This window comes from Capilliphycus salinus ALCB114379 (assembly GCF_047276495.1).
GTDB lineage: Bacteria > Cyanobacteriota > Cyanobacteriia > Cyanobacteriales > Microcoleaceae > Capilliphycus > Capilliphycus salinus.
Window position 1 is genome coordinate 7,572,320 of record NZ_CP178543.1, and the last position, 57,671, is coordinate 7,629,990.

The following is a 57,671-nucleotide window of genomic DNA, read 5'->3' on the forward strand; positions in this document are numbered from 1 at the left end:
GTTCTTTCGAGGTTGGTTGCTTGATGAACTTCTGCGAGACTATTCCCCCGTTTGGGCGGCTTGGGTTTGTAGCGGAATTTATGCGATCGCTCATTTTATTAAACCCGTTGCTGAAATTATCCGCACCTGGCCGCAATTTCCCGGTTTAATTTTACTCGGATTAATTTTGGTTCGAGCAAAATTTGTTATCGGTTCTTTTTCTAAAAAAACAGCCGTTTTTACAGGAAATTTGGGTTTACCGATTGGGCTTCATGGCGGATTAGTCTGGGGTTATTATATCATAAGTGTAGGCGGAAAAGTTGAATATTCCGGGCGAGTTCCCGATTGGGTGGTGGGGATCGATCAAAATCCGTTGGCGGGTTTAATGGGATTGATGTTTTTAAGTGCGATCGCGATATTGATTAGAAAATTATCACCAAATCGGAACTTAACTAATTCTTTTTGATTCTTAAATTTTGTAGACCGCTTAAACCGAAGTCAGACCATCTCTATTATTGATTTAAGCTTATGAAATTCACACCCGTTGCCACAATTTTATTATTAACCTCTGTTGGCTATATCAACCCCGCCCAAGCGGAATCTCCGTCTATTAACACCTCTCAAACGGTTATTTCTGCTACCCCAACAAAAGCAGAAATTCTGAATGCTTGTGTTCGCAATCAAGCCGAAACCTTACCGAATCCTTACACCGATGTTGAACCGACTCATTGGGCTTATAAAGCGGTTTTAAGTATGTATTATTGCGGTGCTTTTCGTCAAGCCACACCGCCGGCTTTAATTGAACAATTGCTTCAGTCTGATTCTATTCCCGGACAAGAAACACAGGTTTCAGATGACTTGTAGGGCGGGTTGAGAATTCATCTATATTTTCCCACTCTCAACTGATATGATATCCGGTTGATGAATGCCTGTTATGAGGCGGGGCGGGTTTATATAGGTTATTGATTGGAAGACAAATATTGACTCGGAACCCGCCCCTACATTACTGGTGACTGTATAACTACCAAGTGGGATCAACAGCGATGTTAATGGTAATTTTATCTCGTCCTGCGGGAACAGCGCTAATACAAGCACAAATAACATCTTCGCCGTCAATTTCCACCTCACAAGCGTGACAGGAACCCATCAAACAGCCTGTAGGAATGGTAACACCCGCCCGTCCTGCAACCTCTAACATGGGTTCTCCGGGTTGGGCGGAAACGGTGACGTCATCGGGTAGAAAATGAACTTGCAATGATTGAGAGTTTGGCATTTTTTCAGGGTTTCACTCAACAATGTTTTCTCAAAAAACAATATAGATGCACCAAATTTAGAATCGATTAAATTCAAGCTAAAATTTGATTGATATCCAAATATTCTTCAACCACATCCGCCAAAACATCGAGCATCATTTCCCGTTGTTCTCGATAGTTGGGAATGCCAGTGGGTAACGTGACTAAACCCCGTTGAGTTCGGAGATGATTTAACCAAGATCTTCGCCAAGGACTATTATCAAAAACCCCGTGCAAATAATGTCCCCAAACTGAATATTGTTTGTTTGTCACTCCCAAATTGCGATCGTCAAACAGAGGTAATGTGTTTTCTGTATCTAAAATTTGAGTCCGACCTTGATGAATTTCGTATCCTTCTATGGGCAAACCCTGTTGAGGATATTCTGAAGTCACAACCCGCTTACAAGAGACTTTTTGACGGTCCATAATCGTTCTTACAGGTAACAGCCCCAAACCGGGAAATTCGCCCCGTTTCCCTTCAATTCCCTGGCTATCAATCACACTTTCACCTAACATTTGATAACCGCCACAAATACCCATTACCTGACCGCCAGCAGCCACATATTTTTGTAGGGCTTCTCCCATTCCGGCTTCTTGAAGAACTAATAAATCAGCAATGGTTGTTTTTGAACCGGGAATAATCACCGCATCGGGATGACCTAAGGCTTCATTGGGGCTAATATATTCTAAATGTACACTGGTTTCTGCATCCAACGGATCGAAATCTGTAAAATTAGAAATTCGAGGTAAACGAACCACTGCAATGGTAATTTCCCCCTGGGAACTATTGCGAGGACGGCGATCTAATAAACTTAAAGAATCTTCTGCGGGGAGAGCCAAGTCAACCCAAGGAATCACCCCAACCACAGGAATTCCGGTGTATTCTTCTAACCATTTTATCCCCGATTCTAAGAGCGAGCGCTGACCCCTAAATTTATTAATAATAATCCCCTTGACTAATTCCCGTTCTTGGGGTTCAAGAAGCTGTAACGTTCCGACAACATGAGCAAACGCCCCGCCGCGATCAATATCAACAACCAGCAGGGTTTTTGCATTCAAATACTCCGCTACCCGCATATTGGTTAAGTCGCGATGTTTGAGGTTAATTTCTGCCGGACTTCCCGCCCCTTCACAGACGATCATTTCATATTCTGAGGCTAAATGTTCGAGACATTTAGTAATCGCTTGCCAACCAATATCAAAATATTGTTCATAATATTCTCCCGCATGAACAACGCCGACCGCTTTACCTTTTAAAATGACTTGAGAAGTCATATCACCTTGGGGCTTTAATAAAATCGGATTCATCGCTACAGAAGGAGAAATTCCAGCCGCCCAAGCTTGAACAACTTGAGCGTAACCGATTTCCGATCCTGCGGGGGTCACATAGGAATTTAACGCCATATTTTGACCCTTAAACGGAGTCACTTTCACGCCTCGACGGTACAAAATTCGACAGAGGGCGGCGGTGATCATGGATTTACCTGCGTGGGAGGTCGTTCCCACAACCATAATTGCTTTCATGTTGAGAAGTTGCAAAGTTTAGAATTGCAAAAATAGGGATAGATGTTGTCTTTAACGCCGAGAAACCGGTTAAATTCTATTAGCTTATAATGGAAATCGTAAACGGCGAGCAAGGAAATTTAAACAACGTTCACGCCAAGTTGGGGGGGCGAATTTTTGGGTTTTATCTTCGGCTTTTTCGACTAGCTGACGACCGAGGGGGGTGAGTCGAAAACTATCTGTAATTCCCTGTCCGTCTACTTCCCGTCGCAACACACCGACTTGAATTAACCACATTAAATTGTTTTCTACACTCAGTTCGGATTGGGGTGAACGAGTGTACCCTTTTTCAACGCCACGCGATCCGGCGATCGCATTGAGTTCAACGCTTTCATATCGCATCAAACTGAGTAATTTTAGGGTAAAAGGAGAACAACAAATCGCCCGTTTAGCCCGTTGGAAGGTGCCAGAGGGATATTGAATTGATTTGGGGGTGGAAGACTCAACAGAGGTCATCTGAGTTGTAATGGTGAGAGTTAAAAGGTTTTGATGTTTTAATCAGCCGAAAAACCCGGTTAAGTTGAAAACCGGGCGTTTCTTTTATTCCATATTAGGGGGGATTTGACGACTGCGCCACCGTTAGCGGAAAAACTGATGTCTGTCCAGGATGGTTTCTCCGTGATCGGGTATCCAAGCCACCCACTGATTTTCGTTGTTTTCAGCCAACAGTAGGGCTTCGTCGTGGCTGTAGGGGTTGGGAAGTTCTCGCAGCTTAACCCATGTTCCGGGTTGATATTCGCCTGAGAATGGAACTTCTGACGCCAACCAGTCCGATACAGAAGTTAGGGTAATTTCGGGGTGTAAGTCAAGTGACATGGTGCTTTCCTCGTCGAGTCGGTTCTCAGAGGCTTCTATCTCACCGTTAGTTTCCTCTAAAAACGGACTTTAAAAATTTTTCTGTATCTAGCGTTACAGAATTTTGATTAAATCTCAAGTTTTTGTTGTACAACTTCATCATTGAAGGCAAAAGTCAGGTAGGGGCGCGCCTCCGAATTAATTTATGATGTCCCACAGAAAATTGATATAAACCCGCCCCCTTTTCAGGTAGGGGCGCGCCTCCGAATTAATTTATGATGTCCCACAGACAAGCGATATAAACCCGCCCCGGTGTCAGAAGAAGGGGCGTAAGGGGCGGGTTTATGTAAGTTATTTCTGGGTCAGATAGATTGACGCGGAACCCGCCCCTACAACACTGGTTGGGGGCGTAAGGGGCGGGTTTATGTAAGTTATTTCTGGGTCAGATAGATTGACGCGGAACCCGCCCCTACAACACTGGTTGGGGGCGTAAGGGGCGGGTTTATGTAAGTTATTTCTGGGTCAGATAGATTAACGCGGAACCCGCCCCTACAACACTGGTGACTGGTGAGGCAGCGCGGTCTTGGGGTCCCCCCAAGTGAAGCGACTGCCGTTCGCGCAGCGTCTCCGAAGGAGATACCCGAAGGGTGACTGGTAATGAGTGACTGGTTAAAAGGTACCCAATCCCGTAAAATAACGTTGTGAAGAAAATCTAAAAAATTCCTTTTGGGGAGGATTACTCAGCAATGGCTTTATCTGTAGGAACAAAAGCCCCCGACTTTACCGCTAAAGACGCCAACGGAAACACCGTCTCTCTGGCCGACTTCAAGGGTAAGATAGTTGTTATGTACTTCTACCCCAAAGATGACACCCCCGGTTGTACGAAAGAAGCCCAAAGCTTCCGTGACAACTTTGCGGACTACCAAAGCAAAGACATGGTTGTTTTGGGTGTGAGTACCGATGATGAAGCATCCCACAAGGCGTTTGCAGAAAAGTATGGTTTACCCTTTACTTTGTTAGCCGATCCCGATGGCACCATTACTAAAGCCTATGATGTGGACGGTGGAGGCTACGCCAAACGTGTCACCTATATTATTAACGGTGAAGGCACGATTGATTTTGTTGATGACAAGGTAAACACTCAGTCTCACGCTCAAGATATTCTCGCCCGACTGGGTTAATCAAGCGATGATTTGATCCAGTCTCAGGAAAAATTCATCCTTATTCACGATATAGCCGTCCGTAGATAGTTCTAGGGGCGGCTTTATCGGTGCAGTTATCAGCTATGCTAACTCTGTTTGAAACGATAAACCTGAAACAATCCCTTGACTCGATCCGTCCCCAATTGTTCATTTCTGGCTTTATGCAAGCAGATCGCGCTTAACTGTGCCAATTTTGACCTACGAAAACTTCTAGAACTATGCTGAATTATCTCGGCCCCATCGATGTATTAGTCAATCAACCTGTTGCTTTAATTGGAACTTTTGAATCGGAACAAATTCAAACGGTTTCTGTTGTCGCCGAAGACAAATATCCCCTTACGGTTCGTCTCAATTATAAATCAAAAATTTGGCACGTTAGCCTAGAGAAAGGATTTAATACTCCGGGTCAAAGATGGTTGCGTTTAAAAGGGTTTAATCGCCAAAATCAATCCGTCTCCGATCAAATTATTCGTGTAACCGTATCTCTAGAAGGAAATCTCGGATCGGATACTCATTTAATCGCCCGAACTACAACCCCGTTTAAAAAACAAGCGATTTCGTCTTCTCGTCTGACTCCCCAACAACAACAAAATATAAATGTTGGTGAAATTCTCCCCCTCAACAGCTACCAATTAGCCAACGAACACCTCGAAGTTGAACTTAAAAATCCTTTGGGAAGTGTGGGAAATTTTGGCTATTTCTACGAAGAACACGTCCTGTTAGTTAAAAACGGACAAATTCTGTGGTTTGATCGCGAAGATTTACCGCCAACGCCATCGGGGACTCAATTATTATGGATTACTCAAACGACTCCATTAAAGCTTCAACCCCAAGATTCCGCCCAGTTGGGAATCAATCAAACGGTAGAATTAACTCACGGAAGTACCTACACCATTTTAGGTTATGCCTCTGTTGAAGATCATTTTCGGGTGACTCTTGATCGCGATATTCCCGGTTTTGGAAAATATGGCTATGTTTACCGTTATCATGCGGAACTTTGGGAAAAAGATAAACCCATTAACTACAATACAAACGCCATCAATCTCACCGTTATTAATACAACTGTTTTCAAAAAAAGACCGGTTGATGCGGCTTATTTATCTGAAGCTGAAAGAACAACGCTTCCGGCTGGAATGGTTTATGGCGTACAAAGTTATACCACAGAAAATGGTCATTTAAAAGTCGCCTTCACCGAAAATTTACCGGGTTTTGGAAATACGGGTTATCTCTATCCTGATTTTATTCAACTCAGTCGCGCCGATCAACCGATTATTCCTAAATTACCGGTTACTTATGACGGACCGCCAGAAGTTTTGGTCAATCAACCGACGATTCTTAAAGGAACTTTTGATCCGCGTCTGGTGACGGCGATTTCTTTGATGGCGGAAGATCGTTTTCGTTTTGATGTGATTTTAAATTCTGCGGGGAAGACTTGGGAAGTTAAATTAGCAAAAGGATTTAGTGAGGCGGGTTATCGTTGGTTGCGACTGAAAGCCAGTAATAGTAAAGGCGAGTTGGTTGCTTCTGTTGTTATTAATATAACGGTTAGTAGCTATCCGCTGACGGTGGGGGAAGGGTTAACTTTAACCATTACTAACGATACTTTATTTAAGGTCGCACCGTTTGATTCTACGTCTTTAAATCAAAATCAAAAAGTTGCGATTAAAGCGGGTCAAAAGTTTAATGTTTTGAAGTACGGTTGGGTTGATGGTCATTTAAAAGTATTGTTAAATAATGCGATTCCTCCCATCGGAAGTTTTGGTTATTTTTTCCAAGGTCATGTTCAACTCAGCAAAGGTTCGGACGTCCTTCAATTTGAGATTGATAATGTACCGGATACGGATGTTAACGCTCAACTGTTGGTAATTAAAACCACAAAAATCAAAGCAAAACCGGTTGATTCTTCTGAATTATCACCGAATGAATTGGCACCGTTGTTACTCGGTCAAACTTACCCAATTAAAGGTTATGCTTGTACTCAGGGTCATTTTCGTGTTACTTTAGCTCAATCTGTTGAGGGATTTGGTAATGTAGGTTATATTTATTGGCAACACGTTCGTTTGCTGCGAGATGGTCAAGAAATCCCCTTCAATCCTAATGCTTTGACTATGACTATTGCACAAACAACGGTGTTGAAAAAACGCCCCGTAGATGCGAGTCGTTTGGAGAATTCTGAAAGGGCGACTTTACCCGTTGGTCGAGTTTATGGGGTGAATAGTTATGCGATCGCTGACAATCATATTCGAGTCGCATTGACGGAGGAATTACCGAGTTTTGGAAATACGGGTTATGTGTTTCCGGCTTATGTTAAATTTCAGCGAGGGGGGAAAACTTTCGATCCCTTACCTGACCAAGTTGAGTTGAATGTTCCCTATTTTTCTCAACGAGATAATCCCCGCTATTATTGGTCTACTTGTAATGTGACTTCTATTGCGATGGTGTTGTATTATTACGGTTTGCGATCGCAATATGGGGGACAATTAGAGGATGAATTATTGGAATGGTGTTTTAATTATGCGGGGGTGGGATCGCAAACGGAACACAACGTTTTAACGGCTTTAATTCGGGCTTATGGCTACAGAAGTAGTTTTAGTACAACTCGCCGTTGGTCTGAAATTAAAGAAGAATTAATTAATGGTCGTCCTGTGGTTATTGGGGCTGATTTAACACCAGCGGGTCACGTTTTAACCATTATTGGTTTTAACAAAGCGGGCTATATTGTTCACGATCCTTGGGGAGATGCTTACACGGGTTATTCCAATACCGAAGGGCGACGGTTGTTGTATTCCTATGGTTATTTCAACCAAGTTGCTGGTCCTGATGGGAATATTTGGGCGCATTTTATTGACCCTTAAAGTTATTAAAAACCCGGTTTCTTATGAGTTACCGGGTTTTTGCAGGTGGGGGATTTTTTATTGCTGTAATTTGGCTTCTAATTCTTGAATTCGGGCTTGTAAAGGTGCAAGCATTTCGGCAACTTGGGCTTCGGAATATTTAATTGGAATATGTTGAGGACAATTCCAATCCCAAGCTTCTACATGAATTAAAAACGCCCGTTCCGCAAAAGCTTCATATCCGGGAACACGCAACTGTTCAAGCAAACTGGGATTATTATATTCTATTTTAGCACGTCCCCAAATTTTTAAGCGCCGGCGATTGGTATAATCCATTAAAAACAGAAAAACCCGATCATTTACCGATAAGTTTCCGATACTTAGATATTGACAATTTCCTCCAAAATCTGCAAATCCTAATGTCCTCTCATCCAAGATTTTCAGAAACCCAACCGGCCCACCTCGAAACTGAATATAAGGCCAGCCATTCTCATTTACCGTTCCCATATAAAAGCTATCACGGGCTTGAATAAAGTCGGCAAGTTTGGGAATTAAGGTATCATTTTCTGGCCCGTTTTCTTCCATACGGTTATACATTTCTCGGGAACCGTAGCGTTCTTGAATCGCTTTCACGGCTGGAGTAAATGCAATCTCTGCAAATTTCCGAGGCATAGTTTTCTCCGCGATTAAATAGAAGATTTAGGATTTATGATTTTGACGAAAACTGACAGAACATTCCGGGGGTAAAATTTCTCGTTCCACACCCCAACCTCTGACAATTAATTGCAGTGAATCATTACTTCTTTCAGTTTCATAATCAGAACCCAAAAAGATTTTTTTGATCAAATTCATCCAAAACATGATAGACTCCCTGATAAAGTGAACAGAAAATAACGAAATTTAGCGGTAATATTAAGCGGTAACGGGGGCTTCTATTCCCGGCATTCCGACAAATCCGGGCAAGTTTTTAATTTGTTCAATCCACCGCAAAACATGAGAATATTGGCTTAATTCAATGTGACCATCTGGGGCTAAAGCAACATAAGGAAATGCGGCAATATCGGCAACGGTTGGCCGTTCAAATTCTAACCAAGTTCGTTGGCTCAAATGATCGTTTAAAAGTTGTAGAATAAAATGGGATTTTTGAGTGGCTCGTTCAATGTTAATACTATGAGTGCCAAACACATAATATAACCGAGCATTTTCGGGTCCTTGACGAATTTCTCCGGCTGTTGTTGATAGCCAACGCACAACCCGACTCATGGCTTCTGCATCCGTTGGAAACCAGTCTTCTCCCCCATATTTACGGGCTAAATAAACTAAAATGGCTTGAGCGTCTTGAAATACTGTTTCGCCATCAATTAAGACAGGAACTTGACCAAAAGGATTGATTTTTAAAAACTCGGGTTGTTTGTGTTCTCCGTTCATCATGTCAAGCTGAATAAATTCAGAGTCTAGATGCAACAGAGACAAAAACAAACGCACTTTATAAGTATTTCCAGACAGTTCGTGACCGTAGAGTTTAAACATTGTGACTTTCCTTGTGAGTTTCAATGGGTTCTAAGCTGTGGGATTATTCTTTGAGAAAAGTTAATCAAACAGCATTTTCATTGAGTCCGTCGGTCAGTTGTAGCCTGTTCTATTCAAACCCGATTATAAAACTAAACGGACTCAGAGAAAAGCATAAAATTGTAAATCCATTCACTCCTTAACCTCAGTCAAGTTTGTATAATTTCTTAAAAATTGTTAACGATTCTTGACTGAATGAAAGAGTTTGTTTCTTTTTGCGGCCTGTTGAACGGGTATTTTTGTTGTAATATCTCCGGTTGATTAATCGATGTTATGGGGTGGGGCGGGTTTATGTAAATCTTTGAGTAGTTATAAAGATGTTGGCGGAACCCGCCCCTAAGCTTGGGATTATTGATTAGTCGGAGATCATGTTACTTACCTACTAGTAGGTAGTTAACAGTTCAAAAAAATTATTGTTCGTCAAGCAATTCTGCAAAAAGCGGTTGAATCATCTGTTCAAAAGCGGAGATGCTGTCCTCAGAAAGACGGGAAAAAAGCTGTGCGCCCTGAAAGGTTGCTAAAATTCGTTTGGCTTCCATTTCATAGGGGGATTTACAGTGAAAAACTCCCGCCTGACAACCTCTTTCTAACACACCCGCTAACCAAGTTTCATTGTCCGAGAAAAAGCGTTTAATCTCATCTCGAACCGTTTCCGGTAAAACCGCCCAGTCAGAGGTTAACATTCCACACAAACATAATTTTTCTTGCGATAAACCCTCTCGATAAAGGTTGGCAAACAGTCTCAATTGTTGTTTGGGGGAATCACTTTTTTGTTCGATTTGTTGGCGAATCCGGTTAAAGATTTCTCGATAACGTTTCACCAATTCTCGAACTAAATCGTCTTTCGAGGGAAAATGATAATGAATGCTAGCTTTGCGAATCTTGACTTGCTCGGAGATATCGGCATAACTAAAGGCATTATACCCTCGGTTCTGCACGAGTTCTTGAGCAATATCTAAGATTTGTTCGGCGGTGTTTCCTTTCATGTTCTTATTATCTACCAATCAGTAGATAAATGTCAAGATATATTTTTTGAGGTTCAGCAAAATTTACCAACGGACAACCACCTTCCCCACAGCCTGACCGGACTCGGCGTGTTGATGGGCGGCTGCAATGTCATCAATAGTAAAGGTTTTGGCATCCAACAGGGGGCGAACTTTACCCACTTCCACAAGTTCAGCTAATTTTGATAAAATTTCACCATGATAGGCGCGACCCCGATTAAACAACATCGGAATCAGCATAAAAACTAAATGCAACGTTAAACCTTTGGCATGAAGCAGGGTTAAATCTTGTTGAGAAAGAGCAAGAATAGAAACAACGATACCATTGAGTTTGGCGGCTTTAAACGCATTTTGTAAATTATCATCGCCCACCGTATCAAACACCACATCAAACCCTTGTCCGTCCGTGTGTTCAGCAACAAACTCCTCGACCGTTTTCTGACGATAATTAATGGTAAAATCAGCCCCCAAATTCTCAGCAATTTTCGCTTTTTCGGGACTCGAAATCAAACCATAAACCGTCGCCCCCGCAGCTTTGGCCAGTTGGACGCCGATATGTCCGACGCCGCCAGTGGCGCCATAAACTAACACCTTTTGTCCCGGTTGAATTTTGGCCCTATCCATTAACCCTTCCCAAGCGGTGATGGAAACCAGGGGTAATGCAGCCGCCTCAGTCATCGTTAAAGCGGGGGGTTTGGGGGCGACTAAACTCGCATCCGCCAGCATAAACTCCGCCAAAGCGCCTGCGGTTCCCTTGACCCCACCCGCACAAGCATAAACCGCATCGCCGACTTGAAACTGGGTGACGCCTTCGCCAACCGCTTCAATAATTCCGGCGACATCTCCATGTAAAACTGCGGGAAATTCGGGGGCGATATCGGCAATTATTCCCTGGCGTATTTTATAATCTACGGGGTTAATGCTGGTTGCAGCGACCCGAATTAAAACATGATTGGGGATAACATTGGGAAGGGGTAATTCGGCGGTTTTAAAAACGTTTGGGCTGCCAAATTCTTCGATAACAATTGCTTTCATGGTGGGTTAAATCGTTGACAAAATTTTAGTTGAATCGGGAGTGAAAGAATAGAAGGCAAAAGGCAAAATTTTTGTAGGGGCGGGTTCTGCCTAAATCTATATTACCCAAAAATAACTTACATAAACCCGCCCCCTCCCAACACCTAACTTCTGACGACTGACATCACGACTTCTTCTGGCACCGGGGCGGGTTTATATCAGTTGTCTGTGGGTAACAGACATCATTACAGAACCCGCCCCTACAGTTGAAACCTAATACAGTTTAAATGTATAACTGCTTCAAACTGTTAGGATTAACCTTTGTTTTTCCCGACTCTTTGCTTGTAACTCCAGACGGTATTTTGTAATAACATTGCCACCGTCATCGGCCCTACACCACCGGGAACCGGGCTAATATAATCAACCAAAGGTTCTACCCCTTCAAAATCAACATCTCCAACAATAATAGAGCGCCCTTCGTAGTCGGTAATGCGGTTAATTCCCACATCCACAACCACAGCGCCCGGTTTGACCATTTGAGGAGTAATTAATTTGGGATAACCTGCGGCGACGATTAAAATCTCGGCTTCACAGGTTAATTTCGCTAAATCTTTGGTTTTAATATGAGCAATAGAAACGGTACTTTCGGCTTCTAATAACATCAACGCCATCGGTTTTCCGACTAAAATACTGGCGCCAACCACCACCGCATCTTTACCCGTTACTTCTATCTCGTATTCTCGCAAAAGTTGCATCACTCCCGCAGGCGTACAACTGCGAAGACCCGCTTCTCCGCGTACCAGTCGGCCCATATTGACCGGATGAAGTCCGTCTACATCTTTATCGGGAGAAATCTCATATAATAGCGGAATAGCGTTCAAATGAGGAGGTAAAGGAAGCTGAAGTAATATGCCATCCACTTCGGGGTTATCGTTGAGTGAATGAATGACTTCGGTGAGTTCCGTTTGAGAGATATTTGTGGGAAAATGTTTACCAAAAGAGGCAATTCCCACCTGTTCACACGCCCGTTCTTTATTGCGAACATAAACCGCACTGGCGGGGTTTTCTCCTACCATTAATACTGCTAGTCCGGGCGGACGTCCGGCTTGGGGTTGTAGGGATTGAATTTCTTCCTGTAGCTGTGTTCTAATTTTTTGAGCGAGCGCTTTACCATCTAATATGTTAGCCATAATAATTGTAGGGTTAAGAGGACATCATTCACCAAAATTGACAAAAACTTATTTTTTTGGTTTTTTCGGAACAAAAGCCATACTACTTACCGTCTGGGTAGAAAGAGTTAGATATCATAACTCCTTGCTGATAGTTACAGGTGAGATGGGGTCAATGCAAACGCCCCAACTCACCTCTATTTGTTCAGATTCGATGGCGGTCGCGATTAAAAAATGGACGATCCCAGCGTTAATCTAAAATTAGTTTAAAACGATTTGTCACCGATCGCCTAAAATTTTACAGGATAATTTGTGTGCGATGACTACTACAATGAAGCCTAAATTTCTGCGGGCGTTTCCCCTCGTGATGTTATTGACTCTGACACCGTTGTTGTTTGGCTGCGAGAAGTTGGCGACTTCAACGGCTAAACTCAGTCTGAATGTCACTCCCATTGAAAACCTCGAAAAACGCAAAGCCGACGCCAAGATTTACGTTAAAGGGACCGTAGAAAGTCACGCGCCCTTCGTTGGTGCCGGCGCCTATCAACTTCAGGATAACACGGGTGAAGTTTGGGTTTTTACCACCGAGAGTTTACCTCCGTTGGGACAAGAAATGCTGATTCGGGGTAAAGTAAGTTATGAGAGTATTACGCTTAAAGAATTACAAGGAGAAAATATTGGGGGCGTTTATCTCGAAGAAGTTGAACGCATTCAAGAACCTTCTCCCCCGCCGGAAAATGGTCAGGAAAAATCCATTCCCGCCCCAACTCCCGAGTCTGAAAACATTGTTGATGAACAAGAATGACGAACTCACCTATTCAGGTTTCTTTGGCTATCCTCTACAGCGAGGGTCGATTTTTGATGCAATTACGAGATGATATTCCCGGTATTGTTTATCCGGGGGTTTGGGGTTTATTTGGGGGTCATATTGAACCCGAGGAAACTCCAGAAATTGCAGTCAAACGAGAAATAATCGAAGAAATTGGTTATGAAATCTCTGAAATTTCATCCTTTAACTGTTACCCGGATAAAAACGTGATTCGTCATGTTTTTTACGCCCCTTTAAACGTCGATATCAGTCAATTAGTTCTTAACGAAGGATGGGATATGGGATTACTCAGCCCCGAAGAAATTCGTCAAGGTCAAGCCTATTCTGAAAAAGCCGGAATGGTCAGAAGTATCGGTCGTCCCCATCAAAACATTTTACTTAATTTTATCGAACAAAAACCAGAAATCCTCAACTTTAAAAAAACCCAATAAACCCATCCGTTTCCAAGCATCATCAACCCAAAAAACCAACTGGTAACGGATTAAATTGGGGTTGAGATAATCAAAATAACCCTAAGATTAAAACGGATAGATAATCTCAACCCACCCACAGTTACCCCATCCGTTTCCAAGCATCATCAACCCAAAAAAACCCAACCCAAAGCCATCCGTTACCAACAAGCCCATCCATTACAACTAATATCCTACAATGGGAACGCTTCCATCATCGGGTAAATATAAACGGGGGTTAACCGGTATTCCTTCGTAATTATGAATTTCAAAATGGAGATGAATTGAATATCCTCCGCCATCAATTTCTAACCCTTCCGAACCGAAACCCGAACCGCCCCGAATTGCTATTAACTGACCAATTTCTATCTCTTGATTCAGTTCAACTAAAATAGATTGTAAATGTAAATAGACGTGTTTCCAACCATCGGGGCGAGTAATTTCTATCATTCGGCCATTGACATCACTGGTATCTCTTTTTACATAAGTGACCGTTCCGTGACTGGCCGCACAACATTCGTCCGGGGTATAGCCGCCAATGTCAACCCCCGCGTGTAAACGTCCTCGGGAGTAACCAAACTCGGTTCTCGACCCCATACTGGTTCCTTTCATCGGCCAGATCCAACCCAAAGATGTATCAATTTTATCACGGTTTGAGGCAACATTTGAGTCGGGTTGACCGCTTTTTTCGGGGTTATTTTCATCAACAATTTCTACATGGTCGCAGAATACATACCAAAGATTGTAATTCCGAGGTAAAGGTTTGATAAAGACTATTTTAAAATGATTACTTTCGGCTAAATTATAAGTTTCAATCTCAAATTCTGTCCCCGCATAAGCCGATATTTTTCTGTTGTAAGCAATCAGATGGGATTGCAGGGGTCTATCTTTAAAAACGGTATTTTGAACAATTTTGAGTTTCATGGGATGCGAATGAAATTAAGACAAGAAAGGACTTAGAGTAGATAAACAGGGTCAACTAAAATATTATCAATGGATAATTGATAATTGATCATTAATTAATGAGGTTTAAGACCTCTCCTTTCAACGAGAAAAAATAAAAATTATTTCCTCTCTATCAATCCTATACATAATGATCGAGGTAATTATCCATTATCCATTATCCATTATCCATTATCCATTATTTCCTCTCTATCAATCCTATACATAATGATCGAGGTAATTATCCATTATCCATTATTAATTATCAATTATTGAACACCTTAAGGGTGAGATTCGTTGAAAAAACGGGATTGAATGGGCTTGAGATTCAAATACTGAGTTAAAGTAAACCCATCTACACCCAATTGAGTTTGATCTTTTTCCGCTTCAATTCCGGCTTGGGCGTGCCACCAAACAGCCGTTTTTACGATAGAATCGAGGGGGGTTTGATTGAGGACAACTGCGGCTAATAATCCGCCTAATAAACCGGTTAAAACATCCCCTGTTCCTCCTCTCGCTAGCGCCGGGGTACTTTCCGGATTAATCCAAACGGTTTCCCCGGTTCCGATACAAACCCTCGCCCCTTTTAACACTACAATACTTCCGCTTTGTTGGGCGGCTTTTTTAGTCACTAAAATGCGATTTTTCAACTCCTCGCCCAATTCGGGAAATAACCGTTTAAACTCGCCCGGATGGGGAGTAATAATCGTAGCGGCTTGTCGTTGAGAGAGGGTAGAAATAGGGTCAAGTTGGGCTAAAATATTTAAACCATCCGCATCTAAAACTAAAGGTTGGGAACATTCTAAAATCATTTGAACCAGCGATGTAGCCGACTGGGTTAAACCGGGACCGCAGGCGATCGCATCAAATTGATCTAAACTAAAATGGGAGGGAAAATCTAAAATGGCGCCGTCTTCTGTTTCGGGACAACCAACAATTAAAGCCTCGGGAAGTTGGGTACTTAATAAAGGTTTTATGGAGTTGGGAACCGCAATAGAAAGCATTCCCACACCCGACGCCCTCGCCCCCAAACCGGCTAAAATTGCCGCTCCGGTATAGCGATGAGAACCGGCTACAATCAGTAAATTACCATTCTTATATTTATGAGAAGTTAAAGAACGAGGAATCGGTAAATCCGCCATTGCAATTTCAGGAGTAATTCGGCGAAATTCGGGTGTTTTCCCTAAAATTTCCTCAATATCAGCCAGAGGAATATCAAAGTCAATCAGTTCAACTTTTCCTAAATACTCCAACGCCGATTCTTGCAAACAGGCAAATTTCCACAACCCCAAACAAAAGGTGTAAGTTGCCTTAATAGCAGTTCCCAAAACTTCTCCCGTATCCGTATGAATTCCCGACGGTAAATCAATACTAAAAACCCGCTTTTTCCAACTATTAATCACATTCACCCCTTCGGCTAATTCATCCGTTATCGGACGTTCCAAACCAAAGCCAAACATCCCGTCAATAATCACATCGCAGTTTTGCAAAGATTCTATATTTTCCTCTATCAAAATCCCCAAACTTGTGATATACTGAAAATGGGATTCTGCGAGTTCTTTTCGTTTAGAAAACGGACAACAAACAATTACAGAATATCCTAAAAAATGCAATTCCCGAGCCACAACTAACGCATCTCCCCCGTTATGACCCGGGCCGACTAAAACCCCAATAGAATTAATCGGAATTGACTCGATTTTGCTGAGAATTCGTTGGGTAATTCGTCCGGCGACTTTTTCCATTAGTGCGGCGACAGGCATTCCTGCATCAAACAGACGAGTTTCTATCGCCTGCATTTGTTGCGCCGTGACCACAAACTGTTGAATTTCGGTTCGATTTTTACGGTTAAACATAATTAAATAGTGGGTTGGGTTCAGGTACAAAACCCATCTTTGAAAAACTTCGTTTATCCCATTTTACAACTCGTCGGTTGGGTTGAGGTCGGAAACCCAACTTTGAATAATTCTGATTGGGTTTCACTGGGTTCAATTCAACCTACATACTACTTACCAAAATAAACCTGAGCGCCGGGAATTCCCGCATCGATAAAATAATCTTCCCATTCTTCAGCAAGATTCTGATTAGCAAAGGGTCCAACCGCAACAAAAGGGTCAACCGCCAAGTCTTGAACAATCACACTTTCTGCTGGCGCACCCAAAGCAACGACATCATTAGCGACAATATTTATATCAGCCGGTTGAGTTGGAATTAACACAAAATAACGCTCGGTTTCTGACAACCCATAACCGTCAGGATTCTCAGGAGTAGAAGTAATTGGCGTTGTTGGAACTTCCGGTTGAATCGCCACCCACAGCAGGAAATCTGGCAGATTTTGAATTACTTCCGCAGGAATTCCCCGCAAAGCCAACTCATCAGTCAAAAGTTGAGCATTTCCGTAATTAATAAAACTTCCCGCTTGAATCATCAATTTTCCCCGATATTGTTTCACCTCGGCATTCTGCGCCACTTTCAACACTTCAAATAACGCCGCATCATTCACACTCACAAACACCTGATATAAACCCAAACTTCCCTCGGGAAAAACATAAATTGGCGGCACATTTGTTTCAATCGGTTTTTCTTCCTCGCTCGGTAAAGGAATAACAGGAGGAACGGCGTTAATAGCACCTGTAAATTCTTGTCCATCTTCAAAAGTTGTAATTTCCGCTTCTACCCCGTAATCCTGCAAATCTTCAACCAATCTTTCCGCGTCACTTTCTCTAAAATAAATCCCCACATCAATAATTCTACGATTTTTGTAGCGGCGAATCACGGCGCCGGGTTGAACCTGTTGAACCACTTCCAACAAAAAGGGACTATCGCTGTTAACATATACTCCATAGCGTTCTTGTGCTAAAACCGCTGAAATGGGCGTGAAACTCGCTCCAAACAGCAGTAAAATCGCCGTTAGCGGGGTTCGCAATCTCCGTTGAATCCACCCTTTGTAGTTGTTATGTATTATCATAGAAGTTACAGACATTTTCGGGTCCTCCAGCAATGAGCGTATTAATGCCATCATTAAAAACAGAAGTAAATCTAAACTAGCAGGTTATTATCCCTTAATCCCATGAAAAAAGTTGTTGTCGGTTTATCCGGAGGAGTTGACAGTTCAGCCACCGCAGCCATTCTGCACCACCAAGGCTATGAAGTGGTCGGGTTAACGCTATGGTTAATGAAAGGAAAAGGTCAGTGCTGTTCCGAAGGAATGGTGGATGCGGCGTTTATCTGCGAACAGTTGGGCGTTCCCCATCATATTGTTGACAGTCGAGATTTGTTTCAAACCAATATAGTTGATTATTTGGTTGAAGGCTACAGCGCCGGAATTACTCCGTTACCCTGTTCTCAATGCAATAAAGCCGTAAAATTCGGCCCGATGTTGCGTTATGCAAAGGAAGAATTGGGAATTGATTTGATTGCGACCGGTCATTATGCGAGAATTCGGTATGATGAAAAAAATGACCGCTATCAACTGTTAAGGGCGGTTGACCGCAGCAAAGACCAATCCTATTTTTTGTACGATTTAACTCAAGATTTGTTGGCGGGTTCTGTGTTTCCGTTGGGGGAAGTTCTCAAAAGCGAAACCCGACGTATTGCGGCGGAATACAATTTGAAAACCGCAGAAAAACCGGAAAGTCAAGACCTGTGTTTGGTGGAAGCGAACGGTTCGATGCGGGCGTTTTTGGATAAATATATCACGGGTCAAAAAGGCGATATTGTCGATGAAAATGGTAAAGTTTTGGGTCAACATGAGGGGATTCATCACTACACCATCGGACAACGAAAAGGCTTGGGAATTGCCGCACCAAACCCATTATATGTGATTGGAATTGATGCCGGACGAAATCAGGTCATCGTTGGCGATCGCGAAAATGCTACTCAAACCGAGTGTACCATTAAACGGGTAAATTGGGTATCCATTCTCCGCCCAAATTCTCCCGTTCGTGGGGAAGTGCAAATTCGTTATCGCAGCAAACCTCAACCCGTTACCGTTGTTCCGTTGGAGTCGGGAGAAGATGAACAGGTTAAGCTGATTTTTGATGAACCCATCTTCGGAATTACACCGGGTCAAGCAGCCGTGTGGTACGACGGAGAAATGGTGTTAGGCGGCGGAATTATTTGCGGTTAATACCTCTCCCTAAATCCTTCTCCAATCCCCCCTTAATCCCCCCTTAAAAAGGGCAGGGCCGTTTCATTCTAACAAAATCCAAAGCCTAGACCACCTGTTATTAAGCCATCTTTGACCCTCTGTAATTGACACAAAGCCTAAAAGTCTAAAAAGATTAATTGCAATAGTTTGAAGAATCGATAAATTCGTTCGTGCTTGAAAGTGAGCTATAGAAGAATCATCTTCTTTGAAGATCACATCCTTGACCCAATGCAAGCGATTTTCAATTTGCCAATGACCTTTTATTTTTTCAGAAAAATAATCGGCTTTTTCCCAAACGCTACTGATGTAGTAAGCGACTTGATGATAGTCCTTTTTACCTCTTTTACCCCATCTTTCAACTCGGATTAAGCTTTTAATTTCATACCAACTAGATTTCAGGGAATCTATACTCTTGAAGACAGCTACTTGGCGTTGAATTTGGCGACCATGACTTTTATCTTGCTCTATCTTGATACTCAAAGGCTCTTGATTGTGGGCGACAGACTCTAGAGCTTGATACAATTTTTTTTGATTCTTTTTGACGGTGATTAAGTAGTGATTTTTTGATTCAATAATTTTTTTAACGGTTTGCTTTTGGCAGTGCAAAGCATCCAGAGTAAATACTTGATTCTTCAGGGGAAAATCTTCGATGATTTCTTGGACTTGCTTAATTTCTGAACAGCGTTTGTTCTCAAAGCAATTTAATCCCAATACAACTTGATATTCTTGACTGTACAAGGAAACAAATGAAACAAAGTTTTGATGAGAGTTGCCAAAATTGTCTACAGTGCTGCCTAAGCTTTTGCCATCAATACAGACCCAATCCCTCAAATCATCAGATTCACATAGACTACTAGACCATTGATTAAAAATGTCCTGAAGATTTGACCAGTCTACTCCCATCAGAACTCGTCTTATGGTTGATGAAGATGGAACTTTTGGGGATGAAATCTTAAATTTTTTAACAATTAGCTGTTGATTGGCTTTGGCAAAATCTCCCATCGCTCTATACCCTAAGTATCCCTGCATCGCTGCCAAAATTACTATCAATAGCACCAACCATAATGGATGCCTTCTGCCCTGGCGGCGGCGAAAGTCCTTGACTTTTTTAAGTTCTTTAATTAGACTATCCATAGATAAAATTTAAGAAAAAACTGGCGATTGCTATCATTTTACATCCGGCGCGATCGCCAGTTTTATTGTTCAATTCCCGCCTTTAAGAATCAGAGTGGAACAAGCCGTTTGAGTCAGGCGATCGCTATGTTTTTCTAAGATTTTAGGTGTTCTGAAGAAAAAAGGGGTGAAACTGCTTCCAATTTTAGCTCCTCGCGATCGCAAAATTTTAGAATGAAACAGCCCTGCCTTAAAAAGGGGGGTGAGGCGAGGGACTGTTAAAACCTCTCCCTAAATCCCTCTCCAATCCCCCCTTAATCCCCCCTTAAAAAGGGGGGTGAGGCGAGGGACTGTTAAAAACCTCTCCCTAAATCCCTCTCCAATCCCCCCTTAATCCCCCCTTAAAAAGGGGGGTGAGGCGAGGGACTGTTAAAAACCTCTCCCTAAATCCCTCTCCAATCCCCCCTTAATCCCCCCTTAAAAAGGGGGGTGAGGCGAGGGACTGTTAAAAACCTCTCCCTAAATCCCTCTCCAATCCCCCCTTAATCCCCCCTTAAAAAGGGGGGTGAGGCGAGGGACTTTGTTTTAAATTTGGCGATCGCATTTTAAAGATTTTCAGCAATAGTCAGTTCATAGTAAAGTTTACCGAACATTCATAATGTCGATGCCACTAATAATGATTGATATAAATATTTGGTTTTATTCCTGTTCAAGCTGAGAAACTAAAGACTGAATGAATTCATCATCACTCAATTCATCGGTTTTATTTTTTTGGATAACTTTGATTAAAAATCCGATTAAGTTTTTCCAAACTGTTTGAGTATTGGGGTGGTTTTCACCTACAGTTTTTACCAACATCGACAAGGCTTGCCGATACAGGCGTTCGGCTTCGCTGTAGCGTCCCTGAGACTTGTAAAGTTCGGCGAGGTTGTTCAAGCTGGAGATAACTTCGGGATGGTCGCCTGAAAATAGCCGTTGTCTCATTTCTAAGGCTTGCTGATAGAGGGGTTCAGCCTCGCTGTAGCGTCCTTGGGAGTGATAAAGTTCGGCGAGGTTGTTGAAGCTGGTGGCAACATATGGATGGTCGCCATCAAATAGCCGTTTTCTGATTTCTAAGGCTTGCTGATAGAGGGGTTCAGCTTCTCCGTAGCGTCCTTGGGAGTAATAAAGGTAGGCGAGGTTGTTCAAGCTGGTGGCAACATATGGATGGTCGCCATCAAATAGCCGTTTTCTGATTTCTAAGGCTTGCTGATAGAGGGGTTCAGCTTCTCCGTAGCGTCCTTGGGAGTAATAAAGGTAGGCGAGGTTGTTCAAGCTGGAGACAACATCGGGATGGTCGCCATCAAACAGCCGTTGATACATAGCTAAAGCTTGTTGATACAGGGGTTCGGCTTCACTGTAGCGTCCTTGGTGGTTGTACCAAAAGGCTAAGTTATTTAAGTTTTGTGCAATATAGGAATGATCTCCTTGAAATAGGCGTTGTGTCATGGATAAGACTTGTTTCAACAAAGCTTCGGCTTCCTTGTAACGTCCTTGCAAGCTATAAAGCAAGGCTAAGTTATTCAGGCTAGTGGCTACATCAAGATTTTCGTCTCCTAAACGGCTTTTTGTCATCTCTAGACCTTTCTTCAGCCAAAATTCAGCTTGAGAATACAATGTCTGACCTTGATAAAACCAAGCTAAACGAGTAAATGGTGTAAGTAAATCTTCATCAGACAACAACTCAGCAAAAGAGTTAGCAAACTCTTCAATATGTTTAATAGCGGGTTCTATCTGTTGGACTTGTTCGGTGGTGATATGTAGACGAATTTGACGAACAATTGAAACCATTGTCGTAACAAAGGCTTGTTTGATTACAGTTGCGTCTTCCCGTTTCTCTAGTTTGTTGCGGAAAAACTCTCGCAGAAGTCGATAGAGACAATAGGTTTGCTGTTCGGTTTGTTGGAGGAGATTGAGTTCTACTAACTTGCATCTACCATCCTTAATATTTTCGAGATCAAATTCGTCTCCTTGCCAATCTTGATAAACCTTTTCAACTAAGTTCCAGGAAATTTCATCGGGAGAAAACAGAGACAACAAACAAGCTAACTGTTGAGTTTCTGGCTGTTGTTTCAACTGTTCCCAACTCAATTCAAATGCTGCTACATTGGGTTCTGTTATTGGTGATAAATCTGAATAGTTATCAAGTTCTTGGTTAATTTGTTGGGCGAGGGTTTGAACCTGCTGGCTAAATTCTAGATCTCTATTCATCGCCGTTTCCAGAAATGCTGCAACAGCTTGAATGTCTATGTCTGACTCCAAACCCTGTTCAAGTTGTTGGAAAGCCTTTTCAACTTGATCTTTTCCTCGTACCTTCTGCCCAATGAGTTGACGCAAATCATTGAGTTTCTGTAATCCCCCTTCTGTTAGCTTTTCTGAATTTTTTTCAATGGACTTGCTGAAGGCAAGGGTAAGAATAGCAGCGGCAGTCAGAGGTTTCATCGGTTGTTGTAGAAAAAGGTTGATTGATGGTTTTTATTATAGAATTTTGTACTCAAAATCGACAACTAAAAAAGGGTAATTCATAAATTACCCCTACTGCATAACTATAAACGGTTATCAACCCTTCTTTTGCAAACAGTTAAACCATGCGTCCTTCGGCAAAACCAAACTGAACGTAATGTTGAGTTGCGGCACCCAAATCGTTCCCAAAGAAAGCCTGTAAATCAGCATTATTATTGAGATAACTCACCGGACTAAAAGAATCGGTTGAACGACCTTCGGCAATCCCAAAACGAACATAATGTTCCGTTGCAAACTCGGGATTAAAACCAAATACGGTAATTAAATCCTGATTTGATGCTAAATATCTCACCTCATCAAACGTATCTACAGGTCTATTTTCATTCATCCCAAACTGTAAATAATGTTGGTTCGCCGCCGCCAAATCAAACCCAAATACCCCCGCCAAATCAAGATTAGATGCCAAATATTGGGCGGGGTCAAAAACAAAATCCCCCGTTAACGGGTCTAAAACCGCAAGACCTTGTAAATTTAAGTTCGCATCATCGCCAATCATTCCCACGTTTGTCGCGGTACCCGTTGCCAAATCAACCGTGTACAACATAGAATTAGAAGCGGCAAAAGCGGTATTACTTCCATTCGGAGAAGAAGCAATATCAAAACCGCCCAAAGTATCAAAATCAAGCCCCAATTCTCCCACCGTGACTAAAATCCCGTCATTGGGTGGATTTTGCAAAACCAGGGTATTTAACAGCGTATCGATGTTATAAAGCTGTGTCGAAGTCGTTCCCGCAAAGGAATTGGTATAAGCAGAAGCGGTAACATTGGGATTAATACCCGCATTCACATCGCCCTGGGCGAAGGCTAACGTCCCGTCAACGATAACCGCACCGGTATCAACATTTATGCGAAAATCTTGGTCGTTATCTCCAACCAACCGCAAACGGTCGGCAGCCGGGTTAAAATCAAAACCGGAGATGGTACCGCCTTCAAAGGGTTGAGATAGGGTACTCGCCAAGGTAGCCACCCCACTGCTTGGGTCGATGGTGTAGAGATTGTTGGCGGTTGTCAAGCCGTAGATTAAACCGTTGGCGGGTCGGGTATCAATCCCCAGTAACGTTCCCTCAATCCCTGTAACTGCTATGGTTGTTACCTGTCCCGGATTGCTTGAATTAAAAATCAAAAGGGTATTGTTATCAGTTAAGGCTGCTAAATTTTCCATTTTAATCCTTTATCGAATTCTGTTGTAGTACATCCCTGGTTCGACTGTGAAGCTGTTTAAGTTTTGTATAGTCTAGCTTAACTTTTGTATAGTTTAACTTAATTTTATTACTTTAGATAGATATTGCTTGACAAAATAAAACTTTTATGAGTTTTTTCAACATTGATAATACACTCCTGGGCGGGTTCATGTAGGTTGTCTGTGGAAAAACAGTAATTTGGGAACGCGCCCCTACACTGTTGACTGTTGTTCACCCCAATAATAGAATTAACTAATGGGAGATCATATAAAAAAATCCCCCCCGTTTTATGGGAGGGAAATTGTACAGAAAATTCCGGTTATTTCTGAGGAATATTCGGGGCGGTAAATGACAACAAGTTTTGATTTTGTTGTGCAATAGGAGGATTATCTCCTAACGTCGGTACCGACTGACGAATTAAAGCGGTTAATTGCGTTGTAGTGGAATCATAGATTTGCGTGACAATCTTCGGATACAACCCAATTCCAATAATTGGCACCAACAAACAAGCAATTACAAACACTTCGCGAGGTTCAGCATCCACCAATTTTTCGTGAGAGGTTAACGCTTTGTTTTCCGGACCGTAGAGAATTTCTCGCAACATTGACAGCAGATAAATGGGCGTTAAAATTACCCCAATAGCCGCCAAGAATACGACCAAGACTTTAAACGTAGGGCTGTAAGCATCGCTGGTAGAAATGCCAATAAACACCATTACTTCTGCGACAAAGCCACTCATTCCCGGTAACGCCAACGACGCCATTGAACAGGCGGTCCACATGGCGAAAACCTTCTTCATTTTTAACCCGACACCGCCCATTTCATCTAACATTAAAGTATGGGTGCGGTCGTAGGTACAACCTACGAGAAAGAACAAACTCGCCCCAATTAACCCATGAGAAATCATTTGCAGCATCGCACCGCTTAACCCAATTTCGGTAAAGGATGCCATCCCAATTAAAACAAAACCCATGTGGGAAATTGAAGAATAGGCAATTTTTCGCTTCAGGTTTCGTTGGGCGAAAGACGTGAGGGCGGCGTAGATAATATTCACAACCCCCAATATAATTAAAATGGGTGCAAACGTCGCGTGGGCGTCGGGTAACATTCCCACGTTCATCCGTAGTAACGCATAACCGCCCATTTTCAGCAGAATACCCGCCAGCAACATATGGGCGGGGGCGGTAGCCTCTCCGTGTGCGTCGGGTAGCCAGGTGTGAAGGGGGAAAATGGGTAGTTTTACGCCGTAGGCAATCAGAAAGCCACCATACAGCAGTAATTCTAGTCTAATCGGAAAATCCTTGGCGGCGATCGCGGACATATCAAACGTTACAGTATCGCCGTAGAATGCCATCGTTAAGGCGCCAACCAGGATAAACAGCGAACCCCCTGCGGTGTAGAGGATAAACTTGGTTGCGGCGTACTGGCGCTTTTTCCCGCCCCAAATGGCTAAAATCAGGTAAACGGGTACCAGTTCAAGTTCCCAGGCTAGGAAGAACAGTAACATATCCTGAACGGCGAATACAGCTATTTGTCCGCCGTACATCGCCAGCATCAGGAAATAAAATAGCTTGGGTTTGAACGTCACCGGCCAGGCCGCTAAAATTGCCAGGGTGGTGATAAACCCGGTCAGCAAAATTAGGGGCATTGCCAGACCGTCGGCGCCGACAGACCAGTTTAAGTCCAGTTGCGGCACCCAGGCGTAGCGTTCAAACAGTTGTAAGCCCGACTTGTTGAAGTCGTACTCGGTACAAAAAGCATAGACAATAATAGCAAAGTCTATTAACCCAATCACCAAAGCATACCAGCGTACCGTGCGGCCGTCTTTGTCAGGAATAAACGGCACCAGCAACGCGGCGACAATGGGAAATAGAATAGTGGTGGTTAACCAGGGAAACTGTTCGAGATTCATGTCTGATGATACAATCAGTGCTAAGTTATTATAGATCCGCAAAATTTGAGTGATACCGCCTATACTTCACCTTTTCTTTAGACTTTAAACCGATTTTGTCCAAAGTTGAGGAATCGGATCTTGTTCTAAGATAGATAATCCAGGAGGCTGTTGTTCAATAAACGGCCATAACTGTACAATTTCTGTAAATTCTGGATCTTTTAGACACAACATTTCAACTTCCAATAACTTCTGGATTTTAGTTCTTTCTAATACAAATACTAATCCATCGAAAGGTGCAACATCTATGGTAATACCATTGCAACGTGTTTCCCAAAAATTAAATTTATAGCGAGTTGCATATTTCTTCCATCTTAAGCCAGTTGGTCTTTGATTATCTGATTTTAAAATACTGCTGACTTTTCCAGATAACCCTCTAAGACCTAAAACTGGATACTTGAGATAAACTGTAGGCAAAGAAGAATTATTGTAATATCAAGTCCGGTTGAATACCCATCAGAAAAGTGTGGGGTGATCGGGAGATTTTGACTAACAGATAATCTTGACTTTGTTTAGGGTTTCAATCCAAACCCTCGCACCACAACTGAGCGGATTATCGGGACGATAGACGACACGACATCCTCCCGGTATTTCTATAGTATCCCCATAAGTATTAGTCTGACCCTTTTTAACCGTAATTACTGGAAGTTGTTGCTGTTGTTTTTGATTTTGTCGAATTCTATGAGAGTTAACGTGAATAATGGTTTGAGCGGGCAATCTTGGATTGCGCCAACGGGGAGCGGGGCCTCTTGTACCTCGCTTAATAATGGGTTTGCCGTTAAAGAGGGGAATTAGCCACATCTTCCCGGTTTTATAGGCATCTTTGACTCGGCCTGCGCTCAGGAGAACTCGCAGTCGAGCGGTAGAGATTTTTAAAATCTGGGCTGCTTCTGTAGTACCGACTATCATTGGACTATTTTGGGACTATTTGGGAATCGCAATAGTTTTGACAACTGTATAACTCAATTATAAATGATCGGCCGATCAATAGTCAATGCTCTGGCTATTCGGTGTTCGGAGTAGCGCGGTTCGGAGTAGCGCCTGTTCACTGTCGGTGGTACTGGCGCAGCTCGTGCGGTGAGAGAGCGCGCAGGTCGGGGTCTCCCCAAGTGAGCGACTGGCTATCCCGTTGGGTCTTGGTGGTTTCCATCAAGGAGCGCTTGCCTTGCGGCTCGGCGGAGCTGAGTGGGCATTGCGTCCCACTTGACGGTTGAGTAGGGACAGAACCTGTACTTTTGGCTAGGTAAAAAACTGAACCATAGTTTGTTTCGGGGATCATTCTCGCTCCGATATAGTTGACATCGTAGGAAAGGGTCTGATGCTAACTAATGGAGAACTGTTATTCATCCTAATTAAAGTTCGGGGATTCCCCGAAGTGAAATCACTTCCCCCACCGCTCAAATTCAATGGTGAAAGCGAATTCCGGGTTTTGATTTTTAATGGGCTTGGGTGAAGTTCATCTTGATATTCTCAAGTCAACAGCGTTAGAAAAACTAAAAATTCAAGTAGAGGTTTGTAATATGAATTTAGATTTTGAACAGCTTCAAACATCCCATCAAGAATTGATTCGTCAATATGCAATTTTAATCACTGATATTTCAAGCACTCCTCACCGACCTTTTAACACTTTGAAAAAATACGTGTTTACAACATTCCGTGAAACCAAAGACTCTCTCAAAAGTTTGCATCAAAGCCCAATATTGGGCGGAGTCTCATCAATTTTTTTACAAAGTCCTATCGTCTTATTCTATGTATCAAATATGGTTTTTTTTTATTGGCACATTTCTAGTTTCAAACATTCCATATTTAAGCAAATTCCTTACTGGAGTAGCTGTTCATTCCCATATCAAGTCCAGGCTTGAACAAATCAAAGATGGTTACAGTATTTTATATTCTCGAAATCCTACCGAGCAGGATAAAACAAAAGATTGGATTAATAAGTCGATTGAAGAATGTAAAAATTTATCTTCTGCTATTAAATTTACTAGTTCCCAGATAATTAATATACTTAGATTACTGGTTTTTTCTGCTCCTATTATAGCCTTTATTAACAAAAATGTTTGGAGTAATTTTCTGGCTGATCATCCTTTTTTGGATTTTATTATTGTTAGTTTTGTATTGAGTCTATTTGGTATTTTGTTTTTTCCATTTGTTGATAAGCGCTTTATTTTTATCGGAAAGGACATTTACGGTTTAGAAAATAATTTATTTAACCAAATGAGTTTAACCAAAAAGAAAGAATTCTCTTGGGATTTATTAATATTAGCACTTGTTTCAATTTCTATTTTATATTCGAGTTTTAGGATTAATGCTCTATTGGAATACCTTGAGATTCCTGCTCTATTTCCACAACTGAACTATACCGATATAGTTTTTTCTGTATTAATAAATTCGCCTGCATTCATAACATTGTTTGTAGCTCGTAAACGACGTTAGTTATCCGAGGATAAAACTTTAAAGGGTGTTGCATTATTGAAGCAACCATTTAACAGTTAACCACAAAAATTTACCTGCAAGGAAATTCAAAAGGGAAATAGGTATTTTTTAGAACAGTCTAAATTATCCCCTATTCCCTTTTGGGTTGTTAACCTAACTAACTCCCGAGAACACCACAAAACCCAATACAGCCCCAAACACAATTAAGGCGTAAAATTGGGCGCGACCATTCTCAAAATACTTCAACCCTTCGCCAGATAACAGCGTGACCAAACCCGTAAGGTTAACGGCACCATCAACCACACGGAAATCAACTTCCATCACCTGACGGGCGAGACGGCGCAGACCTTGAACAAACAAGAAATCATTCAAGTCGTCAAGATACCATTTATTGAGAGAAAAGTTGTACAATGGCTTGATTTTCTCAGCGATCGCTTTCGGATCGATTTTATGGCTGAGATACATCAACGAAGCAATGGTAATCCCAATTAAAGCAATACCCACCGAATTTCCCGCCATAATCAGAAATTCAGTTAAATCAAATTCTGCCGCTTTTTCGAGAATTTGCGCTTCCGTTTCGCTGGGGGCGTGAATAAACTCCTCAAAATAATTTGCAAACGGAGTCCCCAACAACCCAATCAACATCGACGGCACCGCCAACGTCATCAACGGAATCGTCATCGCCCAAGGCGACTCGTGGGGGGAATCGCTGTGATGACCGTGACCGTGATCATCGTGACCGTGTTCCTCGGTTTCGGCGACCAACTCTTGAGGATTCATCGCACCGGGGCCAAAAGCATAATTGGGGCCGTTGGCTTCGGCTAACAGTTGTTGTTTAATCGTGGCATCATTGCCCCGGAAACCGCCTTCAAACGTGCTGAAGTACATCCGGAACATATAAAACGCCGTCATCCCCGCAGTTAACCAACCGACAACCCACAGGGCGGGATTGGCTTCAAAGGCATTACCCAAAATTTCATCTTTGGACCAGAATCCAGCAAAAGGAGGAATTCCACAAATTGCCAAAGTTCCGATCAAGAAACAAGCCGACGTAATGGGCATATATTTGCGGAGTCCGCCCATTAACCGCATATCCTGGGCTAAAACCGGGTCGTGTCCGACAACGGCTTCCATACCGTGAATAACCGAACCGGAACACAGGAACAACATCGCTTTAAAATAAGCGTGAGTCATCAGGTGAAACAGTCCGGCGCTGTAGGCACCCACGCCCATCGCCATCACCATGTAACCGAGTTGGGAGATGGTGGAATAGGCGAGACCTTTTTTGATGTCGTTTTGGGTTAGGGCAATAGTTGCACCCAGAAACGCCGTAAAACAGCCCGTCCAGGCGATCACATTCATCACAATGGGCAACCCTTCAAACACCGGATACATCCGGGCGATCAGGAATACCCCCGCAGCAACCATTGTCGCCGCGTGAATTAAAGCCGAAATCGGCGTCGGGCCTTCCATTGCGTCCGGTAGCCAGACGTGAAGGGGGAATTGGGCGGATTTGGCAACCGGGCCTAAAAATACCAAAATTGCAAATAGACTGGCTAAGGCAACGCTTAAACCGCCCGTTTCGACGAGATTTTCTAAGCGTTCACCCATCAAGTCGAAGTCAAAGGTGTTGGTGGCCCAAAATAAACCCAACATCCCCAATAACAAGCCAAAGTCACCGACACGGTTGGTTACAAAGGCTTTTTGGCAGGCGTCGGCGGCCGGTTTGCGATCGTACCAAAATCCGATCAGCAGGTAGGAACACATCCCCACCAGTTCCCAGAAGATGTAAACCTGGACTAAGTTCGGACAGATCACCAAGCCGAGCATTGAGGAGCTAAATAGGCTCAAGTACGCATAAAAACGCACATATCCCGGATCGTGAGCCATGTAACCATCGGTGTAAACCATCACCAAAAAGGCTACAGTGGTAACGATCGCTAACATGACCGAGGCGAGATGGTCAATGGTGTAGCCCATGCTGATGGTAAAATCACCTGCGGCTGCCCACTCGATCATGTGGGTGTAGGGTTCGTGGCCGTTGATTTGACTCCAGAGTATCGCAAAAGACATCACCATCGATCCTCCTAGCAGGGAGACGATGAAGACTGAACTTGCCGATCTGAGGCTGTTGGTGGCTCGACTGAATGAGATTAAGCCGATCCCCACAAACGTCGCCCCAAGTAAGGGCAATACTGGAATCAACCAAGCGTATTGATAGAGCAGTTCCATAAGATCTAGGGACTTTATCCTTCTTCACGAAGTTGTCAAAACTGTTGATAATTTTGACATAGACTTTCCCATTTCAGCTTAATGATCAACCTTTTTACAGACTATGAACTACACCCGCTCTAAACAGAGGGGAGCTTTTGACGCTTCTTTGCCCACATTTGCTTCATGCTTCCGCAGTCAGTAGGGATGTGCGACTCTGCGTCTTGCATAGGCTTGTTCCAAACCCCTCGCCCAAGTCAAACAAACTTGAGCGGCATTAACGTCTCGATCTTCGACATGAGCGCAATGAGAGCAATGATGAATCCTGTCAGCTAGCGTCTTGGGCGTTAACTCCCAGCAATTATTACAGCGTTGCGTTGGTTTCAATTGTTGGGTTGGAGCCTCCAAAAATACTCCACCCGCTTCGATAACTTTGTACTTAATTGATTCTCGAAGCATACCTATCGCAACGTCCAACAAATTGCGGTTTAATCCTGACTTCTGACGCTTTCTCTTGCTCCCCTTCTTCGCCTTTCTAGTCATACCTTTGATGTTTAGTTTCTCAGTAGCAACCAAGCTATTACCGCCAACCATTTGTGCCGCTACCTTGTGCGTCCAATCCTGTCTTTGATTGGCAACTTTACGCTTAACCTTGTTGATTTGAGCCTGACATTTCTTCCAGCGCCGAGAAGCTTTAACCTTGCGTTTTTCGGGTTTCCGTTTGCGCCTCAATCTCTTTGAAAGTTGTGTAACTTTCTCCTGAGATTGCTTTAGAAACTTGGGCGATTCTATTAACTCCCCGTCACTGGTGGCAATGGCAACTTTAGAGCCAAAATCTAACCCAATTGCACCAATGCCAGTTTGCCTACCCGGACAGCATTCAACGGTTATGGACGCATACCATTTATTGCTTCTCCAAAAGATGGTACAGGTTTTAGGAATCCCCCAAGTTCTCGCCTTACCCCGAATTTGCAAGATGATACCCAAGTCCCGAAGATTTAGATATCCGTTTACTCCGTTATTGGTGGTTATTCTCCAACTCTGTTTATTGGGGTAGTCCCACCCAGAGTATCGGCGAGAGGACTTAAATTTTGGGTATTTACCCAACCCTTTGAAAAAACGTTTAAACGCAAAATCAACCCTCTTTAAAGTTGCTTGCAAGGTCTGCGAACCGAGTTTTTTGTACTCATCCCAAACCTCTTTAAACTCAGGGAGTGAGTTCTGCTGTTCAAAATAATCAACGGAATGGTTAAACTTCTGGTATTGTGTCTTTCTATTGGCAACCGCAGCATTATATAGACAGCAGTGCATTCGTCTCGCCCAATGTAACTGGGTTTCTTGCTGACGTGTTGGGTAAAGTCTGTAAGTAATTCTACGTGTTACCATCTTAGGTATTATAGCATTTAAGATTGGCGTAAAGTTAGCCGGAGAAACTTTCAATGAACAAAGAGATTAATCTTGATGTTGAAACCATCGATCGCATTGTCGAAATGGCTTGGGAAGATCGAACTCCTTTTAATGCGATCGAAATCCAATTTGGTTTGAAAGAAAAAGATGTAATTGCGTTAATGCGACGAGAAATGAAACCCTCAAGCTTTAGGATGTGGCGAAAGCGAGTCAGCGGACGCAGTACAAAACATCTCGCCAAACGAGACTTTGAGAAAGGTCGCTTTAAATCCTACAATCAAAAAACATAAGCGGTAGGGGCGGGTTTTGAACAGTGACCAGTTATCAGTGATCAGTTATCAGTGATAACAGTTTACAGTGACCAGTTATCAGTGTTCACTCTTGACGAGACTAAAAAACCCGGTTTCTTCTACGGCGCACGGACTTCTTCGCGATCTGTGTTGTAAAAGAAACCGGGTTTTTGGCTGATACCTCCGACGAACGCACACCGCTATAAATTAGGTCAGAACCCGCCCCTACAACAGGGGTTACTGTAACCCGATCGCTGAAAAACTGGTTACTGGTTACTGGTTACTGTAAACTGTAAAAAAAGCACCCAGAAAGATTTGGGTGCAATTTTAATATTGGATTGAAATTTAAGGGAATTAGGCTTCTAAGGTGAGATATTCATGGGTAGACAGAGACACAGAAGCAGATCGATTTTGATAACTGTGCATAAACTCATCGAGAGTCCGGCGCAGATCTTCGCGTCCGTGAAAATGTTCGAGTCGATGTAACTCTTGACCGTTGGCGAATAAAATCAGCGTGGGTAGAGTCTGAAGGCGGTAGGTACTCGCCAGTTTAAGACTTTGATCGGCATTGACGCCAACCAGTTTCACCTGATCTTGCCAGTTGGTTTGAAATTGTTGCAACTGAGGAACGATCAGCCGACACAACCCACACCAAGGCGCCCAAAAATGAACCAGAACCGGAATAGAGGAACCCAAGACCTCTGTAGGAAAATTTGGCTCGCGAATTGAAAGCAGCATAATCTTGGAAGTTTATTATTAATGAACGTTTAATATCTCTGGGATCATGCTACCAGGCTATGTTACTTGTGGCACCAATCAAAAGTGGATGAGCTTGCCACAACAAGATAACGAAAACCGCAACACCCAGATAAGACCAGCGGACAAACTCTTGCCACTGCAAAGTTTGACGACCCTGAAGAATTGCTAAAAAGGGTATCACAGAAGTGCGATCCCGAACTGCATCAAATGCTTCACCATAACGCGCTCTCATGCGCTTGTCGCCGTGCCAAACTGCAAATAGGTGATGAGCTACCAAACCGACAGACGTCACCAGCGTGAAGCTTGTACCGAGCCAGAGCGTGTGAGCGACGCACCAGATCACCTGTCCCACCATCTGAGGATGGCGGGTAATGCGAATGATGCCGGTTTCGTAGAGATGAACCTGGGGCTTTTCAATGGCGGCAATTTCCAACAGGTTGAAAGTCGCCGGATACAGAAACACAAACGATAAAGCCGATAAACCCCACACAATAGGGATCACAACCGGATACTGTTGAACCTGCCACAGTTGTAGCCCGTCATAACGGTGATTGAAAAAATAAACAATCAACACCACCGCCAGGGGTAAACTGACCAGCGCAAACAAAATCCGATAGAGTCTGGGGCCGATTTTTTGTTCCCCCCAAGGACGCAGGGCCGCCAAACCGCTGTGGGCGATCGCAAAGCTCAACAGCAACCCCAACATCACAAAATGGCTCGATGTTAGCCATTGATCCACCATTGTCACCTCTTCAGTCGATAATAAAGTTAACTTCAATACAGATCATCCCGCAGTATGCTGAAAGAACTTGATCCCCTCTTATTTTCCCTTAAAGCTCCTCTGGCCTGTTGAGGTGAAGTCTTATGTCTGACCTGCCATTCACACTAGACCAATTACGCATTCTCAAAGCGATCGCGGAGTACGGAAGCTTCAAGCGGGCGGCTGATAGCTTATATGTCTCACAACCGGCGATCAGTCTTCAAGTGCAGAACTTAGAACGACAGCTTGATGTTCCTTTGTTCGATCGAGCCGGACGTCGCGCCCAACTGACAGAAGCGGGTCATCTCCTCCTGAGTTACGGTGAGAAAGTCCTGTCACTGTGTCAGGAAACCTGTCTGGCCATCGAAGATTTACAAAATCTTAAGGGAGGTACGCTGATCGTTGGGGCTTCTCAAACCACAGGGACTTATTTGCTCCCCCGGATGATTGGATTATTTCGGCAAAAATACCCGAGCGTTGCGGTACAGTTACACGTTCATTCCACACGTCGCACCGCTTGGAGTGTGGTCAACGGACAAATTGATTTGGCGATTGTCGGCGGTGAAATTTCTGCTGAACTGGCACAATCTCTCGACATTATGCCCTATGCTCGCGATGAACTGGCTTTAATTGTCCCGGTTTCTCACCCTTTCGCCGAACGGGAACAGATCGCCCAAGAAGATTTATATCAGCTTCAGTTCATCACTCTGGACGCTCAGTCTACAATTCGTCGGGTGATCGATCAAGTCCTCACTCGTGCGGGTATTGACACGACTCGTCTTAAAATTGAGATGGAGTTAAGTTCGATTGAAGCGATTAAAAATGCAGTTCAGTCCGGTTTGGGTGCGGCTTTTGTCTCCACCTCGGCGATTGAAAAGGAATTAAACATGGGGGTGCTGCGAACGATAAAAATTGATCGGGTGATTATTACTCGGGTTCTCTCGGTGATTTCTAATCCTCATCGCTATCAATCGAAAGCGGCTGAAGCTTTTGTTAGAGAGATTTTACCGGGTTTTTCTACCCCCGGTTTGGGTAAAGATGACCTAGATTTTCAACCCTCAGAACCGGCAGAGGTGTTACCCAATTCCTCTGTTGTTCCCTCGGAGTTGAGCGAAAAAAAACTCTAGGTTGACCTGAGTCTCAATTATCGATCTCATGGGCAACGGTTAACAAGCTATTGGCTTGAATGGAAACATTTTTAACTCCAATTCTAAACTTCCAAGGCTTTGTTTGCCGTTGTGCATGATCGGTAATTTGGGTATTGTTGAATATTGAATATTAAACCATTACCTAGAAAAAATCATGTCAGATGTTCCGTTCACCCTAGACCAATTACGCATACTCAAAGCGATCGCGGCTGAGGGAAGCTTTAAGCGGGCGGCTGATAGTTTGTATGTCTCACAACCTGCTATCAGTTTACAAGTTCAAAACCTGGAACGACAGCTTAATGTTCCTCTTTTCGATCGCGGAGGACGTCGGGCAAAATTGACTGAAGCTGGACATCTCCTTTTAAGTTATGGTGAAAAAATCCTCAGTTTGTGTCAAGAAACTTGTCGCGCTATTGAAGATCTGCAAAACTTACAGGGGGGGACTCTGATTGTTGGCGCTTCTCAAACAACGGGTACTTATCTCCTTCCCCGCATGATCGGACTGTTTCGCAAGCAATATCCCGATGTCGCCGTACAGTTGCACGTTCACTCGACTCGACGCACCGCTTGGAGTGTTGCCAACGGTCAAATTGATTTGGCGATCATTGGCGGCGAGGTCCCTCCCGAACTTCACGAGTCGATCACCGTTCAGCCTTATATTGAAGATGAATTGGCTTTGATTTTACCTGTTTTTCATCGCTTTGCTAAACAAGAGAGTATTCAAAAAGAAGACCTTTATAAGTTACAATTTATCGCCCTCGATTCTCAATCGACCATTCGCAAGGTGATCGATCAAGTTCTTTCTCGTTCTAATATTGACCCCCGCCGTTTGCAAATTGAAATGGAATTAAACTCGATAGAAGCCATTAAAAATACCGTTCAAGCGGGTTTGGGTGCGGCTTTTGTCTCGACTTCTGCCATTGAAAAGGAGTTGCAAATGGGCGTTCTTCATCAGGCGAAAATCGAAGGGGTTATTGTTCGGCGGATGTTATCTGTAATTGTTAATCCAAATCGTTATCAGTCCAAAGCCGCAGAAGCTTTTAGTCGAGATATCTTACCTCAGTTTTCCAGTCATCCTTTGAATTTAACTCGTGAAGAATCGGTCTCTCAATCTTAAGTCTCTGTTCGCGGTTTCCCCTCTTTTCAACAGCCGACAATCTTAAATTTTTGTTACAAGCGCTCAAACCCGGCTCTCGATCTCGAAAAATCGCTCAAAATTTCCGTCTTTTGATCTCCAGTTACACTTTTTCTCCCTCAAACTGACATAAAATTTGGATGTGACTCTGAAATGATAATAAGCACCAAGTGACAAGGAGCGACGCTCGATCAGCCACTCATCATCTCTATGAACATTTTCTGTACTCGTCCTGGCTGTCCCCGTCCTGATAACGTCTTTGCTGACCTCAACGAGATCACCTCTCTCAAAACAGCCCAGCAAAAGTATTGTACAGCTTGTGGGATGCCTCTGATTTTAGATGGTCGTTATCTACCCGAACGCCTACTCGGTAAAGGCGGCTTTGGAGCGGCTTTTTTGGCTTGCGATCGCCGTTCTCCGACTTTGCGAAAGTGCGTGGTCAAACAGTTTCAACCCGCTAATGATCTGACTCTCTCTCAGCTAGAAACTGCACAAAAACTCTTTGAACGCGAAGCGGTGGTTTTGGATCGTTTGGGAAATCAACACCCTCAAATTCCCAATCTTCTCGCCTATTTTCCTTTGGAATGTTCGGGCTGGAATTCTTCTGTAAATCAGCAATTTTTCTATATCGTTCAAGACTATATCGACGGTCAAGATTTAGAAGCCGAACTCGCCGATCAAGGTCGATTTTCTGAAAACAAAGTGCGGGAAGTTTTAGAAGAAATTTTGAATGTTCTTCAATTTGTTCACGATCAAGATGTTATTCACCGCGATATTAAACCTTCTAATATTATGCGCGATCGCCAGGGTCGTCTTTATTTGCTCGATTTTGGCGCCGTTAAACAGGTGACTCAACAACAGGGAAGCCGTTTGGGAACATCTACCGGAATTTTTTCGATGGGATATGCTCCCCCGGAACAAATGCGGGGTCATAATGTTTTTCCTTCGACGGATTTATACGCTTTGGCTGTAACTTGTATTGTTCTACTCACCGGAAAAGATTGTCAAGAACTTTATGACAGTCATAAAGGTCGCTGGAATTGGAAAAATCAAACTCAAGTTTCTAATTCCCTAGCTTATATTTTAGACAAAATGCTTCAGCCTACACCGAGCGATCGCTTTGCTTCAGCAGAACTTGTTCTTAAGGCTTTAAATCCTCCGCCTTCACCCCCTCCTATTCCTCCTTTACCGAAGCTAAAAATTCAGCCGATTTCTCCTATTTCTGTTCAACCTAAAACCTCAATTCAAATTCAGACTTTCGCTCCCGCTCCCTCTCCTTCCCCCGCTCCCTCTCCTCCCCCCGCTCCCCCCGCTGTTTCTACTCCCCCCGCTCCCCCCGCTTCTTTTCAAACAATAAATCTGTTAAAAGCGGCTGCATTTACGGGTTTTGAAATTACTTTATTAAGAATTGCTGTAAATGGTTTACTCGGGGGTTCTTTTCCGCTTTTGGTTTTAATTCTTGGCGGTACATTTGGAGGATTAGTTTTTGCTCAATATCGCCGTTGGATAGAAACCAAAGAGCAAATTGTTTTAGCTCTATTTTCCCTGGGTCTAGTGATATTTATTCCTTTATTCGGACAAGGTATTCCGTTCTCTGCTGTGATAATTTTTCCGGTTTTAGCCGCTTTAGGTGGTGTGGCTGCTGCGGCTTTATTTCGGTTGATTTATTTAATTCTCTATCGTTTTTTGTGAGCGCAATTTTAAAAGTCAATGTGATCAGGTAAACGGTGAAAAATTAACCTAATAAATCGAGTAAATAAATCCAAATTCCATTATTCTAAATTGTCGTTATCGGTGCAAAAGTTTATGTCTAAAATGTCCAATCAAAAAGAACTAACGACTCTCGCCTTAGCTTTATTAATTAGCGGAAGTTTACTCGGAGTTGGATATTGGTTGTTTACCCGTTCAAACAATATTAATCTTTCTCAAACTGCTGTTGAAGGTTCATCTTCCTCTCAAACTTCAAGATCTATTCCCCCAGTTGAAAGTTTAATCAGTCGGGGAGAAAAGAGTTTAATTCCCAAGTCTGTCCCCGATGAAAAACAAGCCGGTTTAACCGCTTTAGCGTCGAGAAATTATCAAGAAGCCGTCAGGAATTTTGAAGCTTCACTGCAAAGCAATCCTAACGATCCCGAAGCTCTAATTTATCTCAATAATGCTCGCATTGGCAAGGAAAAAGCCTATACAATGGCTGTGGCTGTTCCCATCGGAGATGCCAACTCGCTCGGAACTGCGGAGGCAATTTTACGAGGGGTAGCCCAAGCCCAAAATGACATTAACCGACAAGGTGGAATTTTTGGAACTCCTCTAAAAGTGATAATAGCAGACGATAAAAATAACTCAGAAGTTGCTGAAAAAATAGCGGAAGATTTGGTTAAAAACAATGAGATTTTAGGGGTGGTCGGTCATTATTCGAGCGGGGTTTCTTTGGCGACTGCACCTATTTATGAAGGGGGAAAATTGGTGGCAATTTCGCCGAGTAGTACCTCGGTTCGTTTATCAACTGCGGGAGATTATTTGTTTCGGACCGTCCCGAGCGATCGCTTTGCGGCTAATCGACTGGCTGAACATATGATACAGGAACTCTACCAACAAAAAGCGGTTATTTTTTATAATAGCCAGAGCGCTTACAGTCAGTCGCTCAAAGATGAATTTACCACTGCGGTTTATAGTGATGGGGGAGAAGTGGTTAATGTTTTTGATCTGTCTGATCCTAACTTTAATGCGTTTAAAAGTTTAGATAGCGCTCGCGAACAGGGAGCCAGAGCCATTTTGATCGTTCCGGATTCTCCTACTTTAGAACAAGCCTATCAGGTGGTGCGAGTCAACCGCAAACAATTGCCTATTTTAGCGGGAGATACCCTTTATCAACTTGACACTTTGAAGGTGGGCGGCGATAGTGAAGGGGTAATCGTTGCAGTACCTTGGCATATTATTGGCGGGGAGTCGGAATTTACAAAACAAGCGGCTCAACTGTGGAAAGGGGATGTAAATTGGCTGACGGCGATGGCTTATGATGGAACACAAGCGTTAATTGTCGGTATTCAAGAGCAACCTTCCCGAAGCGGAATTCAACAGGCGCTTTCCGGGTCGAATTTTTCCACCAAGGGAGCAACCGGTGTTGTCAAGTTTTTACCGTCTGGCGATCGCAATCAAACGGTACAATTGGTAGAGGTGAAACCGGGTAATCGTTCCGGGGTTGGCTATGACTTTGTTCCTGTCCCCTGAGGGGTCGCTCTGAAAATTATTTCAGAGGGGGGTTGACAAAACGGAAAAAAGCTATCACAATAGTAACTTGTGCATTAAATAAAAAAGCGGAACTGGCGGAATTGGTAGACGCGCTAGATTCAGGTTCTAGTGTTCGCAAGGACTTCCGGGTTCAAGTCCCGGGTTCCGCATTTAGCCGAAAAGGTGGAGAATCAATCCACTTTGTTGTTCTCCGTCTCGGATCACTGTTATGTTGACCAGCGTTCAAAATCCCCTGATTAAAAATCTTCGCAAATTGCAGCGAACCAAGGGGCGGCGAGAACAACAATTATTTTTGTTAGAAGGAACCCATCTGATCGAAGAAGCGCTGGCGACGAAATATCCGCTTCTGACGGTCTGTTATACTCCCCAATGGCAAGATCGTTATCCGAGTCTGTGTCAACGGGTTTGTGAAGTCGCCGACCGCAGCGAACAAGTCAGCGAACGAGTCTTACAAGCGATCGCCACAACCGTTAACCCCGACGGAATTATCGCCACCGCACCCCGTCCTCAACCCCAGACTGTCGGTATCACTCAGATCGGACTCGCCCTGGAAACGGTACAAGATCCGGGAAACTTAGGAACGATCATTCGGACAGCCGCCTCCGCCGGCGCCGACGGGTTATGGTTGAGCGGTGATAGCGTCGATCTCGATCATCCCAAGGTATTAAGAGCCTCGGCGGGGGCGTGGTTTCGGCTGCCGATGGCGGTTTGTTCAAATTTAACCGAGCAACTGGCGATCGCTCAACAGCAGGGAATTGCGATCGTTGCCACTTTACCCGATGCAAGTTTAACCTATTGGGAACTGGACTTTAAGCAACCGACTATAATTATTTTAGGCAACGAAGGCGCCGGTTTATCCGAAAGTCTGATTGGACTGGCCGATCGCCAGGTTCAAATTCCCTTATCTGGGGGAGTTGAGTCTTTAAATGTCGCCATTTGTGCGGCTTTGATGTTGTACGAAGCCAAACGACAACAGCAAAACGGAACTTATGGTAGATAAGACCAGAGAAACCGGGTTTCTCAAGAAAAACTCTAGGCGATTAAGCTAAACAGCAGTCCCAAGAAACCCGGTTTCTGATATTCGGCTTTGAGGGCGATCAAGTCTACCTTCGCGCTAAGAATCTGGAGGTTGAGGAGATTTATTTTCTAGATATTGATCGATATCGGCGATCGCTTCTTCTAAAGCAGAGAGATCGATCGGTTCGGGGGGAGGATTTTTAGAGGTTTGGCGTTTTTGGGAAGGAGTGGGTGGGGGTGGGGTGGGTTGAGACTCGGATTCTTGAAAAGTTTCCAGCAATTGTTTTTCAAACGAGTTGAAAAAGTTTTCCGCCGCATGACGGCGCAGATCTCGCGGCTTTTTCTCGTCCATAGTGGGGTGACTCCTTGAGTATTCAACAACAGGGCTTGATTTTTGAGCTTAGTTCACAACAATAAACCACTCAACCGGAAAAAAACAGTAGAATGCACTTATCCGTCACGGTTGCGATGAGATTAAACATCACCTTGAAGCGTTACTGTTGCTTTAATCTGCCCATACGGTAACACCTGCACCCCCATCTTGTTGAGTCAAATTTGACTGCGATCGCTGTGTATAAGTTTATCGTCGGCGATCGAGACCGTTACAGAATTGTTTGCTGTTGAAATGTCGATCCGATCTGCTGTTTTTTTGAACAGATTCTGCGGAAGTCCCTACCCGATCGCGTCAGCGGGTTTGGGTAGTTCACAGAATTTGAGATAAAAACTTTTTGGTGCGTTCTTCTTTAGGATTACTAAAAAAGGCGTCGGGCGTTCCTTCTTCGACCAATACTCCATCGGACATCAAGACAACGCGATCGGCGACTTCTCGCGCAAACCCAACTTCATGGGTAACACAAACCATCGTCATTCCTTCACCGGCGAGGGTTCGCATCACATCTAATACTTCTCGCACCATTTCCGGGTCTAAAGCCGATGTCGGTTCATCAAACAGCATAATTTTCGGTTGCATTGCTAACGCCCTGGCGATCGCCACCCGTTGCTGTTGACCTCCCGATAACTGTCCGGGGAATTTTTTCGCCTGTTCGAGAATACCGACCCGTTCTAACAATTGTAACGCCACTTCTTCGGCTTTGGCTTTCGGCCAGCGGCGCACCCAAATCGGCGCGAGGGTGACATTTTGTAAAATGGTCAGATGGGGAAACAGGTTAAACTGCTGAAACACCATCCCCACTTCCCGGCGTATTTCTTCAATATTTTTCAAGTCGTGGGAAAGGCTAATTCCATCGATGAGAATGCTTCCCTGCTGAAATTCTTCTAAAGCGTTAAAGGTGCGAATAAAGGTGGATTTTCCCGATCCCGAAGGTCCCATAATGACGACGACTTCACCCCGTTTAACGGTGAGACTGACTCCTCGTAAAACATGGAAATGGTTGCCATACCATTTATGAACATCTGTCGCGATAATGGCTGCATTATCAACGGGGGACTGGGTATGAGTTGCGTTTGTATAGGTTTTTGTCATGTCTGCTTTGTTTGATTTTTCAGGGTTTAGGGTCAGTTATCAATATTATTAAGGGTCTGTCGTCGTTTGTCACCAATAAAATTGGATGGTCAAATTCTATTTGACGTTCATATATTCATTGTATGCGCTTTTTTGTCTTTTCTGTCTGAGGGATGAATCAACCGCAGGATTTACAGAAGACGACAGGCAACAAGATATAATAATATATCAGTAGCCTAGCCGAATTTTATCAGGAGGCGACCGATGTTAGAACTTATCCCCACAGGTAGCGATCGAGTTGTTGGTTTGCATATTCAAGGAAAAATCGAAACCGCAGATTTTGACAAGGTGATTCAAAAAATCGAAAACCAGTTAAAATTCCATCCGAAGTTGAGAATTTACGCCGAAATTGAAAGTCTCGAAGGAATGTCACCGCAAGCAGTTTGGAAAGATCTTAAATTCACGTTTCAACATTTCCACGACTTTGAACGAGAAGCGGTTGTTTCTGACAAACGATGGTTAGAAAAATGGGGTAATTTCAGTAATAAACTGTTTTCGAGTATTGAGGTTAAACATTTTCATTTTGACCAAAAACAACAGGCTTTAGAATGGGTTAAAGGTTGATTTTTTCGAGGGCTTTGTAGGGGCGGGTTCCGAAACAATTGTTAAATCTAACAGATAATTTCTGTAAACCCGCCCTACCCAAACAAATATGTTGGCAAAAACTAATGGTTAAATCTAACAGATAATTTCTGTAAACCCGCCCCACCCCAACACATATTTTGCCAAAAACTACGCTATTTTTGGGATTTTTCGTTGGTGACGGGGCGGGTTTATTAAAATTAATTCTGAGAAAACAACCTCAACTCGAACCCGCCACTACAGAATTGCAGTCAATCATCAAACCAGAATAAAACCCGTAAAAAAGCGATCAGCTTGGGGATTCTCCAGGTTGATCGACAACATCTGTTTTTTTGCTAAGATTAGTTGTTAAACTCTTGAGAGTATCCGCCATTTCCTCCGGTTTTCCAGAGAGAGGAAAGAACAAAATACTCTTAACTTCCGGGTTGTTAACTAATTCTTCTAAACGATTAAATTGTCGTTCAGTAATTGAAATTCCATCATTGGCTTCTACATATTTTAGTTCGTCATTAAAATTCTCTTCACCATAAACTTGAATAAACACCCGATCAACTCCCCAAGTTTCCCAGTCAGCCGCAAAATATCGTTTCGCCCAATAGGGGTTATGATGACAAATATCAAAACTCACATTGGGATTGGCCGCTTTCATCTGTTTAATCGTATTTTTGACAAAATTAGTTAATTTCAATGTCCGGTCAACTTTACCCGGTAATTCGGCATGATATCCTAAATAATCATCCCATTGAACCGCATCAATTTTTGGGTATTTTTTTACAAATTCTACCACAATATTGGTAAAAAACTCGGCGACTTCGGGATTGCCAATATTGAGAACATAATGATCGACTCCCGGATGGGTTCGATCAATTCCAGCAACGATCCAACCCCGTTCAACCGCTAAATCAAATGCTGGACTATCTTCGTCTATTTTAATTCCTTTTTCAAAGTAAGCATGAACTTCCATTCCCTGTTTATGGGCTTCATCAATTAACCAATCAAGCCATTGTTCTCGAAACTGATTCGGACAACTTTTATAACCCAAAGTTGCCTGCATAACCTCGCTATTGTACATTGTACAAGCATTTCCCCAAACTCCATGAATTATCGTATTAATTCCTTGTTTTTTATAGTAACGAACTCTTTCTCTAATTGTTTGTTCGCTGGCGTTATTTGTCACTTGATAGCGACTCAAATATATACCCCGAATCTCTTTTTTCTCCCAAGGGGTTTGAGGGGATGGTGATGGCGTTGGTGTTGTTTTGGGTACATCTTGCTGCGGGTTATTTTCAGGATTTTTAGCTTGAGGAGAAGGAGTAGGAATGGGGGCTGATTTTTCAGCTTGAGAGGGTGATGGGGTTGGCGTTGGTGTTGTTTGTTGTACGGGTTGCTGTGGGTTGGGTTTAGAATCAGGTGTTGGAGGAAAAGGTAAAGAACTCGGGGTAGGATTGGGCTTGATTTCCTCGGGTTTAGAAGCATTTAAAAAGGGAATATTCGCTGTTAAATCATTCGGTAAAAAGCGAGTGATGTCTATATGTTCTCGCTGCGTAAACAACCAACATCCCCCACCTAACATCAGCAAAATTACAGAAAAGGGAATACTTCCGCATCCACATCCACTGGGTTCTTTTTTTGGGCGTGACATAATTTTTTAGAAATAGTAGGGTGCTTGAGAAGCAGTGAAAGCAAGATATTTGTAATTTGAGAAACCTGACAACTTGCTCCCCAACTCTAGTTTAACAGTTTTGATGCTTCTCCCGCTATTTCTTAACGCCTGTGAGTTAGCAATTGTTTGGTTTTTGCCAATTTGACCCAACCGGGATATTCTGTCATCAATAAATCATAAAGTTGTTGATCGCCAATTGACTCGGGGTCTTCTAAACTGAAAAAGTCGGCATTATCAATATAACGACCGCTCATGTTATCCAGTTCTTCTAGAAAGGTAAAATCACTCGCAAACGCTTTGGATAGCCAACCGAAAAAACCCTCTCCTTTTACATCTTTTCGCGACTTCCCAATTGCCATAAATTGCCAGAAAATTGGTTCAAATGAAGACCACTGAATTTGTTCTTTTGTCTCGGCTTCATCCATTGTCGCCCCATCGGTGACAAACATTACATAGACGGGTTCATTGGCGGTTAAAGGTTGGTTGCGACTTATTCCTTTTCCCTCGGGAAAATAGAAATTTCGGATCATTTTAATCGCTTTTCCATAATAAGTTCCGCCTTCGAGCGGATATTCTTTCTGTATATCGGCGATAAAGTTTTTGAAGTTATAAATGCTCATTTCATCAACGGTATGAGCTTGATTTCCAAATAAGAAAATATCAATCGCCCCATTATCATCAAACTGACATCCTAAAGCCAGGATTTTTTCCGCCAACCGTTGAATTTTTCCCGATGAATACAGAGAATTCATTGACCCGGAAATATCAAGGCACAGGGCTACTTTTGCTTGGTGATTTGTCAGGTCTTTCTTTTCTAGCGAAATCTGTGCTTTTTTGGTCAAATATATGAGTTTAGGGGCTTCTTTTTCCAGTTTTTCGAGTGAAATTGCCATTGTTTTATCCTCGTTATTATCTGCTAATAAATTGTTAACACCCCATTTGATATGATATCCGGTTGATTAATTCTGTGATCGGGTGGGGCGGGTTTATCTTAATCTCGTAGTAGTTGTTAAAGATATTATAGAACCCGCCCCTTTGAGCGGATTATTAATTAGTCGGATATCATATAAATTCTCGTCTGTTTGGGTTAAAGAGAAGCTTATTTTTTTTGAGAAGCTCCTCTTTAATTTCAGTTAATTTTCTTAGATTTTCTCTAAGAAGCGTATTTATCTACAAAGTTTTGTAAGCCGGAGTTATAGCCTTCTCCTACGGCTTGAAATCTCCACTCTCCATCTTTTTTATAAAGCCGACCAAACTCAAGAGCCGTTTCTCGCGAAAAATCTTCTTCGAGTTCATATTTGGCAATTTCTTGTTGGGTCGTTTCATCGTAAATTCTGATAAAAGAATTGCGAACTTGTCCAAAGTTTTGACGTCTGGTATCGGCTTCGTGTATCGTCACAATAAAGATGATTTCTTGAACCGCAGCTTCGACTTTTGTTAAATCAATTTGAATGGTTTCATCATCCCCGCCGCCTTCTCCGGTTCGGCTATCTCCGAGATGTTTAACCGAATCATCTGGCGACTGTAAGTTATTGTAGAATACAAAGTATTTTTCGTTAGGAATTTTTCCATTTCCTCCTAACATAAAAACCGAAGCATCCAAGTCAAACGCTGCACCGGTATCGGTGGCGTTTATATCCCATCCCAAACCTATCCCGGCTGTTTTTAATCCGGGTGCTTCTTTGGAGAGATTGATTCTTTCACCCTTGCTTAAATTAATTGCCATAATTGGATGTTAACTCTACTTTTTCATATTGTGGCATATTGAATGACTTAATAGAGCAATTATTAATTTTTGTAATCCGATTATTTCCAGAAATAGGTTTTGAATAATCAACAGAAGGATCACGGCTTTTGTTCCGCCCATCTATTGAATTCATTTGATTTCATAAAATTAACTCTATTGTAGGATGTGTTACCCGGAACTGACACATCCTACCATTTAAAAATTGATGCGTTACGTGTAACTAAACCATCATACCTTTAATGTTCAAACCAAGCTTTCATTTTTCCGGGGTTTAATAAACCGTGCGGATCGACTTGTTTTTTAAACTCTAATTGTTCAACATTAATCGTTTTCATTCCCCCATCTTCTAAAATATAGGTGTGAGGATTAAAAATCAAAACCCCGTTATCTTCGTGATAGCGAATAATCTCATTTAACCGTTCTTCGCTGGTAAAACGAACCACTTGTAACGCTGCGGGAAGCATTTGTCCTTGGGTTCTTAAAAACTCCAAATGCAGCATCACTTCATCCCCAAAATGGTGATAGAAATGTTCTAGGAGTTTGAAGTCGGGATCGGGAGGAAATAAGGCTTGTAAATAGGTTAAAGACGGGTCGGCGCTGCGGGCGTGTAACGTGGTATGATTCCAAGTATATTCGATAACGGTTGTGCCTTTATTCGCTTCTTGGGCGGATTTTTGATAGCAAATTTCGCCGTTAAATTGTCGGACTAAATCTTGAAACGGTTCTAAACTTGGTTCGGCAATAATTAACAATGCACAATGTTTTCCCTCGGGAATAACCTCTCGAAATGCGGCAAAATAAGAGGGAATGGGCGACGCACAAATACAAATTAATTTTTTGATTATTCCATCGGAATTCCCCAGGGCTTGACCAAAACGAGCCGAACTCATAAAATCATCAAAGGTAACAATGAGTTCCGCCCAAGGATAGGCGGGGGCGAGGGGAATTTCTAACCCGGTAATAATGCCATTTGTACCGTAAGCGTGGTTAACTTTCTGCACATCATCCCCCCTCAATTCTAACACGCGAGGTTCATCTTCCATCGTAACTACACGCACCGCTTGCAGATTTCCGCGATCGCGTAATTGTCCGTAATTAATAGAACCAATTCCGCCACTTCCGCCCCCAATAAACCCGCCAATAGTTGCGGTTCGATAAGTTGAGGGAACCATGCGTAATTCCCAACCTTGTTCGCGGGATTGTTTGTCAAAGGCGGCTAATTTTACCCCCGGTTCGACGGAGGTTAATCCGGGTTTTATCCAGTTGATTTTATTCATTTTGGATAAGTCTAAAACGATTCCGCCTTCTAAGGGGACGCACTGTCCGTAATTTCCGGTTCCCGCCCCCCGAACCGTGAGGGGAATTTGGTGTTGAACGCAAATTTTTGCGACTTTTAAGACTTCGGTTTCGTTGACGGGACGAACCACTAAATCGGCGATTTTATCTTGTAATAACGGTTGTAAAATCGGGCTAAAATGATAATAATCTTGGGAGAGTTTGGTCAGTTGGTTGCGATCGCGAATTAATTCGAGTTCGGAGAGTTCGCTACAAATTCCATCCCAGTCAATGTTTTGCGTGGTTGCGGTCATAGTATTTTTTCTCTAGAATTTAGATCCTTTCAGAAAATTGTCACTTTTTAATAATAAAAAACATTCGGGGGGTTTTTACCCCCCAACTAAACAGTTTACTTCAACAAGGCGATCGCCCGTTTAACACTCTCGGGAAAAATCACCACTAAACTTCCTTCGGAAGCTTCCGCCAAAGCGGTTTGAATCGCTTGTGTTTCATCCAATATTTCTTTATAATGAAACTGAGGTTTTTCCTGACAAATTCCCTCCCGAATTAAACTCGCCGCTTCTCCGCGAGGGCGATCGCGTGTATCATCATCTTCTTTGATAATCACCCAATCAAACATCTGAGTCGCTAACCGTCCCAACTCTTTTAAATCCTGATCCCGGCGATCGCCAGGACCTCCAATTACGCCAATTCGTTCACCCTCGGACCACTGACTCACAAACTCACCAATCGCTTGATAACCGGCTGGATTGTGAGCATAATCGATTAAAACATGAAACTTGCCCAATTCTATCAAATTCATCCGCCCCGGAGTCTGGTCTAAAGAGGCTTGAAACGTTCGCAATCCTGTACTAATATCTTCAACACTCACCCCCTGTACATAAGCCGCCAAACTCGCCGCCAAAACATTGGCAATCATAAACGAAACCACCCCCCGCAAAGTACAGGGAACATTTACCATTTGTTCAACTTGGATGGTATCTTGTCCGTTGCAAAAGGTGAGAAAATCCCCGTCATAAACCGCCGCTATTCCGCCTTTTCGCAGATGTTCTTTAACAATTTTATTGTCGGGATTGAGGGTAAAATAAGCCACATTTCCTTTCACCCATTTTGCCATATTTGCCACCAGCGGATCGTCGGCATTCAAGACCGCATAACCGTTATCATCCGTCGCCTCGGCCACAACACTTTTCACCTGTGCCATATCTTCGAGGGTGTTAATATCTTCCAACCCCAAATGATCGGCCGCCACATTTAAAACCACCCCGACATCAGAGCGGTGAAATCCCAAACCTGACCTTAAAATTCCGCCCCTTGCTGTTTCTAAAACCGCCACTTCAACGGTTGGGTCATTCAGAATTAATTGAGCGCTTTGACGTCCGGTATTATCTCCCGATTCTAACAAATATTCTCCGATATAAGTCCCGTCCGTTGTTGTATAACCGATCACTTTTTTGGTTTGTTTGAAAAGATGAGCGGTCAGACGAGTTGTAGTGGTTTTACCGTTGGTTCCGGTAATCGAAACAATCGGAATTAGACAGGGACAACCGGGGGGATAAAGCATCTCTAAAATGGGTGCGGTGACATCGCGAGGTTCTCCTTGAGAGGGCTGTAAGTGCATCCGCAAACCCGGCGCCGCATTCACTTCAATAATCACCCCATCAATCTCTTTTAACGGCCGACTAATATCGCTGCAAGTGATATCAATTCCGGCAATATCTAAGCCAATGATTTGGGCGGAACGTTCGGCCATCCAAACCGTTTCCGGGTGAATTTCATCGGTGCGATCGATGGCAATTCCGCCCGTACTCAGGTTAGCTGTAGCTTTGAGATAACAGATTTCATCTTTGTCTAAAATGCTATCAAGATAATAACCCTGTTGGGCGAGAATCTCATCGGTATGGCGGTCTATTTCAATGCGAGTCAAAATATTTTCGTGACCGCTTCCGCGACTGGGATGACGGTTTATATCTTCGATTAATTCCTCAATTGTTGAGCGACCATCCCCAATCACATGGGCGGGAACTCGTTCGGCAACCGCTTCGACTTTACCATTAATCACTAAGATCCGATAATCTTTTCCTTGATAATATCGTTCGACTAAAATTCCCCCCGCTTTTGATTCTTCTTTGGCTAAATCGTAGGCATTTTCTGCATCTTGCCAACTGTTAATATTGAGAGTAATTCCCCGTCCGTGATTGCCATCGAGGGGTTTAATTACAATCGGAAAACCGCCAATGCGATCAATAGCATTTTCCAGTTCATCAAAATAATAGATCACTTCTCCGCGAGGGGTCGGTAAACTGGCTTCTTGTAATAAGATTTTGGTGGCTTGTTTGTCGCCGGCAAATTCAATCCCGAGAATATTTGTTTGATCCGTTTGGGCGGTTTGAATGCGACGCTGATATTTACCGTAACCCAGTTGTACCACGTGACGAACGGGCAATTCTTGCCAGGGAATCCCCCGTTTTTCGGCTTGATTGACAATCGCTTCTGTTGTCGGTCCGAGGGCATCTTCGGCTTTAATTTCTTGCAAATCTTCGAGATCAATTTCGAGTTCGGCTTGCGGATAATAGCCGCGATCGATTATACTTTGACAAATGCGGACCGCCGCCCGTCCCGCATACCGTCCCGCCCGAGAATTTTTATATTCAAATACTACCCGACAAATTCCCGGCGTCGCCGCAGGGCGAATGCGACCAAAATGAACCGACATTCCCGCTGCGGTTTGCAATTCTAGGGCAACGTGTTGGATAATTTTGGCGATGGAAACGCCTTCTTGCATCTGTTGCAAAAACCCACCCCGACAACCCCGAGATCCGTGATGTTCCCTCAAACCGGGAAGAAGTTTGACCAGTTCATCGCAGAAGTCAGACATCTCGGTGGAGAGGCGATCGCTTAGGTCTTCTGCATCGAGTTGCAGGACAATGAGGTTGGGGTGATTGATACTCCAGAAGTTGGGGCCATACAGCGTTTGGGTTTTGAGGATTTTCATTGCCGTCTCCATAGGGGTAGATGTATCAACACAGGTACAGGCTATCGTTTTTTTTGCGAATATTTCTACTGTCTCATACAAGGGAGAGTTTTCGACTTACTTCTGAATAAATGAGACTTGAAGAAGAAATTTTCACATTTTTGTTACCTTTATTCAATTTAATCATTCCTATAACACTAATTTACGTGAAATTACTGTTTCGTCTCCCGGCTAAAACGCATAACATAGGAAAAGAATCTACATCATATTTTTTTTCATCGATTGATGAATTTCTCTATTCTGTTGGTTGCTGCAATTTGGGTTGGTGGAGTTGGTCTCCTCGTTTTAGTGAGCTTAGTATTCAATTTTCCTCTGCTACTCCGTGAATTCTTGGAAGCCTCCTTCTCTCTAAAACCTTCAATTGCTTTTTCTTTTTTATTGTTCGGTTTTGTTCTTCAATTCCTTCTGATTAAACCTCCGCGACTCCTGTTTAAACGGGTGGCTCAAGTGGGTACGGTTGCCATTCTTGGCTTGAATGGTTTAACGGTTCTCTACTCGGCGATTAACTGGAATTTTATTTTTGAACACGGGTTAAGCCCCCAACCGAATTTTTTATTGAGTTTACCTGTTTTTTCAGTCGGCTGTCAACGCTCAACTTGGGAATTAATCGGCTTGGCAATTGGAGTGTTATTGCTGATTCATCACACCCCAAAACGAGTTCAAATTGCTCAGGCTCTAACGGGTATTGTACTGGCAATTGAAACCACAAACGCGATCGCGTTTTTATTTTCCCTTCCCTTCTCAGACTGGGGAGTTTTTTTCTCTAACAACGGTATTCCTCTGGAAACCATAAGCTTTATTTTTCTGGGTTTTGGCATTCTCTGGCTCTATCCTCATCGCGGTTTGATGCGAACTTTTACTCATCGTTCTGTTCTGGGAATCCGACCGTATAAATTACTAGGAGCAATCATTTTACTCGTGTTTATTAAGAAAATCCTACTCGGCTTACAGCCTAGTTTACCATACAATGCTCTTTTTTTAGATGCCTTAGAAACCGTTTTTGAATTTTCGGGTTTTTTGGGGTTCGTGGGCTGGATGAATAATCGTTCCTACGCGATTTATCTTCGCCGCCAACGTTCGGAACTATACCTCAAACACCATCATCAAAGTCTAGAAAATCAAGTGGCTGAATGTACGGCTAAACTCAGCTTAACTCAAACTCAATTTAACGCAATTCTCAACAGTGTCGCGGCTTCTATTGGTTGCTTTCGCTTCTATGAAAATGGGACTTGGGAAAGGGAATATCATTTGACCGGGTGCGAAGCTTTATTTGGTTATACACCCGAGGAATTAACGCCCTCGGTTTGGGAATCCCGCATTCCCCCGGAAGATTTACAAGCGATCTACCAGCAAGCTTTTGAAGCGGTTTCAGCCGAGAAAAGCGTAACCTTAGAATATCGATTTTACCATAAAGATGGTTCTTTAAAATGGATTTGTGATACGCTCACGTCTCAACGGGATGAGCAAGGCGATTTTTGGCGGGTTTTTGCGGTGGGTTTTGATATTAGCGACCGCAAACAAGCCGAGGCTGAACTTCAGCAGCGAGAGGAAGATTTTCGAGCCTTGGTAGAAAATTCACCCGATATAATTGCTCGATTTGACCGTCAATTTCGCTTTTCCTATGTGAATCCTAAAGTTGAAGTTGAAACCGGAATTCCAACTTCTGATTGGATCGGGAAAACAGAAATCGAATTGGGCTTTTCCGAAAAAATTTATCAGCCTTTGCACCGGACGCTTCAACAAGTGTTTGAAACGGGCGAAGAACAGTTGTATGAAGCTGAATTTCCCTCTGCTGATGGAACATTAAAGTATTGGCAATGTCGGGTCGTTCCCGAGTTTAACGAGGAAGGAATTGTTGTTTCCGCCTTAAAAGTTTCTCGCGATATCACCGAACAAAAATTAGTTGAAAATGCACTCCGTCAATGTGCCGAACACGAAAAATTATTAGGAGAAATTACCGATCGCATTCGTCAATCTTTGGAACTCGATCAAATTTTAGCCACCGCAGTAGCAGAAGTGCAGCAAATTCTGCAAGCGGATCGGGTGTTTATTTATCGGTTTAATTCCGATTGGAGCGGTACAATTGTTACCGAGTCTGTTGTCGCAGGTTTTGAGTCGATTTTAGGCAAAAGCTGTAAAGATTCCTATTTGGTAGAAACCCGAGGAGAAGTTTTTCGACAGGGAAAGATTCAGGTGGTTGATGATATCTACACCGCCAATTTAACTCCCTGTCATCGGGGATTACTCCTTCAGCTTGAAATTCGAGCCTCTTTGCTTTTACCCATCTGTATTTTTTCCCCCAATTCTCAGCGAGAAAAGGACTCACAAATCGTTTGGGGTTTACTCGGAGTTAACAGTTGTCTTGAACCCCGAAAATGGGAAACCCATGATATTGAATTCCTCAAACGTTTGACCGGAAAATTGGCAATCGCTGTGCAACAATCCGCCCTCTACGAACAACTGCAAATAGCCAACGAAGAACTTCAATACCTCGCCCATTACGACCAATTAACTGAAGTCGCTAACCGCCGCTATTTCGACGAATATTTAGAGAAAGAATGGGATCGACTGAAGCGGGAACAAGCGCCTTTATCCTTAATTCTTTGTGATGTTGATTACTTTAAACGTTATAATGATACTTACGGTCATCTAGCCGGCGATCGCTGTTTAACACAGGTGGCTCAGGCGATTTCTCGGGGGGTTAAACGTCCGGCGGATTTGGTGGCTCGTTATGGCGGTGAAGAATTTGTAGTCATTTTACCGAATACAAATGCAGAAGGAGCCGTTGAGGTTGTGCGTCAAATTCAACAAGAAATTCAACAGTTAAATTTACCCCATTCGACCTCTTTAGCCGCCAAACAGGTGACGCTCACTTTTGGAATTGCTTGGGTTTATCCTTCTTCAGCTTCTTCGACTCAAACTTTAATTGATCGAGCCGACCAAGCTCTTTATCAAGCCAAAGATGCCGGACGAAACAGTTATTCTCTCATCGAATTATAAAGACTGTTCAGAGTAATTCTGAACCAATCTTAAGGAATTCTCTCTTTTTCTTAAAAGTGAAGGATGGGTTTTTAAGTTCTTTTTGGGAGAATAAAAACAAGCTTCAACGAGCATTTCAATCCAGGAAAAAGGAAGAATTATTATGAAAAAAATTGGGATTTTTAAAACCGATAAAAAACGATTTGGAGACGTTGACCCGGAAGGCGAAGACGGGAATGGACGGAACCTTAAAAACCGAGTTCTCAGAATCGCCAAAGCGGGGATAACAGCGATCGCTATGGCGGCGAATACCAGAAATTTCATCACTTGGGTTTGAATACCTCACTAAAGACTTCTATTTCTAGTTTAGAGAGGAACATTCGCCAACTGTAACCGTAAGATGAGGGAAATTGAGCGAAGTTGAATTGAGAAAATTACCTCCAAAGATAGATGACGAGAGTTCAAAATTCAAACATCAAATCCAAGATTTAAAAGAATGAACTTTGAACTCGTCATCATTAAACCGTTACACCCGAAGTTTGGGGTTGTTCGGTTGGTTCTCCCGGATCGGAAGTTCCCAGAACTCGGTTATAGATTTTAATGTACTCATAGGCTGACTTTTCCCAACTAAAGTTTTGCCACATTCCCCGCTGTTGCAACTTCCGCCAATGATCTTTATGGCGGAAAGCTTCTAACGATCGGATCATCGCCGTGAGGAAGTCAATGGGTTCATAACGGTCAAAACAGTAACCGGTACCGGCCTCATTCATGGGGTCGTTGTAGAAAACCGTATCCACCAGTCCACCAGTACGGCGAACAATGGGAACACAGCCATAACGCATCGCCAACATTTGGCTAATGCCGCAAGGTTCAAAGCGACTGGGCATGACCAAGGCATCACAACCGGAATAGATCCGGCGAGACAGCGCCTCATTAAACAGAATATGACTGGCCATCCGACCCGGATAGCGGGAAGCCATTTGCCACATTTGAGTTTCATAATAGCGATCGCCCGTTCCCAAAACCACCAGTTGGGCATCGGTATAAGACAAGAACTGATCCATAATTTGAATGACCAGATCGAGTCCTTTCTGTTCAACCAGTCGGCTGACCATCCCGATCATAAACACCCCGGAGTCTACCACCAACCCGAGTTCTTCTTGCAACGCCACCTTATTAGTTTTGCGGCGTTCAACGGTATCGGCATTATAATTTTCGACAATAAACCGATCGGTTTCCGGGTTATAGGTTTCGACATCTATACCGTTGAGGACGCCCGAGAGTTTACCGCTGACATAAGAGAGTAAACCTTCGAGAGTTTCACCATAAGCGGCGGTTTGAATTTGTTGGGCGTAGGTGGGAGAAACGGTGGTAACTTCATCGGCAAACTGGATAGCGGCCGCCATGACGTTATGACCTTCCATGTACCAAGGACACCAAGTGATCCGTTCGAGGAACCACCGCCAAGGCCCTTGATAAGCTAAATTGTGAATGGTGAAAATGGTTTTAATGTCTGGAGTTTCGTTCATCCAGACCGGAATCATGCCCGTATGCCAGTCGTGGCAGTGAATAATATTGGGTTTCCAATAGTTCCAAGCAAATTCCGCCGCACCATTGGCAAATAAGGTGAAACGCCAGTCCTCATCTTCTCCGTAATACACCCGACGGGGCATAAAAGAAGGATGCCCAAACAGGTAGAGGGGGACATCGGATTTTGGCAGTCTCGTTTCATAGACTGCAAACTTTTGATACATGGCGTTTCCCCACCAAATCGGTTCGGTGGGAATTTCCAGTTTATCGGGTAGGAAACCGTAATAGGGCATAAACACCCGGACATCGTGTCCCATTGCCCGCAGCACTTTTGGTAAAGCGCCGACGACATCTCCCATGCCACCCACTTTCGCCAAAGGTGAGGCTTCCGCAGCTACAAATAGAATTCGCATGATTGACTTTGCGTTCCCGTACTATGCTTCGTAAGTTACCAGAGTCCCAAGTTGCCTCCACAAGTGAGATTCTAACTTGGTGCTTGTTGAGAGTCTCACCGACAAGCAAAATTTGTGCTTGTGGCAAGATTTTTGCTTTTTTCCCTCTTCACTAGACTAGACTTCAGTGAAATCTAATCCCCGCTACTACCGAGTCCACAAGCAATTGAGTACAGACCTGCTACGGCAGATCTCTACACAGCAATCTCGACAGCAGAAGGATCTCAATATTTATTGGCTGTTTTTTTGACTTCGCTTTCAACCGAGGATGACTCGATCGTGAGATTCTCAACGATTCTACCGTATTTCTTAACATTTCCGATCATTAGCGATCGATCCGGCTCTGTTGCCGACAGTTTGAATATTTCGATACAGTAGGGGCCTATTCAACTCAGTTAGGCTAGACGGATTATAGCAGCACTCTATTTCTTATTGTATTTTGGAAATAGGGTCGATTATTTTTGGGTCAAGATCAACCAAAAGCAATATTGTTTCTTTTGGCCGATTTATCATCATGTTTGAGGATTATCTAAAATGCAACGAGGTCAATTACTTGATTCGGGGTGTGACGGGGTTCGTCATGGCAATTTCTTCAAAAACTGCAATCCTATCAATTTTTTATTTCTTTTATTAATTAGCCTGTTTAATAGTGCTTTACAGGTGCAGATGGCGATCGCGAATCCTACTCATCGGTTAGTCCCTTCTGCTGTTGTTGCTCAATCTTTTCAACCGGGAACTCCTTTTCTGGCCAATGGGATTTATCTCTATGGTCAATCTCCCCAACGAGATCAATTGGGCCAGGCTTACATGGTCTTTGAGGTTAACCAGGGTCGGATGGTGGGTGCTTTCTATATGCCTCATTCTTCTTTTGATTGTTTTTGGGGGACTCCTCAAGGCAATCGGTTAGCTTTAACGGTGATCGATAGTTACACTCGGGAAACTCATCCCTATGCGATTGGTTTTAATCCCTCGTTTGTGGCCGCTTCCACTGCCGGGGGCGCCGATCAGAGCGTTTCACTAGAGGGATTTTACCCGATTGAGTCTGTAAGTCAAGCCGATCTGAAAATTTTAGAGGTCTGTAAGTCGGATGTCGGTCCAAGATCGACGGGAAACTAAAGGCTATAATGACTTTTAGGCAAGGCTTTCGGGGTTTTAGTCGCTCTGGGGATCGAGCAAGAGGATTTTTATAGAATTTCTGACATTTGCCGGCTGCGATCCTCAAGGGTCTTCCCTATCTTTTTTCTGGGGTGGACGGGTTCACTTTCGACTGTTTGAGTTGATCGAGGACTTCTTGGAGTAGGTTGATCGCTTGCTCTAGTTTGTCTACAATCTCAACTTGATTGCGATCGCCGGAAATCGCTTCGTTCACCGAAGGGGTTTGAGTTTGTGATTCTTCTTGACCTTGGGAAATAGAACGCAATAAATCGCGATCGCGTTTCAGCCATCCTTCTAAAAAGATTTCTTGAGAGGGGTTGATTTGGACTCGTTGGTATCGATAATTAATCCGGGCTTGACAGTAGCGTTGGGCGGTTTCAAAATTATTATTATCCTCTAAAGCGGCTTGGGTTTTTGGGCCGAAACGTCCATCAATGACTAAACCCCCAATGGCTTCTTGTAAAAATTCCACACTTCCCCTAACGCTAAAATTCACCGCAGTATCAAAGTGAACCATCGCCAAAGGTAAAACCATCAAATCGGCTTTTGACGGTTTCCAATACAGTTCTAAATACACTTGTTCGACTTCTTCGGGGGTGATCTCAACCACCGATTTTAACGGTAAACCCTGACGGCGGCGATAGGTGTCAAACGTCGCCTGGGTAATTCCATATTGAACCACACCGCCTAAATCTTGGGGATGTCCGACGCCGCCTTCCCATTTGAGGGTAAACTTTAAAGCGCTTTGAAAGGAATCAAGAACTTCAGTCATATTGGGTGAGGAGTTAGAAAAGATATTGTTTGTTTTTTCTAATTCCTCATTTATCCCTGCAAATCCCTAAAAAAACAGTTTACAGTTACCAGTTATCAGTTATCAGTGGGTACTCTTCACTGTTCCCTGTTCCCTGTTCCCTGTTCCCTGTTCCCTGAATTACTGCCGTTGAATTTCAGCAAAGATTTCATCTAAAATTTCCTTAGCGCCTTGTTCTCGCAAACGGTGAGCCAGATCAACTCCCAACTGTTCGGCGTTGGTTGCATCTCCGGTAACAGTATCACGAATCAGGCGTTTTCCATCCAAACTGGCAACCATTCCCGTGAGGGTGAGTTGGTTATTTTCCACTTGGGTATTAACGCCGATGGGAACCTGACAACCCCCTTCTAATTCTCGCAGAAAAGCACGTTCGGCGTGACAGCGTTGGGCGGTGGGCGTGTGTTCCAAGACTTTAATCACTTCTAAAATCTGTTCATCCCCATCCCGACATTCTATTCCCAAAGCGCCCTGTCCGACGGCGTGTAGGGAAATTTCCGGGGAAATAATTTGATCAATGCGATCGCCCATATCCAAGCGTGTGAGTCCAGCAAAGGCTAGAATAAGGGCATCATAGCCGCCCTCGTCGAGTTTTTGCAGGCGGGTGTTGAGGTTTCCGCGAATATCTTTAAATTCAAAATGGGGGAAATGGTGACGCAGTTGGGCGAGTCTCCGCAGGGAAGAGGTTCCGATAACGGCACCTTCGGGAAGGGTTTCGAGTTGTTTATCCTTGTGTTTTTCGTGAAGAACAACTGCATCTGCGGGGTTTTCCCGTTCGGTAACGCATCCTAACATTAATCCTTCGGGAAGGTTTGTCGGAAGATCTTTGAGGGAGTGAACGGCGATGTCGGTTTCGTGGTTGAGCATCCCGACTTCGAGTTCTTTGGTAAAGAGTC

52 protein-coding genes and 1 tRNA gene (2 of these 53 running past the window's edge) are annotated in these 57,671 nt (G+C 43.4%); 20 read left to right on the forward strand and 33 right to left on the reverse strand.

Features of this window, described 5'->3' with window-relative positions; translation table 11 throughout:
- Together ACL6C3_RS30850 and ACL6C3_RS30855 are read left to right on the forward strand one after the other, a co-directional pair.
- Nucleotides 1–445: the 3' portion of a CPBP family intramembrane glutamic endopeptidase gene (locus ACL6C3_RS30850; RefSeq protein WP_413168448.1), read on the forward strand. Its footprint begins 422 nt before the window's first position; the window shows 445 of its 867 coding nt (coding positions 423–867); its start codon lies off the left edge, out of view; it ends in the stop codon at nt 443–445.
- 62 nt (nt 446–507) lie between these two features.
- The gene (locus ACL6C3_RS30855) at nt 508–843 is read left to right on the forward strand and encodes an S-layer protein (protein ID WP_413163993.1); all 336 of its coding nucleotides are present in this window, start codon (nt 508–510) and stop codon (nt 841–843) included.
- Nucleotides 844–1,000: 157 nt separating this feature from the next.
- On the opposite strand, the gene ACL6C3_RS30860 is transcribed toward ACL6C3_RS30855, so the two are convergent.
- The 4 genes from ACL6C3_RS30860 to ACL6C3_RS30875 form a co-directional block, all read right to left on the reverse strand.
- A complete protein-coding gene (locus ACL6C3_RS30860) occupies nt 1,001–1,252 on the reverse strand; it encodes a 2Fe-2S iron-sulfur cluster-binding protein (RefSeq protein ID WP_413163995.1) in 252 nt (83 codons plus the stop codon).
- Nucleotides 1,253–1,325: 73 nt separating this feature from the next.
- Nucleotides 1,326–2,795: a cobyric acid synthase CobQ gene (gene cobQ, locus ACL6C3_RS30865; protein WP_413163996.1), complete on the reverse strand. Its 1,470-nt coding sequence runs from the start codon at nt 2,793–2,795 to the stop codon at nt 1,326–1,328.
- A gap of 84 nt (nt 2,796–2,879) precedes the next feature.
- Nucleotides 2,880–3,290 carry an Npun_F0494 family protein gene (locus ACL6C3_RS30870; protein WP_413163998.1) on the reverse strand — a complete coding sequence of 137 codons (411 nt, stop codon included), beginning with the start codon at nt 3,288–3,290 and terminating at the stop codon, nt 2,880–2,882.
- A gap of 123 nt (nt 3,291–3,413) precedes the next feature.
- Entirely contained in the window at nt 3,414–3,650 is a 237-nt protein-coding gene (locus tag ACL6C3_RS30875; protein ID WP_413163999.1) for a hypothetical protein, read from the reverse strand.
- A 725-nt stretch (nt 3,651–4,375) separates the two neighbouring features.
- Here ACL6C3_RS30875 and ACL6C3_RS30880 point away from each other — a divergent pair.
- Nucleotides 4,376–4,810 (forward strand): peroxiredoxin, encoded by a 435-nt coding sequence (locus ACL6C3_RS30880; protein WP_413164000.1) that lies wholly within the window; start codon nt 4,376–4,378, stop codon nt 4,808–4,810.
- 239 nt (nt 4,811–5,049) lie between these two features.
- Nucleotides 5,050–7,686: a C39 family peptidase gene (locus ACL6C3_RS30885; RefSeq protein ID WP_413164002.1), complete on the forward strand. Its 2,637-nt coding sequence runs from the start codon at nt 5,050–5,052 to the stop codon at nt 7,684–7,686.
- A gap of 57 nt (nt 7,687–7,743) precedes the next feature.
- Here ACL6C3_RS30885 and ACL6C3_RS30890 read toward each other — a convergent pair whose 3' ends face one another.
- The 6 genes from ACL6C3_RS30890 to folD form a co-directional block, all read right to left on the reverse strand.
- Nucleotides 7,744–8,337, reverse strand: coding sequence for a pyridoxamine 5'-phosphate oxidase family protein (locus ACL6C3_RS30890; RefSeq protein WP_413164004.1), 594 nt, complete (start codon nt 8,335–8,337; stop codon nt 7,744–7,746).
- Between the two features lie 27 nt (nt 8,338–8,364).
- The gene (locus tag ACL6C3_RS30895; RefSeq protein WP_413164005.1) at nt 8,365–8,526 is read right to left on the reverse strand and encodes a hypothetical protein; all 162 of its coding nucleotides are present in this window, start codon (nt 8,524–8,526) and stop codon (nt 8,365–8,367) included.
- Between the two features lie 51 nt (nt 8,527–8,577).
- Complete coding sequence (locus tag ACL6C3_RS30900; protein ID WP_413164006.1) at nt 8,578–9,195, reverse strand: glutathione S-transferase family protein; 618 nt, start codon at nt 9,193–9,195, stop codon at nt 8,578–8,580.
- Nucleotides 9,196–9,644: 449 nt separating this feature from the next.
- Entirely contained in the window at nt 9,645–10,220 is a 576-nt protein-coding gene (locus ACL6C3_RS30905) for a TetR/AcrR family transcriptional regulator (RefSeq protein ID WP_413164007.1), read from the reverse strand.
- Nucleotides 10,221–10,283: 63 nt separating this feature from the next.
- On the reverse strand, nt 10,284–11,273 hold the full coding sequence (locus ACL6C3_RS30910) for a zinc-dependent alcohol dehydrogenase family protein (RefSeq protein WP_413164008.1): 990 nt from the start codon (nt 11,271–11,273) through the stop codon (nt 10,284–10,286).
- Between the two features lie 293 nt (nt 11,274–11,566).
- Entirely contained in the window at nt 11,567–12,442 is an 876-nt protein-coding gene (gene folD, locus ACL6C3_RS30915) for a bifunctional methylenetetrahydrofolate dehydrogenase/methenyltetrahydrofolate cyclohydrolase FolD (protein ID WP_413164010.1), read from the reverse strand.
- A 310-nt stretch (nt 12,443–12,752) separates the two neighbouring features.
- On the opposite strand from folD, the gene ACL6C3_RS30920 reads away from it, so the two are divergent.
- Both ACL6C3_RS30920 and ACL6C3_RS30925 read left to right on the forward strand, forming a co-directional pair.
- Nucleotides 12,753–13,226, forward strand: a complete 474-nt coding sequence (locus ACL6C3_RS30920; protein ID WP_413164012.1) for a hypothetical protein — start codon at nt 12,753–12,755, stop codon at nt 13,224–13,226.
- Entirely contained in the window at nt 13,223–13,681 is a 459-nt protein-coding gene (locus tag ACL6C3_RS30925) for an NUDIX hydrolase (RefSeq protein ID WP_413164014.1), read from the forward strand. Before ACL6C3_RS30920 ends, ACL6C3_RS30925 begins: the two co-directional genes overlap by 4 nt.
- A gap of 204 nt (nt 13,682–13,885) precedes the next feature.
- Here ACL6C3_RS30925 and ACL6C3_RS30930 read toward each other — a convergent pair whose 3' ends face one another.
- The 3 genes from ACL6C3_RS30930 to ACL6C3_RS30940 form a co-directional block, all read right to left on the reverse strand.
- On the reverse strand, nt 13,886–14,623 hold the full coding sequence (locus ACL6C3_RS30930) for a M23 family metallopeptidase (RefSeq protein WP_413164015.1): 738 nt from the start codon (nt 14,621–14,623) through the stop codon (nt 13,886–13,888).
- Nucleotides 14,624–14,922: 299 nt separating this feature from the next.
- Nucleotides 14,923–16,494, reverse strand: coding sequence for an NAD(P)H-hydrate dehydratase (locus ACL6C3_RS30935; protein WP_413164016.1), 1,572 nt, complete (start codon nt 16,492–16,494; stop codon nt 14,923–14,925).
- A 149-nt stretch (nt 16,495–16,643) separates the two neighbouring features.
- Nucleotides 16,644–17,621 carry a hypothetical protein gene (locus ACL6C3_RS30940; protein WP_413164018.1) on the reverse strand — a complete coding sequence of 326 codons (978 nt, stop codon included), beginning with the start codon at nt 17,619–17,621 and terminating at the stop codon, nt 16,644–16,646.
- 87 nt (nt 17,622–17,708) lie between these two features.
- On the opposite strand from ACL6C3_RS30940, the gene mnmA reads away from it, so the two are divergent.
- Nucleotides 17,709–18,767, forward strand: coding sequence for a tRNA 2-thiouridine(34) synthase MnmA (gene mnmA, locus ACL6C3_RS30945; RefSeq protein ID WP_413164020.1), 1,059 nt, complete (start codon nt 17,709–17,711; stop codon nt 18,765–18,767).
- 63 nt (nt 18,768–18,830) lie between these two features.
- Here the strand turns inward: mnmA and ACL6C3_RS30950 are convergent, their stop codons facing one another.
- The 6 genes from ACL6C3_RS30950 to ACL6C3_RS30975 form a co-directional block, all read right to left on the reverse strand.
- Entirely contained in the window at nt 18,831–19,922 is a 1,092-nt protein-coding gene (locus ACL6C3_RS30950; protein WP_413160293.1) for an ISAs1 family transposase, read from the reverse strand.
- Nucleotides 19,923–20,600: 678 nt separating this feature from the next.
- The gene (locus ACL6C3_RS30955; protein WP_413164021.1) at nt 20,601–22,382 is read right to left on the reverse strand and encodes a tetratricopeptide repeat protein; all 1,782 of its coding nucleotides are present in this window, start codon (nt 22,380–22,382) and stop codon (nt 20,601–20,603) included.
- 139 nt (nt 22,383–22,521) lie between these two features.
- On the reverse strand, nt 22,522–23,625 hold the full coding sequence (locus ACL6C3_RS30960) for a DUF4394 domain-containing protein (RefSeq protein WP_413164022.1): 1,104 nt from the start codon (nt 23,623–23,625) through the stop codon (nt 22,522–22,524).
- A 338-nt stretch (nt 23,626–23,963) separates the two neighbouring features.
- Complete coding sequence (locus tag ACL6C3_RS30965; RefSeq protein ID WP_413164024.1) at nt 23,964–25,556, reverse strand: NAD(P)H-quinone oxidoreductase subunit 4; 1,593 nt, start codon at nt 25,554–25,556, stop codon at nt 23,964–23,966.
- Nucleotides 25,557–25,640: 84 nt separating this feature from the next.
- Complete coding sequence (locus ACL6C3_RS30970) at nt 25,641–26,012, reverse strand: hypothetical protein (protein WP_413164025.1); 372 nt, start codon at nt 26,010–26,012, stop codon at nt 25,641–25,643.
- A gap of 72 nt (nt 26,013–26,084) precedes the next feature.
- Nucleotides 26,085–26,504, reverse strand: coding sequence for a DNA-binding protein (locus tag ACL6C3_RS30975; RefSeq protein WP_413164027.1), 420 nt, complete (start codon nt 26,502–26,504; stop codon nt 26,085–26,087).
- Nucleotides 26,505–27,344: 840 nt separating this feature from the next.
- On the opposite strand from ACL6C3_RS30975, the gene ACL6C3_RS30980 reads away from it, so the two are divergent.
- On the forward strand, nt 27,345–28,031 hold the full coding sequence (locus tag ACL6C3_RS30980) for a hypothetical protein (RefSeq protein ID WP_413164028.1): 687 nt from the start codon (nt 27,345–27,347) through the stop codon (nt 28,029–28,031).
- Between the two features lie 153 nt (nt 28,032–28,184).
- On the opposite strand, the gene ACL6C3_RS30985 is transcribed toward ACL6C3_RS30980, so the two are convergent.
- A complete protein-coding gene (locus tag ACL6C3_RS30985) occupies nt 28,185–30,263 on the reverse strand; it encodes an NAD(P)H-quinone oxidoreductase subunit 5 (RefSeq protein ID WP_413164030.1) in 2,079 nt (692 codons plus the stop codon).
- Between the two features lie 177 nt (nt 30,264–30,440).
- Nucleotides 30,441–31,682: an RNA-guided endonuclease InsQ/TnpB family protein gene (locus tag ACL6C3_RS30990; RefSeq protein ID WP_413164032.1), complete on the reverse strand. Its 1,242-nt coding sequence runs from the start codon at nt 31,680–31,682 to the stop codon at nt 30,441–30,443.
- On the opposite strand from ACL6C3_RS30990, the gene ACL6C3_RS30995 reads away from it, so the two are divergent.
- Nucleotides 31,682–31,939 (forward strand): TIGR03643 family protein, encoded by a 258-nt coding sequence (locus ACL6C3_RS30995; protein ID WP_413164033.1) that lies wholly within the window; start codon nt 31,682–31,684, stop codon nt 31,937–31,939. The genes ACL6C3_RS30990 and ACL6C3_RS30995 overlap by 1 nt on opposite strands.
- 354 nt (nt 31,940–32,293) lie before the next feature.
- Here the strand turns inward: ACL6C3_RS30995 and ACL6C3_RS31000 are convergent, their stop codons facing one another.
- Both ACL6C3_RS31000 and ACL6C3_RS31005 read right to left on the reverse strand, forming a co-directional pair.
- On the reverse strand, nt 32,294–32,677 hold the full coding sequence (locus tag ACL6C3_RS31000) for a thioredoxin family protein (protein ID WP_413164035.1): 384 nt from the start codon (nt 32,675–32,677) through the stop codon (nt 32,294–32,296).
- Nucleotides 32,678–32,726: 49 nt separating this feature from the next.
- A complete protein-coding gene (locus ACL6C3_RS31005; RefSeq protein WP_413168449.1) occupies nt 32,727–33,440 on the reverse strand; it encodes an NnrU family protein in 714 nt (237 codons plus the stop codon).
- A gap of 122 nt (nt 33,441–33,562) precedes the next feature.
- On the opposite strand from ACL6C3_RS31005, the gene ACL6C3_RS31010 reads away from it, so the two are divergent.
- The 6 genes from ACL6C3_RS31010 (at nt 33,563) to ACL6C3_RS31035 (ending at nt 39,990) form a co-directional block, all read left to right on the forward strand.
- Nucleotides 33,563–34,585, forward strand: a complete 1,023-nt coding sequence (locus tag ACL6C3_RS31010; RefSeq protein ID WP_413164037.1) for a LysR family transcriptional regulator — start codon at nt 33,563–33,565, stop codon at nt 34,583–34,585.
- A 175-nt stretch (nt 34,586–34,760) separates the two neighbouring features.
- Nucleotides 34,761–35,723, forward strand: a complete 963-nt coding sequence (locus ACL6C3_RS31015; RefSeq protein WP_413164039.1) for a LysR family transcriptional regulator — start codon at nt 34,761–34,763, stop codon at nt 35,721–35,723.
- A 228-nt stretch (nt 35,724–35,951) separates the two neighbouring features.
- On the forward strand, nt 35,952–37,433 hold the full coding sequence (locus tag ACL6C3_RS31020) for a protein kinase domain-containing protein (RefSeq protein WP_413164041.1): 1,482 nt from the start codon (nt 35,952–35,954) through the stop codon (nt 37,431–37,433).
- Between the two features lie 123 nt (nt 37,434–37,556).
- Nucleotides 37,557–38,969, forward strand: coding sequence for an ABC transporter substrate-binding protein (locus tag ACL6C3_RS31025; RefSeq protein WP_413168451.1), 1,413 nt, complete (start codon nt 37,557–37,559; stop codon nt 38,967–38,969).
- Between the two features lie 86 nt (nt 38,970–39,055).
- Nucleotides 39,056–39,139, forward strand: a tRNA-Leu gene (locus tag ACL6C3_RS31030).
- 59 nt (nt 39,140–39,198) lie between these two features.
- The gene (locus tag ACL6C3_RS31035; RefSeq protein WP_413164043.1) at nt 39,199–39,990 is read left to right on the forward strand and encodes a TrmH family RNA methyltransferase; all 792 of its coding nucleotides are present in this window, start codon (nt 39,199–39,201) and stop codon (nt 39,988–39,990) included.
- Between the two features lie 114 nt (nt 39,991–40,104).
- Here ACL6C3_RS31035 and ACL6C3_RS31040 read toward each other — a convergent pair whose 3' ends face one another.
- On the reverse strand, nt 40,105–40,359 hold the full coding sequence (locus ACL6C3_RS31040; protein WP_413164044.1) for a hypothetical protein: 255 nt from the start codon (nt 40,357–40,359) through the stop codon (nt 40,105–40,107).
- Between the two features lie 351 nt (nt 40,360–40,710).
- Complete coding sequence (locus tag ACL6C3_RS31045) at nt 40,711–41,490, reverse strand: amino acid ABC transporter ATP-binding protein (RefSeq protein WP_413164045.1); 780 nt, start codon at nt 41,488–41,490, stop codon at nt 40,711–40,713.
- A gap of 243 nt (nt 41,491–41,733) precedes the next feature.
- Here ACL6C3_RS31045 and ACL6C3_RS31050 point away from each other — a divergent pair, with 243 nt between their 5' ends.
- Together ACL6C3_RS31050 and ACL6C3_RS31055 are read left to right on the forward strand one after the other, a co-directional pair.
- Complete coding sequence (locus tag ACL6C3_RS31050; RefSeq protein WP_413164047.1) at nt 41,734–42,093, forward strand: STAS/SEC14 domain-containing protein; 360 nt, start codon at nt 41,734–41,736, stop codon at nt 42,091–42,093.
- Nucleotides 42,094–42,251: 158 nt separating this feature from the next.
- The gene (locus tag ACL6C3_RS31055; RefSeq protein WP_413164049.1) at nt 42,252–42,383 is read left to right on the forward strand and encodes a hypothetical protein; all 132 of its coding nucleotides are present in this window, start codon (nt 42,252–42,254) and stop codon (nt 42,381–42,383) included.
- A gap of 17 nt (nt 42,384–42,400) precedes the next feature.
- On the opposite strand, the gene ACL6C3_RS31060 is transcribed toward ACL6C3_RS31055, so the two are convergent.
- The 5 genes from ACL6C3_RS31060 to cphA form a co-directional block, all read right to left on the reverse strand.
- A complete protein-coding gene (locus tag ACL6C3_RS31060) occupies nt 42,401–43,753 on the reverse strand; it encodes a family 10 glycosylhydrolase (protein WP_413164051.1) in 1,353 nt (450 codons plus the stop codon).
- Nucleotides 43,754–43,875: 122 nt separating this feature from the next.
- On the reverse strand, nt 43,876–44,667 hold the full coding sequence (locus ACL6C3_RS31065) for a VWA domain-containing protein (protein ID WP_413164053.1): 792 nt from the start codon (nt 44,665–44,667) through the stop codon (nt 43,876–43,878).
- A 260-nt stretch (nt 44,668–44,927) separates the two neighbouring features.
- On the reverse strand, nt 44,928–45,500 hold the full coding sequence (locus ACL6C3_RS31070; protein ID WP_413164054.1) for a TerD family protein: 573 nt from the start codon (nt 45,498–45,500) through the stop codon (nt 44,928–44,930).
- Between the two features lie 257 nt (nt 45,501–45,757).
- On the reverse strand, nt 45,758–47,110 hold the full coding sequence (locus tag ACL6C3_RS31075; RefSeq protein ID WP_413164055.1) for an FAD-binding oxidoreductase: 1,353 nt from the start codon (nt 47,108–47,110) through the stop codon (nt 45,758–45,760).
- Between the two features lie 95 nt (nt 47,111–47,205).
- Nucleotides 47,206–49,812 carry a cyanophycin synthetase gene (gene cphA / locus ACL6C3_RS31080; RefSeq protein WP_413164057.1) on the reverse strand — a complete coding sequence of 869 codons (2,607 nt, stop codon included), beginning with the start codon at nt 49,810–49,812 and terminating at the stop codon, nt 47,206–47,208.
- A 264-nt stretch (nt 49,813–50,076) separates the two neighbouring features.
- Between cphA and ACL6C3_RS31085 the strand changes: the two genes are divergently transcribed.
- Together ACL6C3_RS31085 and ACL6C3_RS31090 are read left to right on the forward strand one after the other, a co-directional pair.
- Entirely contained in the window at nt 50,077–52,851 is a 2,775-nt protein-coding gene (locus ACL6C3_RS31085; protein WP_413164059.1) for a diguanylate cyclase domain-containing protein, read from the forward strand.
- A gap of 142 nt (nt 52,852–52,993) precedes the next feature.
- Nucleotides 52,994–53,167 carry a hypothetical protein gene (locus ACL6C3_RS31090; RefSeq protein WP_413164060.1) on the forward strand — a complete coding sequence of 58 codons (174 nt, stop codon included), beginning with the start codon at nt 52,994–52,996 and terminating at the stop codon, nt 53,165–53,167.
- Nucleotides 53,168–53,348: 181 nt separating this feature from the next.
- Here the strand turns inward: ACL6C3_RS31090 and glgA are convergent, their stop codons facing one another.
- Nucleotides 53,349–54,773 (reverse strand): glycogen synthase GlgA, encoded by a 1,425-nt coding sequence (gene glgA / locus ACL6C3_RS31095; RefSeq protein WP_413164061.1) that lies wholly within the window; start codon nt 54,771–54,773, stop codon nt 53,349–53,351.
- A gap of 573 nt (nt 54,774–55,346) precedes the next feature.
- Between glgA and ACL6C3_RS31100 the strand changes: the two genes are divergently transcribed.
- Entirely contained in the window at nt 55,347–55,928 is a 582-nt protein-coding gene (locus ACL6C3_RS31100; protein ID WP_413164062.1) for a hypothetical protein, read from the forward strand.
- Between the two features lie 115 nt (nt 55,929–56,043).
- Here ACL6C3_RS31100 and ACL6C3_RS31105 read toward each other — a convergent pair whose 3' ends face one another.
- Nucleotides 56,044–56,739: a glycoside hydrolase family 108 protein gene (locus ACL6C3_RS31105; protein WP_413164063.1), complete on the reverse strand. Its 696-nt coding sequence runs from the start codon at nt 56,737–56,739 to the stop codon at nt 56,044–56,046.
- Between the two features lie 159 nt (nt 56,740–56,898).
- On the reverse strand, nt 56,899–57,671 hold the 3' portion of the coding sequence (gene hemC / locus ACL6C3_RS31110) for a hydroxymethylbilane synthase (RefSeq protein WP_413164065.1). It continues 193 nt past the right edge of the window; only the last 773 of its 966 coding nucleotides appear in the window; its start codon lies beyond the right edge, outside the window; the stop codon is at nt 56,899–56,901.

Excerpts from the sequence above, each read along its gene's own strand:
- ACL6C3_RS30860 (WP_413163995.1), bottom strand. The coding sequence starts at position 1,252 with ATGCCAAACTCTCAATCATTGCAAGTTCATTTTCTACCCGATGACGTC.
- ACL6C3_RS30955 (WP_413164021.1), bottom strand. The coding sequence starts at position 22,382 with ATGAAACCTCTGACTGCCGCTGCTATTCTTACCCTTGCCTTCAGCAAG.
- ACL6C3_RS30910 (WP_413164008.1), bottom strand. The coding sequence starts at position 11,273 with ATGAAAGCAATTGTTATCGAAGAATTTGGCAGCCCAAACGTTTTTAAA.
- ACL6C3_RS31105 (WP_413164063.1), bottom strand. The coding sequence starts at position 56,739 with ATGACTGAAGTTCTTGATTCCTTTCAAAGCGCTTTAAAGTTTACCCTC.
- ACL6C3_RS30940 (WP_413164018.1), bottom strand. The coding sequence starts at position 17,621 with ATGTCTGTAACTTCTATGATAATACATAACAACTACAAAGGGTGGATT.
- ACL6C3_RS31020 (WP_413164041.1), top strand. The coding sequence starts at position 35,952 with ATGAACATTTTCTGTACTCGTCCTGGCTGTCCCCGTCCTGATAACGTC.
- ACL6C3_RS31015 (WP_413164039.1), top strand. The coding sequence starts at position 34,761 with ATGTCAGATGTTCCGTTCACCCTAGACCAATTACGCATACTCAAAGCG.
- ACL6C3_RS31025 (WP_413168451.1), top strand. The coding sequence starts at position 37,557 with ATGTCCAATCAAAAAGAACTAACGACTCTCGCCTTAGCTTTATTAATT.
- ACL6C3_RS30950 (WP_413160293.1), bottom strand. The coding sequence starts at position 19,922 with ATGGATAGTCTAATTAAAGAACTTAAAAAAGTCAAGGACTTTCGCCGC.
- ACL6C3_RS31065 (WP_413164053.1), bottom strand. The coding sequence starts at position 44,667 with ATGGCAATTTCACTCGAAAAACTGGAAAAAGAAGCCCCTAAACTCATA.
- ACL6C3_RS31010 (WP_413164037.1), top strand. The coding sequence starts at position 33,563 with ATGTCTGACCTGCCATTCACACTAGACCAATTACGCATTCTCAAAGCG.
- ACL6C3_RS30925 (WP_413164014.1), top strand. The coding sequence starts at position 13,223 with ATGACGAACTCACCTATTCAGGTTTCTTTGGCTATCCTCTACAGCGAG.
- ACL6C3_RS30965 (WP_413164024.1), bottom strand. The coding sequence starts at position 25,556 with ATGAATCTCGAACAGTTTCCCTGGTTAACCACCACTATTCTATTTCCC.
- ACL6C3_RS30985 (WP_413164030.1), bottom strand. The coding sequence starts at position 30,263 with ATGGAACTGCTCTATCAATACGCTTGGTTGATTCCAGTATTGCCCTTA.
- ACL6C3_RS30870 (WP_413163998.1), bottom strand. The coding sequence starts at position 3,290 with ATGACCTCTGTTGAGTCTTCCACCCCCAAATCAATTCAATATCCCTCT.
- ACL6C3_RS30885 (WP_413164002.1), top strand. The coding sequence starts at position 5,050 with ATGCTGAATTATCTCGGCCCCATCGATGTATTAGTCAATCAACCTGTT.
- cobQ (WP_413163996.1), bottom strand. The coding sequence starts at position 2,795 with ATGAAAGCAATTATGGTTGTGGGAACGACCTCCCACGCAGGTAAATCC.
- ACL6C3_RS30960 (WP_413164022.1), bottom strand. The coding sequence starts at position 23,625 with ATGGAAAATTTAGCAGCCTTAACTGATAACAATACCCTTTTGATTTTT.
- ACL6C3_RS31005 (WP_413168449.1), bottom strand. The coding sequence starts at position 33,440 with ATGGTGGATCAATGGCTAACATCGAGCCATTTTGTGATGTTGGGGTTG.
- ACL6C3_RS30895 (WP_413164005.1), bottom strand. The coding sequence starts at position 8,526 with ATGTTTTGGATGAATTTGATCAAAAAAATCTTTTTGGGTTCTGATTAT.
- ACL6C3_RS30920 (WP_413164012.1), top strand. The coding sequence starts at position 12,753 with ATGAAGCCTAAATTTCTGCGGGCGTTTCCCCTCGTGATGTTATTGACT.
- ACL6C3_RS30875 (WP_413163999.1), bottom strand. The coding sequence starts at position 3,650 with ATGTCACTTGACTTACACCCCGAAATTACCCTAACTTCTGTATCGGAC.
- ACL6C3_RS30905 (WP_413164007.1), bottom strand. The coding sequence starts at position 10,220 with ATGAAAGGAAACACCGCCGAACAAATCTTAGATATTGCTCAAGAACTC.
- ACL6C3_RS30855 (WP_413163993.1), top strand. The coding sequence starts at position 508 with ATGAAATTCACACCCGTTGCCACAATTTTATTATTAACCTCTGTTGGC.
- ACL6C3_RS31100 (WP_413164062.1), top strand. The coding sequence starts at position 55,347 with ATGCAACGAGGTCAATTACTTGATTCGGGGTGTGACGGGGTTCGTCAT.
- ACL6C3_RS30995 (WP_413164033.1), top strand. The coding sequence starts at position 31,682 with ATGAACAAAGAGATTAATCTTGATGTTGAAACCATCGATCGCATTGTC.
- ACL6C3_RS31045 (WP_413164045.1), bottom strand. The coding sequence starts at position 41,490 with ATGACAAAAACCTATACAAACGCAACTCATACCCAGTCCCCCGTTGAT.
- ACL6C3_RS31060 (WP_413164051.1), bottom strand. The coding sequence starts at position 43,753 with ATGTCACGCCCAAAAAAAGAACCCAGTGGATGTGGATGCGGAAGTATT.
- ACL6C3_RS31090 (WP_413164060.1), top strand. The coding sequence starts at position 52,994 with ATGAAAAAAATTGGGATTTTTAAAACCGATAAAAAACGATTTGGAGAC.
- ACL6C3_RS31050 (WP_413164047.1), top strand. The coding sequence starts at position 41,734 with ATGTTAGAACTTATCCCCACAGGTAGCGATCGAGTTGTTGGTTTGCAT.
- ACL6C3_RS31000 (WP_413164035.1), bottom strand. The coding sequence starts at position 32,677 with ATGCTGCTTTCAATTCGCGAGCCAAATTTTCCTACAGAGGTCTTGGGT.
- ACL6C3_RS31040 (WP_413164044.1), bottom strand. The coding sequence starts at position 40,359 with ATGGACGAGAAAAAGCCGCGAGATCTGCGCCGTCATGCGGCGGAAAAC.
- ACL6C3_RS31075 (WP_413164055.1), bottom strand. The coding sequence starts at position 47,110 with ATGACCGCAACCACGCAAAACATTGACTGGGATGGAATTTGTAGCGAA.
- glgA (WP_413164061.1), bottom strand. The coding sequence starts at position 54,773 with ATGCGAATTCTATTTGTAGCTGCGGAAGCCTCACCTTTGGCGAAAGTG.
- ACL6C3_RS30900 (WP_413164006.1), bottom strand. The coding sequence starts at position 9,195 with ATGTTTAAACTCTACGGTCACGAACTGTCTGGAAATACTTATAAAGTG.
- cphA (WP_413164057.1), bottom strand. The coding sequence starts at position 49,812 with ATGAAAATCCTCAAAACCCAAACGCTGTATGGCCCCAACTTCTGGAGT.
- ACL6C3_RS30980 (WP_413164028.1), top strand. The coding sequence starts at position 27,345 with ATGTATCAAATATGGTTTTTTTTTATTGGCACATTTCTAGTTTCAAAC.
- ACL6C3_RS30930 (WP_413164015.1), bottom strand. The coding sequence starts at position 14,623 with ATGAAACTCAAAATTGTTCAAAATACCGTTTTTAAAGATAGACCCCTG.
- ACL6C3_RS31070 (WP_413164054.1), bottom strand. The coding sequence starts at position 45,500 with ATGGCAATTAATTTAAGCAAGGGTGAAAGAATCAATCTCTCCAAAGAA.
- folD (WP_413164010.1), bottom strand. The coding sequence starts at position 12,442 with ATGGCTAACATATTAGATGGTAAAGCGCTCGCTCAAAAAATTAGAACA.
- ACL6C3_RS30880 (WP_413164000.1), top strand. The coding sequence starts at position 4,376 with ATGGCTTTATCTGTAGGAACAAAAGCCCCCGACTTTACCGCTAAAGAC.
- ACL6C3_RS31035 (WP_413164043.1), top strand. The coding sequence starts at position 39,199 with ATGTTGACCAGCGTTCAAAATCCCCTGATTAAAAATCTTCGCAAATTG.
- mnmA (WP_413164020.1), top strand. The coding sequence starts at position 17,709 with ATGAAAAAAGTTGTTGTCGGTTTATCCGGAGGAGTTGACAGTTCAGCC.
- ACL6C3_RS30935 (WP_413164016.1), bottom strand. The coding sequence starts at position 16,494 with ATGTTTAACCGTAAAAATCGAACCGAAATTCAACAGTTTGTGGTCACG.
- ACL6C3_RS30890 (WP_413164004.1), bottom strand. The coding sequence starts at position 8,337 with ATGCCTCGGAAATTTGCAGAGATTGCATTTACTCCAGCCGTGAAAGCG.
- ACL6C3_RS30975 (WP_413164027.1), bottom strand. The coding sequence starts at position 26,504 with ATGATAGTCGGTACTACAGAAGCAGCCCAGATTTTAAAAATCTCTACC.
- ACL6C3_RS31085 (WP_413164059.1), top strand. The coding sequence starts at position 50,077 with ATGAATTTCTCTATTCTGTTGGTTGCTGCAATTTGGGTTGGTGGAGTT.